The organism is Sporomusa sp. KB1, from assembly GCF_007830295.1.
In the GTDB taxonomy this organism is placed as follows: Bacteria; Bacillota; Negativicutes; order Sporomusales; family Sporomusaceae; genus Sporomusa.
Map to the genome: position 1 here is coordinate 4,896,675 of NZ_VLKC01000002.1, position 57,671 is coordinate 4,954,345.

The window sequence follows — 57,671 nt, forward strand, 5'->3', positions numbered from 1 at the left end:
GCCAACAAGACTTTGGCTATTCTCCTTCAGCTTTTCTGCCAGCCCTGCTGCCGCTTCTCCCGGTTCCACCTCAATCAACTGTCCCGTCAGTCTGGGATTTTCCAGCTGCGCTGTTTTCAACAGTCCGGAGAGTCCTGAGAAAAGCCGCTGCTCACCCTGGCTGAAAACGACTATCTGGAGCAACACTTTGTCCTTGGTTTTTTGTTTGAGGATGGTTTGGATTTCTTCAAAGGCTTTTGTGGTATAGGCTTGGAACCGCTTGGCTATGTCTTGCTCCTTTGCTTCTACGGTGAGAAAGCGTACCCCCGTTATTTGCGTTTGGATGCTTTCCCGGATAATATCGCCCGGTTCACAGAGCATAACCAAATGCTGATCATACTCAAGGCCTGCGGCTTGTCCGGCAAGACCTTGTTCTTGCCAGCATGGCCGGAGCATTAACGTCCCGGGAACTGACTGCGATCCTGCCGAACCTAATTCCCCTTCCAGAACCCTTGATGAAAACCCGGTCATTCGCACACAGATATTTCCTTGCCCGTCACACAGGTCAATATCGAATTTCGGCAGCTTAGCTGTGGCTTTACTAGATTCACTATAGCGAATCCAAGCCCACATTTTTGCTGTACAATTGCCCAGGATGGCAAGTTCCTGCAGGGCAAAGGGAAGCGGCAGCTTGAGGGAACTTGTATCCTGTATAGTACCAGCACCCAGCAGTAATCCCAGCGACGCCTGCAAGGCCGCATCCAGCAAACTGGGATGCAAAGTGAATTGCTGTTGTGTACCGGCGACTGAAGAAGGCAGGGACAGCTGCGCCAACACCTGATCTGCGCCCAAATATATTTTCTCAATCCCCTGGTGCCCCGGACCATAGGCGAACCCCATAGCCCGGAAAGTATCATAGCATTGCAGGGCTGAAAGGGTTGCCTGGCTGCACTGGGCTTGCAACTCTTCAAGGTTTAGGGCTGGAAGCGCTGCCGCCTTGCTCAGCACGGCGCTGCCTTGGCTGTGTACTACCGGCTCTGCCTGGTTCTCTTCGCTATATATTTCAAAAGATATCAGTCCGTTATCCTCAGGAAAGAGTCCGATATGCACCTGAACCGGCTGATCCTCCACAGCAATTGGTCGGGCCCAGACTACATTTTTGAGCCGGATTCCGGTCTGTTCCGCTTGCCAATCTCCTGTTGCCTGTTCTACTGCCGCCCGGGCCATTTCAAGATAGGTCACGGCAGGTAACATCTTCCGGCCCTTCACAATATGATCGGCCAGGAAAAACTCCTGCCCTGTAAAGGTCGAACTAAAGCGTTGTTCAGAAAAATCCGATGTGTTTTGCTGCAATAACGGATGGCCGGAAGCCAGTGTGCCAAAACCCGTTATTGTACTGGCGGACATTTCAGTGTCGGTGTCAGATATCCAAAAACGTTCTCTGGCAAACGGATAAGTCGGAAGATTGATTCGATATATTTTCTCATCAGGAAAAATCATCTTCCAATTGAGATTATGTCCCTTTACATACAATTCAGCCAAAACCCTGAGTTTATTGCCATATTCCTGCTGATCCTGCAAGTCATTTGCTTGCAATTCTTTGATAATCGTCTCACCTAACTCTGCAAAGAGAGGTTGTATTTGGTGTTCTTTTTCCATACTACTTTTTGTAAAATATTCTGCCGCTTTTCCTTTTTCCAGAACTTGCTTTAATTCTTCCTGGAGCTCTTGCACATCCTTTATCACAAAAGCGGACCTTTTCTCAAAATTCTCTCTGCCCAAAAGCAAGGTCGCACTAATATCGATGAGTTTATTTTCTTGTCTCTTGTCCTCCAGCCAATGCAGCAGGTCTTTTTCTTTCCGCCGCAATGCTGTCTCTGTTTTGGCGGATAAACAAATTAAATAATAAGGAAGTTCAGGATTGGGATGCCTGGCAGTAACAGGTGCCTCTTCCAGAACCACATGGGCATTCGTACCGCCAAATCCAAAAGAACTTACGCCTGCTCGCCGGGGAAAATATTCATTGTTTTTATCTGCTAAGAGAGGCCAATCCGTTAACTGATCTATAAAATAAAACGGGCTGTTTTCACTTACAATGCGGTGATTTAGCCGTTTGAAATTTTGGAGCCCGGGTAACTGTCGGTATTTCATGGACAATAACACTTTGATTACCCCGGCAATTCCGGCCGCAGCTTCCAAATGACCTATGTTGGTTTTTACAGACCCCAAACCGCAATAATTTTTCCTTACTGTTTGCCCCTGTTGCGAAGTAAGGCGGGAAAATGCTTGCTGCAATCCTTGAAACTCAATGGGATCTCCTTTGGGAGTACCAGTTCCGTGAGCCTCAATATAACTGATACTCTCAGGTGAAACCCTTGCTTGTTTATGTGCTGCTGCAATCACATCTGCCTGGGCGTCGGCACTAGGATAGGTTAAGGTATGGGTTTTTCCGTTATGATTAACAGCGCTTCCCTTCAAAATGCCATAAATAGAATCCCCATCCGCAATAGCTTGATCTAAAGGCTTGAGCAAAATCATGCCTGCACCTTCACCGCGTACATAGCCGTCAGCACTTTCATCAAAGGTTTTACACGACCCTGTAGGCGATAACATACCGGTTTTTGAAAATGAAATATAGCGGGTTGGCGTCAATAATATACTAACTCCCCCTGCCAAGGCCATACTGCACTCTCCTGAGTGCAAAGACTGAACAGCTGTATGAATGGCGCTAAGAGAACCGGAGCAAGCAGTATCCAGCGCAATACTTGGTCCTTTTAAATTCAAATAATAGGAAATACGATTAGCGATTACTGGCGAGGCAGTTCCTGTAGAATGATAAGTTTCTATTTTGCGAAATTTTCTTTCTTGCAATTCTTTATAGTCAAAATTAAAAACCCCGATGTAAACACCAACTTTTTCCCCTGATACCTGAGAAGAGCAAATCCCTGCATCCTCTAAACAATCCCAGGTAAGTTCCAGCATAATCCGTTGCTGGGGATCCATTACTTCGGCTTCCCGGGGAGAAAGGTTGAAAAATTCGGCGTCAAAAGCATCCACATCAGCAATAAATCCTCCCCATTTACTAATACTCTTATTTATTTCACTTTGAGGATCTCCCCAAAAAGCTTTATAATCCCAGCGTTCTTTAGGAATTTCCTGAATACTTGAGCGTCCCTGTTTAAGGTTTTCCCAGAATTGTTCATAATTGTAGGCTCCGGGAAACCGGCATGACATACCGATAATGGCTATATCAGTTACCTGTTGTTGATAATACTTGCATTCGTTCCCTTCTTGATACTTTTCATTCTCCGGTTGAAACTTTTTATCTGACATAACTTTGACTCCTCCCTTAATAAATTAGTAGTTTCTCGGAAACTTGAGATGTTATATGTATCAAGGAAATTAACGTAGGTCTTTTTTTATTTCCTGCTGCAAGTCATACGTTTTTTTATAAACCAGATTCCCTTTTTATTCGTTGGACTAAACCAGTTAAAACTCTGGCTGGTCCGATTTCCTCAAATTCCATTTCCCCAAGGATCAGTAGATTCTTAATGCTTTCATTCCATTTGACTGGACTTGTAAGCTGCTCAATTAAGGTCTGTTTAATAGCTGATTGTTTATATGGCCGGGCGTGAACATTCGAAATTACTGTAATCGCCAATTCGGAAAACTTAAAGTTATCCAGGAAAACGGCAAACTTATTTTTAGCTTCTGTCATATACCGGGAATGAAAAGCTCCGCTTGTTTTTAAAGGAATGAACATCTGGACTGCCTTGATTTTCTCAAAAACTACCCTCGCTTGATCGATATCAGTTTTTAAACCTGAAATTACGATTTGCGATGGTGAGTTATAATTGGCAATTTCGATATTTTGCAAGTGATTCTGTTGTAAAACAGCTGTTATTTGTTCTTCATCCAGCCCGATAACTGCGGCCATGCCTCCCCCTGTAGCCTGGCTCATGAGTTCCCCTCTTTTTTTTACCACTCTTAATCCAGTTTCAAAATCAAACGCTCCTGCCGCAAATAATGCATTGTATTCTCCCAAACTGTGACCTGCTACAAAATCAGGTTTCTTCCCTGTTTCTTTGATTTTTTGCAGATAACTTAGCGCATTGACTATGTATAAAGCTGGCTGCGTATATTGGGTCTGACTTAATTTTGCTTGTGGGTCTTCCAGACAAAGTTCTTTAATGGAATAGCCTAAAACTGCATCTGCCTGCATCGTTAATTGTTTAAACTCTTCAAAAAGTGTCCCACCCATTTCTTTTGTCTGTGAACCCTGACCGGGAAAAATATAGGTAATCATGTCTTCCTATCCCCCTTTTTATTAATAGTCAGTGTACTAACATACATCGTTATTAAGTTGTTAATTATTAGTTATTTATTTACATTTATATCAAATATTTGATTTTATTTCCATAAAGTTTGTCTTAAAAGGCACTATGCTTGTTTATAAAGTTGAGCAGACCGAATGAAACAGCAGCGCATTGAATAGCTTAAGCAGTATATTTTACAGACAAAAAAGGGGCAAGAATGCAAAACATGTCGCAACATGCTGCATTCCTGCCCAATTTATGGCCAAGCCTTCTAACTATACTTAAATGCAATATCGATTTTGAAACTCTTTCGCACATTCCAAGGTCATTAGTGCGGTTTCTTTCGTGTTGGCCAACTTAACAAGATAGGATTTATTACCCCAGGGAGAAAGTTCTCTCACCATCTTTGGATTAATGATAAAACTCTTGTGACAACGGAAAAAATGGTATCTTCCCAATTGTTCTGTCAGATCCTGTAAAGATTCATAGGTCTGCAAAACAATATCTCCTACTGCATAAATCATTGTTTTACGATTGCTGCGGGTAATTAACACGATATCGGAAATATTTATAAACGTGCTTTTGTCATTGGAGACTATCTTAAGTTTAATAGGCTCTCCTTTATCTAACGGACTTTCCAGTCTCAGCAAATCGTTTCCGTCTCTAACTGTCTTCAATTCTTTAATTCGTTGTATCGTGTGCTCAATGCGTTCCCTATTAAAAGGCTTAAGTAAGTAGTCAAAGGCATATACTTCAAAAGCCTCATGAGTATAGCAATTATATCCGGTAGCAAACACCAGAAAAACATTGACGTTAAGTTCAAAAATTTTCCTGGATGCTTCCAGCCCGCTCATTTCCGGCATATCAATGTCCAACAATACCACTTCCGGCTCTAGCTTTTCCACCATTTCTACCAGTTGCTGCCCATTCTCCGCTTCGCCGATAATACTGACCCCGGGAATCTCCATCAGGATATGTTTTAAAACCCGTCGCATTATGGAATCATCCTCAGCAATGATAACTTTTAACATGTAATATATTTACCTTTCCCATTAGTAATACTATAAGAACATCTCTTAACCCTGCCATTCATAACTCGCTTCCTTTAGGTATTAACCCTTGCAGCTGCTTTCTGCCCTCCGGTATTATCACCTTGAAGCAAACACCATTGCAATCACTGTTCACCCTAATATCACCATTATATTTATGTACTAACTTTTGCGTGCTGTATAGTCCCATACCCCTCCCCTCCCCTTTGGTAGAAAATCCTGGTGCAAAAATCTTGTCCACAACATTACTCGGAATATTCGGCCCAGGGTTTTTCACTTCCAAAATATAACCTGCCAACTCTTGCCTGATACTGACCGTTACCTTACGTTCTGGCACTGGCTGATCGTTTACTGCGTCTAGAGCATTGTCAATGAGATTTCCTAAAATAAAGTTAATATCCCGGGTTTGTTGGGAAAACTGCTGAAAACTGGTTTCCACTGTAATCTGCAGGTCAATTTTACGGGCTTCGGCCAGACCAGTCTTGGTATAGAGCAGGGCAGTAACCCCTAGATTGCCGGTTTTTATCAATTCGGCCGTAGCTGCCACTTCGCCTACACTTTTTTTTATGTATTCCCTGGCCTCTTGAAACTCCTGTATTTCTAATAAGCCGTAAATTACCTGCAGTTCGTGAGTAAAGTCATGGCGCTGTATGCGCATGGTATACAACAATTCTTCTACCTGGCGAAAGGTATCAAGCTGTGCCTTGAGTTCAATTTCCCGGCTCATGAATTCTGTCAGTTCTTTGACTATAATTATAGTGATAATGGGTAAAACTGCAGTACCTATATAAAATAACAGTTGAATATCTTCACGTAGATGTTCTTGCATTACCGAATGATATTGATAACCCATGTGTAAAATTATTACTGTTTGGGTGAATAATAATCCCGTTAATCGAAAAAAAATCATCCGGCTTTCCGGTGGACAGTGCTCTATTATCCATATATTATAGCGGTAAATCAAAAAAACGAGCAGTATATTAATCGCTAATTGCAAGGGAAATGCCAGCAACTGCACTGCTGTATGCACACCAAACGGCAGTGTAACCATTTTAGCCACTAGTAAGAAAAAAATGGCAAACAACGTCTGGATACAACCCATCTGCAGGATTTGGCGAAAACTGGGTCTACCTCCGACCATGGACAGACTCAACCAGGCTACGACCATGGCTTCTGGAAAAGAAAATAAGACAAGCGTTATCGCGTTAAGCTCTGGCATTTTATTCTGCCCCCCTCTATACTCTCTGTTCCTCTATCAAAAACATTATATATTACATTAATTCTTGTATAATATTACTATATTTACCATAAATTATTAAATTCCTGCCGCATTTACATAATTTAACAGGAATTTTAAACTGTTTTTACATTACTAGTGATATGGTTTTACACATCCACCTATAATAACGGCTTATTTATCTTAGTCCGCGAGTCAAGACTCCCGCCTCTACAGGCGGCGTTAATTCAGGTGGAGTAGACTCTCCACCTGAATCCCCAATGTTTCGCTATGCTGAAACGAGTTTACTTTTACTGTCTATATAACAGACAAATGCCTTACAGTTCGGAGCTTTGAACTGTAAGGCATTTATTTAGTCTAAGTGCTAAATTACAATTATTATTCATCATTGTTACCCTAAGATTTTCTTTGCCAATTTATTTCTGGCCGGATATTGCTGGTATAGCCTGCTGGATTTAGCAGTAAGCTCCCGTCTACATTCTACTGATTTGTTCAACTCTGCTAAAGCGATATCCAAGGCCTCACCTTTTTCATAAATCTCCTGTTCGCGCCACTGAGTCATTTGTTTTCGGTTTCTAGCCTCACGATATTCCTTGGCTAATCTAATAACACCCCATAGACGCTCAATTTCGTTTTGCATCTTTAATGGATCAGTCATATCCAATACTCCTTTTGCTCTTCCAGGTACCCACAACCTACACAAGCACCGATGATAAGATTATTTGGCAATTAGTCATTCCAGTCACATTAACTCAACTGGCGCCAGTTTAAGCCAATGACCATATAGTACGAGTGAAGGGGCCTACTCTTGCAGTAAGCCCGTCGCGCCCCTTCATCCTTGTCGATTTAGTACGGTCTTACTATAATCTTGATATTCTCTTCTTTCCGGTTTACCAGTTCCTCAAAACCTTTTTCAATAATATCGTCAATACTAATCTTACCGGTAATCATTGGTTCAACGTTTATCCTGCCATCCGACATAAGCTGGATAGCCGGTGCAAATTCGCCATAGTACGCCAAACAGCCTTTTACATCTCTTTCGGTGAAAGACAACGCATTAAAATTCAGAGAAGTTTCTTTTTCATAAATACCTACAATAACTACCTTACCTGCAGAGCGTGCGCATTCAATGGCTGTAGGGGTTGCTTTGTCACTACCCACACAGTCTAGCACAACATCGGCGCCGCCATGGGTAAGTTCCTTGATTCTAGCCACTACATCAATTTTCGAAGGATCCAAAACTTCATTGGCGCCCACCTGTAGAGCAAGCTCCTTCCGGGCTTTAGCCATTTCAATACAGTAAATTTGGCTGGCACCAGCGGCCTTTGCGGCCATAATAGCACCCATGCCGATAGTCCCTGCACCGACAACAACTACGGTGTCGCCAATAATCACTGGCGCCCGGCGCACAGCATGAATGGATACAGCCAGCGGTTCAACTACAGCGGCCGTTTCATAGGACATTTCATTCGGAATTTTATACATTGTATACGCAGGTACATTTACATACTCGGCAAAAGCACCATCAGTCATTAACCCGGTAAAAGCCAGTTTCTCGCATAGGCTATACCGATTCTCTTTGCAGCGCGGGCATTCCCAGCATACTTGACAGGCATCAGGAGCAACCCGGTCACCGACTTTAACATTCGTAACGCCAGGACCTACCTCTACTACTTGCCCGGAAAATTCATGACCAAGAATTATCGGTGCTGTATCTCCAGTCAGGGCATGCGGTTTATCTACAGGAATGAAAATTGGACCAGCCAAATATTCGTGTAGATCTGAGCCGCAAATCCCACACCACTCTACTTTAACCTTTACCCAACCTTCTTTAGGGCTTGGCGGCTCCGGAACATCCATAACCCGAACATCCTTTTTACCATACCATACTGCTGCTTTCATCGAAAAGATCCCCCTTTTATATGTTGGTTTTAAAAATATATCCTAAATGTAAAACACTTTCCTCCTTCCCCTTTTCTGCTTTGGCATCGCCTATATCTTATGAACAATACCCAAAGTCGCAATATTACAAATTTTATTTTCATGAATAAGCGCTAGCATCACACCCCTATTTATTGCAAAAAACATGCCAACATTTTGAATTATTGTACAATTTAAATAAGTCTGCGGAATGGAAGCATTTTGTTTATATTAGAAAGTAGCGCTACAACCCGGCTTGTAGCGAAGTGTTTCGATAATTTGCAAAGTGTATTCTTGCAACTACATAACCCATACTACACATTGCAACATTTCGTCCAAAAACCAACAACAATTGCGCATTAACAGCTTAGCCAGCACTTAAAGCGGAAACGAAAAAGGTCTACCGTCTTACTCACGGTAGACCTTTTTGTCCAGAGTTCTAGTTTTAGTAAATGAAATCCAGGGCACAGTAGAAGACGCTGTTAGTTTTAGCTGCCGCTGCATTAATCGGCTTAATTCGATCATAGCCGGCCATTACGATGACATTTTTCCAGGGAACCCACTGATAATCGAACCGAACTGCATTAACATTATCAATGGCATTCATCAAATTACCCTGCGTATCGGTGGCCCACGGCGACCAAGTTGCGTACGCGTTATAGTTATGTCTCCCGGCAACGCCTGCCGGCATATGACGATAGGATAATCCCCAAGCCTGCGCACCTGTCTTTGCAGGGTCAACCATGGTAACTAACGCAGGATTCCAATAGGTAAAGCCATAATCAGAATTAAGAGCTATCCAATAACCGGATTTGCCTTTAACAGCAGGATTATCGGCCTCATTTCTCGCCCATTCACCCGAAATTGCCAATTTGGAGTTAGGAATCTGGAAAGCAGCATTAATTGAATATACTTTAAGCTCCTCTGCTTTAGTATCGTTTACCGGAAAGTTCCAGCCATCCTGCTGGTAATAATACGCACCAATATCAGAAGTCTTGGATGGTTTAAAAATAAACTCACCATAGCTGTATGATGATGTGCGGTTTTTCGTTACATCAAATGGCGGGTTGGTGCTACGGCCTGTCCCGGCTCGAAACCATAAGCTCTTGTCGGCGTTGTAAACACTGTAGTTAATGCCATCAGCCTTAAAGTCGCGGTTTATAAAACCGCCTTTGCCAGGATAAAGAATATTTCTACCTAATTCTACTTTACCACCCAGCACATTGCCGGTCACATAAAACAAATCTATCTGGGCATTATCGTCGTAGTTTCCCTGATGGAAATTAAAATTGTCCTGATGAATGCGAGCATCCCATTGCCATATCTCATTAACTTGTTGATTAAAATTAATACGGACACGCTCAGAAAACTGGCTCTTTTGGTCAATGTCGGCATTGCCAACTAAGCCGCCCCCCTCATTATGACCAAGCGAGGTATGGGTAAATTGAAAGCGAGTGTTCATACTAAAGTTCAATTTTTGCTTGGCTTCCACTTTGTCTACGCGTGCATCCAGCCTGGCGATCTCGGAATTAAATTCACTTGCCAGTTTCTCAATGAGAGCTTTTTGCTGAGCATTGGCCTTATTCATTTTTGTCAGGGCATTACCGGCAATAACAGCCATTTCGTAGCGGGTTAGAGTGCGGTCACCACGGAAGTATCTGTCACCATAGCCATCTAAAATACCATCTTTTGCTAGTTGATTTATGGCATCATAAGCCCAGTGGTTTGGTGGAACATCTTCAAAGATGGTAGGTTGGGCGGCAATTACCGTGGAAGAAAAAATCATAACAAGTACTAAAACCAGGATGGATAGATACCGTTTTTTCATAAGCGCCTCCTAGAGTAATATTTTATTCCCGCATCAGCATTGCTTGGTTTGCTAATTCATTGCTAGGCCTCCTTCCGCTCCTATTTGGCATTGTCTTCCTAACAAACCATATTGCATCCTTTACTTATCGCAAAAAATATGCCACCATCTGGACAGACGGTGAATTAAGCCGCTATTTGATCGTTACCACAAAATCTAAAACCGAATCTAAAGCTGTAAATTGTAGCATATTGCCGCAAACATTCGCAAAGTGTAGCTCCCTTAACCATAAGAACACTACACACCGCTACATTTTCCGGCAAACCGGGACCACAACCTCCTGCCTGCGGTATAGGCCAGAGCATAACCAGCCTCCTACAGGAAAATTCAGCGGGTTTAGCGGTCTGGTAATTACTGGCATGGTACTTGCAATTAAAGTCATAGCAAGGGCTTTTGTCTAATAATTCAGACGGCAGGCTAGAGAGAGAAGGAGGGATATTGTTGATAGCTGCAATTATTATTTGTTAGGTAGAAACCCTGTTGCCGGTGCGAGTATAGTAAAATCCAAAAGGAGGTTAATCGGATGGAGAAAAAAAACAGTACGTTTGCACTAGGAACTTTTACTTATGGAATAAGCAATACTGTCATAATCCTGGTTTTGAGTTTAGCTGTATGGTTTTTGTGGGGACTTGATATCGAAACACTGTTCCCGGGAATGTTCGGCGCCTATTTGTTTTGGGCGGTACTTTGTATCGTATTTTTAGGTTTTTGCGGCGAATCATGGCCGTTCACCAAATTGCCGCAGCCACAGGCTGGAATTTTGGCCCTTCTTGTCACGCTGATCTTAGATGTTATTATTGTAAATGCCTTAAGTGCCTATGGCAGTGTAATTCCGACCTTTAGCACTGCACCAGGCGGTACCGGCTGGACCGCTATAGCGATGATTGTTCTATTTGGCTTTTACGGTTATGGCGTACAGTCTAATAATATGGATCACTGGCCGTGGAAGGATATCGGATTAAAGCAACCATATGTTGGCATAATTGAAATTTTTGCCGGTACTTTTATTACCGGAGTACTATATTTTCTGCTGATGTATCCAAACCTGGCGGCTTATGCAAACAAAATTCAGCCAATCCTCCCTTTACCTACTGTTGTCGGCTGGTTTTACTCGGTTGTAGTATTTTGGCTGTCTTCCGCTTTAATATGGGAAAACTGGCCATGGTCAATGTTTAGTTCACGGGCTACTAAAGCGATTGCCTCTTTGTTCGGTAACTTTTTGGGCGGTACTGTTATTTTTTACTTCTTTATGTACCTATTGCAAAATTTTTTAATTCCGGCAGATGCCCAAAAGGCTTTGGGCGATGGTATTACATTGTGGCCGGCACAATTAGGAGTATGCATAGCGGGAGTAGAGCTTACCATGCTCTTATGCTTCCAAAGCTGGCCGACCGCTGGCAGTTTGTCTGCCAGGCTAATTATCAGAACCATTATCGGCTTCGCCGCAGGTATACTGGTTTTTTATATCTACACAAGATGGTTTGGCTTTGTACTGCAAGAAGCACCAGTCACCAAGGACTTTGGCGGAAATCCGTTACTATTTATGGACTTATTTAACTGTGTTTTGTTAATATACACAGTGTATTTTGCCAGCTGGCCTTTGAAATTACAAAAATAACCTGTATTCCACTGAATAAGGGGCTGTGCTGAAATTATAACTTCAGCACAGCCCCTGCTTGTTATCCACACTGATATTGTACTTATACTTCATTGGCCAAATTGTAGAGCTGCTCGGTCAAACTGGTTATTTCCTCAATACTGGCAGTTACTTGCTCGATAGCTGCCGCCTGCTGCTCCACTGTTAACGCGGTAGTATTTCCCGTAGCTACTGTCTTGTTTACTGATTCTTTAATCATATTGGTAAATTCTTTGATTCTGCCAACCGTTTTCTTAGAATCACCGGAGAGATTACGAATTTCCTGAGCTACTACCCCAAAGCCCAGACCGGCTTCACCAGCTCTTGCCGCTTCTATGGCCGCATTAAGACCAAGCAATCTTGTCTCATCGGCAATTTCTTTAATAAAATCCATTACTTCATCAATTTGACCAGACACAATATTTACCTGGTTAATTTCTTCGTTTAAAGAATTTTGATTTTGGTTTATATCACTGGCAGAAGCAGCCAATTCCTGCATGGTAGCAGATACCTGGATGAGGTTTTCATTGATGATGTTAGCCATATTCTTGAGTTTATACTGATGATACCCAAGTTTTGACAAAGCATTTGCCACCAAATACAAAACAGTAGCAGCCGCTTCTACGCTTTTTAGTGGCAATTGTTGAATGTTACGCAGTTCTGCTACATAGTCATCAGGATTTACGCCAAGCTCCACCGCAATTTGCCGGTATTTTTCTTCAACAGGAGGTTCAATTAATACTTGTCCACCTAAGATGGCGCCTATCTGCCGCCCCTCCAGCATAATTGGTGCGGCAAAATCGACTAAACCGCCATGACATTGATAAATAGCCGGTTTACCTGTTCGCGCTGATTCTTCGCCACCTTTCCGGTCACACTCCATACAGCGCTTGCTGCCAATTTCCGTACCACGGGTATATTCCATGCAAAATTTCTTAAAATTACTTGGCTGCGTAATAGCATTCCCGTCAACATCTACCGTCAAACTAGCCACACCCAAACATTCAGAAAAATTATCCTGAAATTGTTGTAAAAAGTTCACATCAATAATGTCTTGTAATTTTACTTGTCTCTGGTTAGCTGCTTCTTTTGTCACTTTATCACTCATATAGCATCTTCTCCCTTTTAGATTATCGCTAATTTAAAAACCCCCTGGCATTACGCTAGGGGTAAAGAAGAGTTATTAATGCCATTTAATACTCGCCGCATAAGATCATTTTTTAGCCGGATCTGATTTTCAAAACTACCTTTGTAAGCTTTTTTCTCTGATCCAGCCTCATAGCATGTAGAATTATCCACATTAACAAGTATTCCTGGCAAGCCAATTCGTTCAAAATCCTGACAATGTTTGGTCCAAAAACGTTCACAACAGGTACCGAAAAAAACTTTGCAGCCGCTCTTTTTTAACATTTTCAACTTTTCTTCCAACATTTCATAGTTCTGGATCGTAATCGGCTCCATGCCATATTCATCTGCAAGTGTAAATGCCTCACCAATATCGCATTGTCCGCAGCGTCCACACCCATCTGTATAACGGTATTTGCAGACCACTTTTTTCGCACAGTAAGGCAGCAAAAGGGGAATGGCTGCTTGCTGAAAAAGATCTTGTAATGTTGCCCAAACTCCGTCGTTAAAGCAATTCCCTACGACAGTAATATCCTTCATCTCTTCCTGATGAATACCAAGATCCATCAGCTGCGTCCTAAGCCCATGATCCTGCATCACTAAAATCTCCTCCTGCTACAAGTTCATACCAGTATAGGGCTAAACTAATCCGCTACAATACCGCAGCACGTTTCCAAATAGTTGATATCATAGCCGAGTGACTGCACGTAATCGACAGTTTCCCGTGCGGGATAGGCAATTGCGTTAAGGCCGGCATCCACTGCCAATCGTTCTATTGTGCGGGAATACAGGCCTGGCGGGCGTGCACAGCCTAACGCTATTGGGGTGTTAGGTAACAGCCGCCTGGCAGTAGTAAATATCTCAGCTGCTGCCGCTGCCGGCGGCGGTGCAACCTCGCCCATGGGCGTACTCCGCAAGGGATTTAGGATTACTAGCACCAAACTTGCAGCCCCTTCAGACGCCACCATCTGTAAAGCTTGATATTCACCGCGAATTTGGCCAAAATGAAGTCCAATGACAATATGGGGCGAGACCTTCAGGCCTGCCTGCCGCGCTATCCGCAAGCTGTTATGATAGTCTTTTGGCGTACGCTGCAAATGATAAACATCGCGAATCGTATCACCATCCCCAATTAAATCAAGGGCTACCCGTGTTATGTTTGCTTGTGCTAACAATTCAGCTGTTTCCGCCGTCAATAAACCGGGGTGGACTACTACTGAAAGGCCCATACCAGCCATTTCTTTTAGCGCGCCGGCAAATGGCTGTAACGGCACACTGCCGTCACTGCCCGCACCACCGCTAACTAACACGCCACGGCAGCCGCGGCTGCGCAAATCCGCAGCCAGACGAACAAGTAATTCCGGCTCGGTCGCTGATAACATATTTTGTAGTAGTCGCCCCTGGCAATGTTCACAATTGCATTGACACTGGGTTCCGGTAATACTAATGTTAACAAATGAATGGGCGCTATTTTCGAAAAGACCATTATCATAGTGCCGTGAACCTGGGGCATAAAAAGCGATTTTAGTCATGCCATATCTGTCCTTTAACCGTATTCATATCCTGCTTTTCTGGCAGAAAAGGATAATTACGCAAATTAGGACCAGGACGCTCATTACCGTATGGACGGTTACAGGCTACACAACCGTCCCGGTTAGGACAACCTGATGTCATAAACGGTTTCCCCTGGGCCAGGTCATCCCCCAGTAACTCCTCCAGCGGCTGCCCAAAGCTCATAATTTTACCTTTGGAATCAAACTTGAATTCACCAAGCGTTATCTGTTTATTGTTAAATAGGTACGCGGCTAATTGGATACGCCGGTACTGACCATAAGACGGCGGCTCGTGGTTACTGAGCAAACTACCTGGTTCGGGACAAAAGGAAAATAGATGCACCTGAGCACCAGCAACACTAGCTTGACTGATGGTCTCGACCATAGCCTGCTCGGTTTCTCCCAAGCCGACAATCAAATGTACACTGACATGATCTCGCCCAAATACCCTGACAGCTTGCTTTGCTGCTGTCCAGTAGGTTTCCCAGCGATGCGGTCCGCCTACAGCCGGTCCGCGCACGGCTGCAAACAGTTCCGGAGTAGCAGCATCAATGGCTACACCAACACAATCTGCGCCTGCCGTCTTTAGCTCCTGAAAAAATGTCCCGGCATCAGGTACTACCGTCGGCGATACTAACACACTAATTGGTAAGTTTGTTGCGCTGCTAAGCCTCCTGACAATATTCACGCAGTCGCCCGGCGCTTGGGGATGAGTAATCATTGATATACAAATGCGGCCTAACCGTTGCACTTTAGCCGCTATCTCTTGCTGTGGTTTGACTAAAATATCAATAATAGCAGACAAGTTATAAACTGGCCATTTTACTCTAATAAAGGTATTTTCCTCTGGCTCTGTTTTGCGTTCCCTGGCTAACCCGCAGTAGCTGCAGTTTGCCCGGCACCCATTCTGATAAGTCATAAGCAAATTTAAACTTCCCGGATAGGCGTTACGATAAAAACTTCCCGGCTCCAATCCTAACGCCATAGCACCAGCCAAACTTGTCTGTACAAAATCCGGACTTTCCTGCTTTTCGATAGTATCCATGACCGGCCTCCTCTATAACTCTACGTAGACACTAGCAACCTATTGCATGTAATATTCGGGGAAAGTAATCCAACTGCGCCGGATTAGCGTCGCAAATTCTGCGTTATTGCCTGTCCACTCTTGATTACGGCTAGCAAGTCGCTCACCAGCAATGGCAAACTGTCGCCCATATTCAGCCTGTATTGCCGCTGTATAGCTTTTTGCCAACTGCTCATTACCCTGCGCAATAGCTTGCATAACTGCTGTTGCCGCAAGTTGTCCACTAACCACAGCATTCATAATCCCGCCGCCGGTAATCGGATGTGTGCAGCCAGCCGCATCACCAGCTACCAGCATGTGCCTGTTAGCTAAGCATTGCACTAAACCACCTGACGGTATTAGTCCTCCGGTTGTCGCTGCCCCAGTTATAGCCTGCACTATCTGTCTTGCGACAAGGGTACGGCAAAAATCTGTCAGCAGTTCTTTTAACCGTCCGGTATGTGATGTATGGACAGCCAAACCGACATTGGCGGTTGTTCCTTTAGAAAACACCCAGCCATAGCCGCCATACCAAGCCGGATCAAAGTAAATCTCAGCATAATTCAGCGGTTTAACCAAAGTCAGTTCCCGCTGCAGCGCTATGCAGGTTTCACCTTGTTTATTACCTAACTGCTTGCTAATCAGCGAACGGGGGCCATCACAGCCAAGGATAAACGTTCCTGTAACCTCCTGCTGTTCGCCGCCGCACAAGAGCGTTACTACTGAGCCGTTGACATGTACAGCACGTACTCCGGTCATAAGGTTGGCCCCGGCAGCTACCGCTGCATCAGCCAACTCCTTATCCCATCGGCAGCGGTGCAGTACATAGCCAGGAGCTCGCACCACACTGGCTGTTTCGCCATTAATAAAGGTTTTAATCCCGTTTACTTGCTGCGCCACATCTATGGACCGCAGGCCAGCGTACTTAGTAATCATCCGGGGAACAAATTCCGCACATTGCACATGATCACCAACACTTTGCCGCTGCTCTGCTATGAGCACCTGTAACCCAGTCTGGGCCAGCCGCCTGGCTGCTGTGCTACCGGCAGGACCAGCGCCAATAACTATAGCGTCATAGTGATCGCCTGTTTTTTTCATGATTAACCTCTGCTACTAGTTTTTTCCGTGGTCTTTTTCTGTTTTTGCCTGCTCTATCGCCAGCATAATAGCCTTGATAAAGTGTTCAGCAGCAATACCAGGAATTTCTACCTTATTGTTAACAAAGAAGTTATTAATTGTGGTAATAATATGCTGTTCATCAATTGGTGTATTTTTCAAAGTTGTTTCCAGGTCATTAATGGCTCTAGGCGGATAAGCAAAGAAATCACCACTAATAATTAGATATTTGATAACTCTGATGCCTGCATCCAGCCGCATTTGAATCCGTATGAGACCCCCTGGAGCTTTATAATTGGCAATGCAGTCAATCGTATTGATAAACGTACTATCTTTGCCGTAAATCCAGTCTTTGCTCTGGAAATACGGCAAGTACTTATTCAGCAGCTCGATCTCTTCGGTTATAAGTTCTCCGGGGCAAAAATCATACCCTAATGCTTCCCTGAGACCGGTCAAAATTGCTGACTTTATTTTACTATGCTCTGGAACATAGCCAATTTGTTCTGTAATGGAAGTCACCCGTTCCCGCATTGACTTAACGGCCTTATCACTTAGTTTTTCCAAGGGAAACTGCAAAACCCGCAGCATTTCATCAACATCAAAATCAACCAATATACTACACTGAAAGACGAAGGAATCTGCTAGTTCGGTACCGCCAGTACCGGCAATTTTACGTCCAGCTATTTCAATATCGTTTACTGGCCTATAGGCTGCAGGCAGACCGAGGTTCTTTAGCCCCAGAGTCATTGCCTCACATAACAACTTATACATACTTTCTATTTTCCGGGGAATCCCGGGAGTGTTTTTTGCGGCATAGATCTCCCAACCTAACTCCAGCGGCCCCCAATATAAACTGCCACCACCTGTAATGCGGCGGTTGATATCAATCCCTTGTTGCTGACAATAAGGGACATTTACTTCCAGGAACGTGTTTTGATGCAATCCAACCAGTACACAAGGCTTAAACTGCAAAAACCGCACTGTGTTGGGAATCAATCCCTGACTATGGGCGTTCATTATGACTTTATCCAAAGCCATATGCTCAGCAGCTGTACGGGGCGCAGAATCAAGCACCCTAAACACAGTGTTATTTTCTGTACTAGGCATTTTCTTTCATGTCCTCGGCTAGCCATGCCTGCACAGCTGCGGCTGACATCAAGCTGTCAAGTTCAGCGGGGCGGGAAAGCTCAATTTCTGCAAACCAGCAGTTATACGGCAACTGACTGATTAACGCCGGACTTGCGGTTACCATATCATTGACTTTGGTTACTAGACCACTTACTGGCGCGTAAACACGCCCGACCCATTTTCCTGCTTCCAGTGACCCGCAAGTTCCCCCCCCCTCAACAGCAGTTCCCACTGTTGGTAAAACCAAATATAAAACATCACCAGTAATATCCAGACCGTAGGGCGTTAATCCAAACAGCACTTTGTTGCCAACCCGTTTAATCCACTGGTAATGGGTATCATACAATAATTCTTCAGGAAAACTCCATTTGCTTACGCTCATTAGCTCCTGCTCCTTTCCCTGCTTGCCAACTTAGTTGTCTACAGCCATTAATAATAATTCAGCAACATCCATTACCTGCAAGGGCAGTTTTTCGGCCCTGGCTGCCTTTTCCAGCATTTGTTCACACTGCTGACAGGCAGATACGACGATGCCGGCTCCCGTCTCAGCCGCCTCTTTTATCCGTTTACCAGCAATGGCATCTGCCAAACCGGCATCTGCACCCTGGAGATTTCCGCCACCGCCACAGCAGGTTGATTCTTCTCCACTAGTGGCCATTTCTACAAATTTGATTCCTGGAATACTGGTAATGATTTGCCGCGGCGGATTGATAATGCCGCTGTTGCGCCCTAAATCACAGGGGTCATGGTAGGTCACTGTTTGGTTTAGTTCATTTGGCACTAACTTACCTGCAGCGATTAGCTCTGCCAGCATTTCCGTGGCATGGACCAGTCTAAATCCCAGACTCTCACCCAGCACCTCCGGATATACATGGCTCCAGACGTGATAGCAGGAAGCACAGCCAGTCACTAAGGTTTTGGCCCCCATCTGCCGTACCGTATCGACATTGTGCCGCGCAAATTCCGCTATCTCATCAGCATGCCCGGCTGCCAGCATGGGAAAACCACAGCACCACTCTTCAGAACCCATTGTGGTATAGTTTACTCCTGCTTTTTGCAATAACTGTACCATGGCGACTGGAACCTGGGCTGCGCGGGGAAAAAAGGAAGATACACAACCGACAAAATATACGACTTCCGCCTCTGGTTCCTGATCCAAATTCTCTGGTATTTCATCCAGCTCTTCCGCCCAGTCAAGTCTGGTTACATTGGCAAAGTTGGAAATATTCTTCTTGTCCTTCAGGTTATCTATCATTGCCGTATAAGCTGCAGGCGCCTGGCCGCCAGCTACCAGTTTAGCCCGTAAATCCTTCCATAATGACTGGAGATCAATCCTCGCAGCGCAAGCGCGCGTGCAAGCCCCGCACATTGTACACTGGGTAATTCTTTTAGCATATTCAGGACTAATAGTGGTCTCACTATTTCGGGCAAATAATTCCCGGGCTAGCGAAATCTTTCCGCGGGGAGCGGCTGACTCCCAGCCAATCTCCTTATATACCGGGCAGTCATTGCGGCAATTACCACATCTCCCGCAAATTAAGGATTCATCAATCAAATTTTTATAAAAGCTGCCCGTACTCATACCTGTTCCCCTCCTATTTTGCCCCTGTACACCAGTGTGGTAGCTGCCAAGAAGTCCATGCTCAAACTAAACAACGCTGGATTCAAGAGCAAGGGAGCTTGATACACTTTACCAGGATTCATAATATTGTTAGGATCAAGTAGTTTTTTCCGATGTTTAAGCTCAGCCATCTCTGCTGCCGTGTGGCACCTGCTTACATAAGGTGTATTCCACAAACCGACACCGTAGGGGCACCCACCATGTTTGGCCCCAATATCATGCAATTTTTTTACTAAGGCCAATCCCTGCAGATAGCCTATGGTATCACGCTCATCCGCATTAAACATTGTCATAACCATAGCATGCTGAGCTGTTACAACATGCCCGTAGCTTTTTAGGCCGAGATTTTTTTTGTTTTCAAATAGTTCTATATCATGAAGATAGGCAGCCAGGCTGCTAATCGGCAACCAAATCTCGGCTCCAAGCAAGGAGGGGCCTTCTCTTTTTAAGACTAGAGAAAAAAAGCGGTGCTGCCACTCATGCTCGCCTTCTTCGCCTAAATCACCGGCATTTGCCATTTGCAAACATTTGGTATAATTCTTTTTCGCGGCTGCTGTTTCTGCTTGTGAACCATCCGCATCAAAAGCTACCGTATAGGCTTTAGCAGTCCGCTTACTGGCCATCCCCAGCCTGTAACGTAACGCGTTACAGCCGGGATCGCTAAAGTGCAAATTAAAGGGGATTGCCGCAGATAGTACTGCACCTTCGATAAATCGCTGCATTTGCCTGGCATCTTGCAATTCGGCTAAGCCATGCCACTCGGTTTCTGGCTGTGGGCGAACCCTTAATTCTATTTCAGTCACTACTCCTAAGGTTCCCTCAGAACCAGCCAACCAGGAAACCGGCGGCTTACTCATGGCGTTTAATTCTTGCACACTGCCATCAGGCATAACGGTCTGAGCCGAAATTACCTGGTCCACTACCGGACCGTACTTTAAGCTGCCAAGCCCGTATCCCATCATGACTAACCAACCGCCAACCGTTGCCGCCTGCGCACTGCTCGGGTATGAACAGGTAGCTAAGCCAAGGCGGTTGAGGGCGCGTTCCAGCTGCCACCAGGTCATACCTGCCCCGACCCGTACAATGTTGTTCTCTTTCTCAACTGCCACTATCTGATCCAAACCGTTTAGATCAACCAGTATCCCTTTGCGCGTACATACCGTATTAAAGTAGACAGTAGAGCCCCCCGCCCGTGCGGTCAGGGGGATTCGCTTCTCAGCTGCCAGCTTGGCAATGCCAGCTACTTCTGCGGTATTTTGGGGCCTGATCACAATATCCGGCAGAGTATCGGCAATAGGGTTAACCAAAAAATCCGGCACAGGTGCCAAATCACGTTGATAAAAGCCGCGCTCGAACAGATCTGTAGTTGCACGGTCACCAAAGGCAGTCTTCAAATTTTCCAATATTTGAGCGTCCATATCTTACTCCTTCCCTAAGCGATATTGGGCATGCCTACCCAATAATTATTCAGGCTTAGAATATTTGGCATGTTCCTCAGTAAAAAATTTATCTGCATCGTCACCATGGATTAGGTTTTGCAGCCCGGCAGCTAAATCATCAGGCTCCATTACACAAATCCACCCCGCGTCATAGCTGTCACTATTGAGCAGTTTAGGATTTGTCGGCAATTCACCATTGGCCTCAAGTACTTTACCCGACATTGGCACTTGAATTTTGCCGGCCCACTTGCCTGACTGGATTGAAGAAAGCGTAGCCCCGGCTGCAAGTGCTTTCCCGACTCGCGGAATCCTGATAAAGGTAATCTCGCCAGCTAATTTTTGTAAAAAATCAGTAACCCCGATGCGAATTGTGTTGCCTTCAACTTTCACCCATGCATGATCATGAGTGTAATATAAACCTTGCGGAATATTATATTGCTCCATTGGTTAATCACTCCTATTTACTTATCTGGCTAATAGCCAACGCAGCAGCAGATCTTCACTACTAGTAGCCATATTGCTTGCCGAGCTCTGCTGCCATTTGATGATGGCTGATCTGATATCAGAATCACACCACTTGGTACCTAGCAAATAATCCTTCAGGGAATTAATATGGGAATTCGCCCAACAAAGAAATCCGTTACTTTCAAATTCTATTATTTTTCCGCCCTGAATAATAAGAATTGCATACCCTGGACAGACTTGCTGGTTAACGCATTCCCTGTTACCAGTGACATTAGGTGTAAAGCACTCCGGTAAACGGTGGAGACGGATATAGGTTCCTTCGTTAATTTTCACTTGTCGTACTTTGGTTTGCTTGCCTGGCAGGTTAAGAAAGTCAGAACTTGTTAGGTTATCGGCCATGGCCTTACTAGCTGCCTTTAGTTTTTCAGAATACGGAGCAGGCTGCAAACCATCTGTCCAGGCGGAAAAATTGGCAATTAACTGTTCTTCAATAGCAGTAAAGTCAGGTGTATAACCTAATTCCTCCTCCATGGTCGTTAAATACCGTTCCATGGATAACCTGGTCAGTTCGCGAAACCGCGGGCTGGGAAGGTTTAAGACATTGGCCATAGTAGTCCTGTCAAAGGCTACTAAGATATTACCTGTATACACGGCAAAACCATTAATGTCGCCTGCGCCATTTCCCGAAATCTTTTTGCCGTTGACAACAATGTCCGCCGGAGGTTTAAGGGCAGCGCTAATATTGAAACTCGCCAAAGTTCTTACAGCAGGTTCCAAAAACTTGGCAAAAAACTCCTCACGCCGGCCTGCTAACAAGGGATTGCCAGCACGCAAGACCAGTTGGAAAAAAATTTGTTCTTTAGCCAGTAAAACCATCCCACCGCCAATGTCGCGGCGGATAAGCGGGATATTATGGTCCTGACAGTATTTTACATTTACTTCTTGCTCTAGGTCATCATGTAAGCCGAGACAAACGCAGGGTGCAGAAGGGCGGCAGATGACTAGCCCTTCTTGCCTTGTTTGCGCCAATACATGATAGATTGCTTGGGTCTCAGCCCACGGCATGAGTCCTAGCCGGTATAAGTTCATCTATACAGTCCTCCTGCACCGGCAATAGCTGGACGTTAAACACAGCAGAAAATTGTTGCTCTAACTTACCCCTGACCTCATCAAGACTGGTATCGATACCGAAATCCCGCATAGTTGCCACTGGGCGGTTGGTGATGCCACAGGGGTTGATTAAACTGAAATACCACATATCAGGATTGACGTTTAAAGAGAATCCGTGTATGGATACCCAGTTGCGGACACCAATGCCAATCGCGGCGATCTTCCCCTTCTCGGTCCAAACGCCAGTCAAACCAGTTTCCCGGAAACTACTAATGCCATACTCAGCCAGTGTCCTGATAATTACTTCTTCCAGCATCCAGGAATAGCGGTGTAAATCCTGTCCATGCCCCTTTAGGTCAAGCACCGGATAGCCTACCAATTGACCGGGGCCATGGTAGGTTACATCACCGCCCCGATCTACTTCAATAACCTCAAGTCCGGCTGCTAACAAGGTTTCCGGTGATGCTTTAACATTATCCTGGCTGCCAGAACGTCCCATGGTATACACAGGATCATGCTCTAGTAATATCAGGGTATCGTCACCACGGCCGCTGCGGCGAACAGACGAAATTTCCTGCTGTAATTTCCACGCAGCCACATACGGAGTTCGTCCTAATAGTAACAGCTTACAGATCTTAGAACAGCTCGTCGCCACTTTTGCCTTCCAGCCCGGGGTGAATATCAAAGCGGACCACACCGACAACAGCTCTGTTGTTAACGGCTTTTTTCACCGCTGCGACCCCTTCATGCCCGAAACCAGCGCAGAGTTCAATTGCGCCAATTCCCTGTTCAACCAGTTCTTCAACTACTTTCACGGCTGACTTATAGTCGCCTACTCCCACGACTGTCAATTCCACAGCAGGCGTGGCGATGATTGACCTGTGCTGTTTACTATTGGCCTCTGGTGCAATAAAAACAAATGCTGCTTTAAGCATTTATACCCCTCCCCTAATTTTAGTATTTGATTACTAAATAGACAGGTGACCAAGTTTCTCAAAAGAAGATTCAGCATGATACGAACTGCGAACCATGGGTCCGGAACTTACTTGGGAGAAACCAATTTTAAAAGCTTCTTCCTGGAGCCATTGAAAAGTATCAGGGTGAATATATTCGACGACAGGTAAATGCTCTGCTGACGGGCTAAGATACTGACCCAAAGTGAGCATTTGGCAGCCAGCCGCAAATAAATCTTTCATTACGACAAGGACTTCCTCCGTTTTTTCACCTAAACCCAGCATTAAACCGGATTTTGCCAGTGCCCCCCCGCCGCTTTGGCGTACCCGCTTAATTAATTCTAAGGACCTGGCGTATATGGCCTGAGGTCTTACAGTAGAGTACAATCGTGGTACGGTTTCAATATTATGGTTAAGAATATCGGGCTTAGCATTCAATACTGTCTGTAACGCTTCCTTACTCCCCTTAAAGTCGGGAATAAGAACTTCGATTGCTGCCTGCGGCAATTGTTCTCTGATCGCCCGGATGGTGGAGGCAAAATGTCCTGCCCCCCCATCACTGAGATCATCCCGGGTAACAGATGTGACAACAACATGCTTTAAACCTAAATGCTTGGCCGTACTGGCTACCATCCCGGGTTCATTAGCATCAACAATATCAGGAATACCATGACTTACAGCACAAAACCGGCAGTTACGGGTGCAGCTATTTCCCAGAATCATAAACGTGCATGTTTGATTTTTAAAACACTCACCAATATTCGGACAGTCTGCGCTTTCGCATACAGTATGCAAATGTCCTTGTTCCAACAGTGTTTTCATCTGATCAAGCGCTGACCCCTCAGGCAAAGGTAAAGTCAACCAGGCTGGTCTATCTGTATTCATGTAATCCCACTATTCGAAAGCTTCGAGAGCTTTAAGCACAGTTGTGGCCACATAGGCCATAGCCGGTGATCCACCAAAAGCTACCGCGACTGCCGCTGCTTCCAATATTTCCTCTCTGGATGCACCCTCTGATAAAGCATTTTTTACATGGATATTGATGCAATACTCACAGCGCACGGCTACAGCAATACCGATGCCAATAAGTTCTTTATACTTGCGCTCTAACTCACCTTCCACATAGGCTGCCTGATCCATTTGTACAAAGGCAGCAACCAACTCAGGGCTCTCACTTTGCAGATTACCAATCCCCGCCTGCAGATCATTTACTAAATCAACACTATCTCCTGACATATATATATCCCTACCTTTTCTAAAAAATATATTTTTCATCGAATTAATGATTATTTCCTAATTTAAATGAAAATTTTGTGAGGCTGCTCTATCAACTTCATTACCAAAGCCAGGAATTCTGCTGCCGGAGCCCCGTCAATCACCCGGTGGTCAAAGGCCAATGACAGTCCCATAATTGGCCGGATTACGATCTGGTCGCCAACTACAACCGGAGTCTTCACTGTCCGGCCAACTCCTAATATCGCTGATTCCGGCTGATTGATAATGGGGGTAAAGTAATCAACAGAACCATAGCCGCCAAGATTAGTAACCGTAAAACTACCGCCAGTCATCTCTTCGGGATCCAGTTTATTTTTCCGGGCACGTTTCGCAAAGTCCTTAATTTCCTTACTGATGTCAGCTAAACTTTTTTTGTTGGCATTTCTCACTACCGGTACCACTAGACCATCAGGAATTGCGATAGCTACGCCAACATTGACATCTTGCAATACTTTTATTTCCTCACCACTTAGCGTACTGTTAATTCGCGGATAGAGTTCCAATGCTTTAGCGATAGCTTTGACCAGCATATCGGTTACTGAAATCTTATCGGCATCCTTAACGTCGCTATTGATAGTAGAACGTAAGGCTAGCAACGCTGACAAATCCACACCGACGTGCTGCGTAACTTTCGGGGCAATCGTCCAGCTATTGGCCATATTCTCGCCAATCGCCTGACGCATTCCTTCATAAGGAATAACTTCAAGAGTAGGCCGCTCATCAGCTCCCATACTCATTTCTTCTATGGCTTTTTCCACATCTTCTTTGACTATCCGGCCTTCAGGGCCTGTGCCAACTATCAGCGTGTAATCTACACCATTTTCTTGGGCCAAAGCACGGGCAGACGGAGAAATTTTTACCTTCGCGCCATTTGCGGCGTTAACTGTTTTTTGCACTCCTGGCTGACTAGCAGCAGCTTTTGCTGCCGGGGCTGCGCTGACACTACTAGCAGCTGTTGATAATACGGCGCTGATATCTTCGCCTGCATCCCCCATAACTCCCAGCAAACCGCCTACTGGCAGCTTAGCTTTCTTGTCAGCAACAATTTTGAGCAAAATCCCATCAGTCGGGGCATCAATTTTATTCGCGATTTTATCTGTCATAACTTCCAGGAGAGCTTCCCCTTTTTTGATGGTGTCTCCCTCTTTTTTTAACCACTTACCTACAGTACCTTCCTTCATGGACAATCCTAGTTTTGGCATATTAATTTGTGTTGCCATTGCTGCTCCTCCTTTGCCAACCTATCAATCATATATTTCGATAACTATACCCTTTAGCAACTGCGGCCCGTAGTACTTCCTCCGCCTTTATCACTTTGGGGCCTTCAAACGTAAGTTTTATCTGGACATCATCACCTGGCCGAACTTCCACTTCCCGTTCGCCATCTAGGGCGATTACACAAGGTGCCGCCACTTCAATTACTTCATCCACATTAATATAATGATAATTCCGGACTGGTACCTTCTCATTGAGGCCTGGTGCAATTGGTGCACGTACCTCGAGATTTCCCGGGCCAATCTCAATCACCAGGCCCAAATCATCATAAGGTGTTACTGGTGCCAGGTTACCGGCAATGGACGCTATGCCAATGTTATGCGGCTCACCTCTGGTAACGACAATCTTGCTTATGCGTTCGGCATTCCAAACTGCGCGTGAGCCAATAAAGCTGTCATTAAGTACTACAGCATCTACAAGGGCAATATCTACCGGCTCACCATTTTTATAAATAATCAGCTTTTTACTAGGGTTAATAGCTGGAGCCCCAGTTACTAATCCCTGCGCCACAACTCCGGCCGCCAGGCCGGCAATCGTGCTCTCAATCATGGTTGGAAAAACATTGTTAGTGCCAGTGGAAATGGGAAGAAGAGGAACATCCCGACATCCTTTTGCTACCATCCGGTTTGTTCCATCACCGCCCAAGGTAACTATACAGGCAACGCCGCTTCTAGCCATAACCTCTGCTGCATAAAAACTATCAATTTGCGTACCACTTAGGCATATATCTGCCTGGACAATTTCGATATCCGGACGATCACGGCTGCAAATACTATCAGCCGCACCGGGGACAATCCCGTAATATTCCGGCATATAGACAATCTTTTTAATACCGCTTGCAGCCAAGCTCAAAATCAGCCGGCGCACAATATTGACTTTCTCCTGATTATCAAAGATCGTGCCATACGCTACCAGACGGCGAATATCTTTACCTGATGCCGGATTAGCAATGATACCAACCTGCCTCATACTTCCCTTCACCACCTATGCCATTAGTTAAAACAAACTCTTAACTGCGGCAATAATCTTTTCTTCACTTGGGATTACGCAGCTTTCCAGCGCCGGACTAAACGGAATTGGAGTGAAAGGCATTGCAACCCGTTTAATCGGAGCATCCAGAAGATCAAGTCCTTCTTCTGCAACCATGGCCGCAATTTCTCCGCCATAGCCGCCAATTTTAACTGCTTCATGCGCGATAACGAGTTTACCGGTTTTGCCCACAGACTTCAGGATACTTTCCGTATCGAGCGGTACAAGTGTACGAGGGTCTAATACTTCAGCATTAATTCCTTCCTGAGCCAGAGCTTCAGCTGCAGCCAAGGCCTTATGAACCATCCAGGACCAGGCTACAATGGTAACATCAGAACCTTCTTTCTTTATGTCAGCCTTGCCCAACGGGATAACGAAATCCTCTTCAGGCACATCACCTTTAATACCTAACAATTGCTTGTGCTCAATGTACATTACCGGATTATTATCACGAACCGCTGCAGCCATTAACCCTTTGGCATCCGCAGGAGTCGAAGGCATTACCGTTTTTACGCCGGGGATATGGGTAAACCAGGCTTCCATGGATTGTGAATGTTGGGCTGCAGCACCCATGCCGCCGCCGCAGGGCGTCCTGAGAACCATCGGGATTTTGGCTTTGCCACCAAACATGTAGTGCATTTTTGCGGCCTGATTGAATAATTCATCCAAGCAAACGCCCATAAAATCAACAAACATAATTTCGGCAATCGGCCGCAAGCCGGCTGCTGCTGCACCTACCGCTGCACCAACAATTGCGGTCTCACTGATAGGGGTATCAATTACCTGTCCAGGGAATTCCTCAAATAGACCAGCTGTTACACCAAAACAACCACCAAACTTACCAACATCTTCACCCCAAATATATACGTTGGGGTCGCGCTTCATTTCCAGCCGCATTCCATCTCTAATGGCCTCAGCATATGTCATTTCTTTCATCATGGTTTCACCCTCCAAAATTAGATTATTCTGCGTAAACATCTGTTAACGCGTCTTCGGGGTTCGGATAAGGACTGTTTTGCGAGAAGAGGATTGCCGCGTCAATTTGTTTTTCGACTTTTGCCTTAATTTCCTCTAATTCTGATTTGGTGGCATATTTAAGTTCCACAAGTTTCTGCTCGAAGCGGGGTATCGGGTCTTTTTTCAGCCAGGCTGCTTGTTCTTCGGGATCTTTGTAGGCGCCAGGATCACCTTCAAAATGGCCGCGCCATCTCCAGGTTTTGCATTCCACTAAGCTGGGGCCGTCGCCTCTGCGGGCGCGTTCAATAGCCTCAGCGGCAGCTTCGTAAACAGCGATAACATCATTACCATCGACTACTACGCCTGGAATTCCATAGGCAGACGCGCGATCGGCAACATCAGTAACTTTCATATGGTCACGCTGGCAATTGGAGATACCGTACAGGTTATTTTCGCAGATAAATACTAAGGGAAGATTCCAGATAGTAGCCATATTTAAGGCTTCATGGAAGGTACCACGATTGGAGGCAGCATCCCCGAAAAAGCATACCGCTACCGAGTCGGTTTTCTTATATTTACAGGCAAACGCCGCGCCTGCGGAAATTGGCTGCCCAGCACCAACAATGCCGTTTGCTCCCAAAATGCCTAATTCAACATCGGCAATATGCATTGAACCGCCTTTACCTTTGCAATAGCCAGTCGCTTTGCCGAATAATTCTGCCATCATCAAATCAACCTTGCCGCCTTTGGCAATTAAGTGTCCGTGTCCACGATGCGTACTGGTGATATAATCATTGTTTGTTAAACTAGCACAAACACCGGTAGCAACCGCTTCCTCCCCTAGGTATAGATGCACAAAACCAGGTAGTTGATTATCGGCAAATAATTCTACAGCTTTACTTTCAAAGGCTCTTATGGTCATCATGGTTTCGTAAAAACCAAGCAGTTTCTCTTTCTTTAGTTCCATAATTCTCCCCCCACTTATTTTTTTACAGTAAATTCTGGCCAATCGATCATGGTATGTCAATATATACCGTTAGTGCGGCTACAGCTACAACTATGGTGTCACCTTCCCCCAGCGCAGACAGATGTAAGCCCTGTACATGTAATCCCCCTGCCACAATTTCGGTGGTAACAGTGCCAAAGGGAACTGTTGCTTGTACTTCGGCTATATTGACTTTATCTGGCTCTGAACACCCGACCCGAATTTCAACAACCATTTGATTGGGGTCACTAATCCCGACAATGTCAAACAAACCACACAAACAGCTTCGTGACATGGCATCTTTGACTGCTCTTTGGGCTGCTTTGGTAAAATTGCCGCCATGCAAATCAGTGCCAATGCCTATCTCGACAATATATCGCCCACGTTTCATCATTTCACCTCCGTCCTTATCTCAAGGTTTTTAGCTGTAGTCATTGGTAATGACCATACGCCTAATAATATTGCAAGATGTATGCCAAGAATAAAAGGAATCACATAACTCCTAATCAGAATTACGTGATTCCTCTTATTTTTCGCTTTACCAGAATATTTCGCACTATTGTTCAGACATTCTGCTATATAGTGCAGCAACTATTATTTATGTAGTCACTTGTAGTAGTGTGTAGCGCTGTACTTACTACACATCGCTACAGTACTTCAATATGGTTATTCAATAGCATATTTCTTGAGTTTCCGATACAACGTACTGCGGGCAATACCCAGCGTAGCAGCTACCTTACTGAGATTCCCCCGTTCCTTTGCCAATAACATCTTAATCTCTTCACACTCTTTATCTGATATCTCACTCTTTATTTCCTGATAATGACACACTCCGGCATTTTCATGTTGCCTTGCTTTCAGTGAAAATTCTCGCCCTGGTGCGCAACAAAGCTCAGGCGGTAAACATGCGATTGAGATACTATGATTTTCAGTGAGATTACAAGCTCGTTCAACAACATTATGAACTTGCCTGACATTGCCCGGCCAGTCATACGAATTAATACAGTCTAAGACATCAGCCGCTATAGTATACTCACAGCCCTGCTCACTACCAATCTGCTCGACAAAATAACGGAACAGCATTTCAATGTCATCGCGACGATCGCGCAAGGGTGGTATCTCAATCGTAAACACATTTAACCGGTAATATAAATCCTGACGGAAAGTCCCATTTGCCACCAACTGGTTTAAGTCTTTATTAGTAGCACAGATGATACGTACGTCAATCGGAATGACTTTGTTCCCACCAAGACGGGCCACTTTCTTTTCTTGAAGTACTCTGAGTAAAGCCACCTGTTGTTCTAAAGGCATATCCCCTATTTCATCAAGAAACAATGTTCCACCGGAAGCTAATTCAAAATTACCAGGTCTGCCACCTCGCTTAGCTCCGGTAAAGGCCCCCTCTTCATAGCCAAATAATTCGCTGCCGATAAGTTCACGTGGTATAGCCCCACAGTTCACGGCAATAAAGGGGCCATTGCGCCGTGAACTCCGGCAGTGAATTGCCTGGGCAAACATCTCTTTACCTGTACCACTTTCACCCCGCAGAATAACATTGGAGGAAGTCGCAGCTGCGAGCGAGGCCTGGCGTATTGCCTCTGAAATTTGCTCACTTTTGCCAATAATGTCACTAAATTTAAATGTTGTATAATTACCACTAAACCGGTTAACCAGATTGTGAACTTTTTCCATTGGCCGCAAAATAATAACGCCACCATTTATACAGCCCTGTTTATCGAATATCGTTTCACCAGATATAACACAACGACTTGGCCCCATTTCCGTGTCGGTAAAAAACTCGACATCAGCATAAGCTGCTTTACCGTTCAATAATGTCTGAATTAACTGATTTTTTCCCTTAAAAATAGTCTGCACCGAAGCTCCATTAAGAATATTACCACTTTTCCCCAGAATTTTTTGGGCTATCGGATTAAACTCCCTCACCTTACCCCAGCGATCAAAGAAAATTACGCCATCTGACATGGTGTTAAATATACTGGACAAGCGTTTATTCATCAGTGATAACTCATAATTTTTTTGCTGAATACCGATTTGCATAGTGATCGCATTAGCAGCAGCGGCTACCATTGCTAAGGTATGAGAGTAAGCGGACTGAGCTGGTCCAGATATATCAAGTAAGGCAACAATCCGGCCGTCATAACCATAAATAGGTGCAGCCGAACACGTCCACCAGTGATGTTTGCGGCAGTAATGCTCTGCTCCGGAAACCTGTACTGGCGCTCCGGTCTTTAGGCCAATGGCGATTGCGTTGGTCCCTACATGTTCCTCCCGCCAACTCGCGCCCTGAACAAAGTGAATATGCTTAGCACTTGTCAACACATCAGGATCCCCAAATCTTTCCATTATATATCCATTCTCGTCAGTCAACACAACAATAAAGCCAGAATTACGGAAGAACTCGTAAATATTGGCCATGAAGGGTTTAGCAATATCTACAATGTCCTGGTTCTTTTCCAGCATCATCTGAATGTCTTGTTTTTCCAGAATGTTCAGACATTTACCATCATTAGGATTTAGATCAATTTGCGAACATCTGACCCATGAGTCAGTAATTTGTGGTAAAATGATCCGGTTTTCCAGTTCACCTTTACTAATAAATTTTTTCCAAATCAAATCCTTACTGATTATACTTATAGGGTTGTCGCTTGCCATTTTCCACACCACCTACCGATAATCTAGGCATTCGCATTATACAATAATACTATTATCGTTAGTAACTTTCTAAAGTAATCAGCAATTACCCTTCTTTACATTTCATTTTATTGAACTTGTCTGCAGCAAAAACTCTTTGAAATAATTATAGCAAATAAATGAAGCATAAAATGTCACGAATGATAAATTATGCTTCAGGTTACCTAATTGTTGCCCATTACATTATTTAATGCAAATGTCTTCGCCATTAAGAATCTTTTTCATATTCTTCATCGCACACATTTTACCACACATCGTGCAGGTATCTTCACTTTCGGGTGCAGATTCTTCCCGATAGGCTCTGGCCTTATCCGGATCAATAGCTAGCTCAATCATTTTGGGGAAGTCAATCTCTGCTCTGGCGGCACTCATTTTATTATCCCACTCCCGGGCACCGGGCAAGCCTTTAGCGATATCCGCGGCATGAGCTGCTATTCTTGCCGCAATTATACCTTCTTTCATATCACACAAATCAGGTAGTTTTAGATGCTCAGCCGGAGTTACATAACAGAGGAAATTAGCACCATTAGCTGCTGCTATGGCCCCACCAATGGCACTGGTAATGTGATCATATCCAGGAGCGATGTCAGTAACCAGTGGCCCCAGCACATAAAAAGGCGCTCCGTGGCAGAGTCTTTTTTCCAGCATCATATTTCCGGCAATTTCATTAAGGGCCATATGTCCCGGGCCTTCAATCATTACCTGCACGTCTTTAGCCCAGGCGCGTTTGGTAAGCTCTCCCAGTACAATGAGCTCTTCAATTTGTGCAGCATCTGTTGAGTCATTAATCGAACCGGGACGGCAGGCATCGCCAAGACTTATGGTCACGTCGTATTTGGCGCAGATATCCAGTAGGCGGTCATAATGCTCGTAGAAAGGATTCTCTTGCCCGTTAAGTTCCATCCAGGCAAATAGCAGCGAGCCACCCCGGGATACCAGATTAGTGAGACGCTTATTGTGCTTAACTTTTTCGGCCGTGGCCCGGTTTAAGCCGCAGTGTATCGTCATAAAATCGACACCATCTGCCGCATGCGTTTCTATTACCTGGAAGAATTCATCGACAGTAATATCCTTTAATTCTTTATCCAATGCCCCTACCGCATCATACATGGGTACTGTCCCAATCATTACCGGACAAGTATCAATTAGCAGACGTCGAAACTCCTGGGTCTTGCCATAGCAGCTCAAATCCATAATTGCTTCTGCTTTTAATGCTACTGCGCTTTTGGCTTTTTCCAATTCCAGCGCTAAATCGCAGCAGTCTTTGGAAACACCCAGATTCACGTTTATTTTTGTCCTGAGGCCGTCTCCAACTCCCTCTGGACTAAGTGTCGTGTGATTTTTGTTAGCCGGAATGACAATCTTGCCTTCGGCCACAAGTTCACGGAGACGAGTAACCTCCATTTTTTCTTTGGCAGCAACAATTTGCATTTCTTTAGTAATCAGCCCTTGTTTCGCAGCATTCATTTGTGTAGTAAAGTTCATACTAATCCCCTCCTTTTACTATGTACGACAAAAATAACGAGACATGGCCTGGAAAAGCCTGTCTCATAACAATCGCAGATAGCTTCCCTTCTACTGGCACTGCCTGCAACATGTCCTAAGGGTCAGAAAAATTACTGTATTATATATTAAATATGTTTGCAAGATTTATGCCAACAAACAAAGGACCACATAACTCCTCCTCATGGGGGTTATGTGGTCCCTTTCCTCTCGACCTTTTCACAATATTATATTATTTCTAAGCATTGCGTTATCACCATCAAGTTACTGCTGTTTTTGTAGCACTGTGTAGCAAAGTGTAGCGCGTAATATACTACGCTTTGCTACACAGTTAACTAGTCTAACAGTCTGCGGATGAAAAGTCCGAAGAAATGGTACAGCCTTGACTATCTGGAGGCATGTGACTTACAGCTTGCGACTGCCGCGTTTGGTTATCGCAATGCCGTCTTTGCATAGCGGGCAATCCTGACTCTGGTAGGTAAGAACAGTTAAGTGTAATAGTGCCTGGGCCGGTATGCCAAAATCAGCCTTGCCGCCACTACGGTCAACCAGCATACCAACGGCTACCGGAACACCACCATGTTCGCGCACTACATCAACTACCTCTTTTACTGATCCGCCGGTTGTTACAATATCTTCAACAATTAGGACCCGCTGTCCTTTCTCAATAACAAAACCACGTCTGAGCGTCATCTTACCGTTTTCGCGCTCAGTGAAGATAGCGCGGGTACCGAGATGTTTTCCCACTTCATGGGCCAGAATAATACCGCCAGTTACCGGGCCAATGACAAGCTCAATATTGTCGTTGGCGAAGCGCTCCGCCATGGCTGCACAGAGCTTTTCGGTATGTTTAGGGTACTGTAGCACCTGAAATTTTTCAACATATAACGGACTATGCAAACCGGAGGTTAGTAAAAAATGACCTTCTAAGATAGCCCCTGTTTCCACAAAAATTTGTCGAACTTCTGCTTCGTTCATTATGCGTTCCTCATTTCTGCTAAAATTGAGAGCGCGGCCGCACGCGGATTTTCAGCTTTGGTAATCGGCCGGCCTACTACTAGATAATGAGCGCCTGCCTTCAGCGCATCAGCTGGGGTAGCTACCCGGCTTTGGTCATTTAAGGCTGCGCCTTGGGGACGAACACCAGGTGTAATAATGGCAAAATCTGTACCACAGGCCTCTCTGATCCGCTCGGCTTCCTGCGGTGATGCTACCACCCCGTCCAAGCCCGCTTCCTGGGCCAGCTTGGCCAGATGCACAACTTGTTCCGGAATACTGGTAGCCGAACGCAGGGCAGCCCATTCGGTGTCATTCATACTTGTCAGCACTGTGACGGCAATCAACTTAGGCCGAGGTATGTTGAGACTAGCCGCGGTTTCAGCTACCTGCCCGGCAGCCGCCCGCATCATGGCTGGCCCGCCTGATGCCTGAACATTAATCATAGCCACACCTAATCGAGTCAGCGAAGCCGCACCCTGGGCCACTGTATTCGGGATATCGTGCATTTTTAAATCCAGAAAAACATCTTTGCCTTGCTCGCGCAAATAAGTCAGACATTCCATGCCAACAGCATAGAAAAGCTGCATGCCTACTTTATAGTAGCTTACGGCATCGCCTAAGCTTTCGACAAGCTCCCTGACTTCGGCCATTGAGGCAAAATCAAGGGCTACAATTAATCGATTACGTACTTGTTCCACTCTGTATCCTCCATCTTAGGCGATTTAGCCGCAGTTCACCTTGCCGACAAGGTCACCAATCTGAGTTAAACCACGTTTAGTAAGATATTCTTTAATTCCTTCAGCCACTTCCACAGATACATAAGGATTAACAAAATTGGCTGTACCAACAGCCACAGCACTGGCCCCGGCCAAGATAAATTCAATGGCATCTTCGGCAGTCATAATGCCGCCCATACCAATAATCGGTACTTTGACGGCTTGTGCTACCTGCCATACCATCCTCACCGCAACCGGCTTTATTGCCGGACCGGATAAGCCGCCCACTGTGTTGCCCAGAATAGGCTGCCAGGTCTTGATATCAATCGCCATCCCCAGCAAGGTATTAATGAGTGAAATAGCATCTGCGCCGGCGTCTTCTACCGCTCTTGCCATGAGCACAACATCAGTGACATTAGGCGATAGCTTGACAATTACTGGCAAGCTTGTTTTTTTCTTTACTTCCCGTACTACTTCAGACGCACTTTCCGGGCAAGTTCCAAAGGCAATCCCGCCTTGTTTTACATTAGGGCAGGAAATATTAACTTCTAATCCGGCAATCCCTGACTGATCCAGCCTGGCTGCCAACTCGCCATAGTCTTCTACCGTATTACCGGAAATATTGACAATAACCGGTACTTGGTAGGCAGCTAATTGGGGCATGGTCTTCGTAATAAATTCGTCAACACCAGGGTTTTCCAGTCCAATACAGTTCATCATCCCAGCCGGTGTTTCCGCTATGCGCCGCCCGTTATTGCCCGCCTTAGGCGCCAGCGTTGTGCCCTTAACGACAATGGCGCCGACTTTGTTCAAATCAACAAAGTCGCTGTATTCCAGACCAAAGCCAAACGTGCCTGACGCGGTCATAACCGGCGTCTTCATTTTTATTCCGGCAATATTGACCGCCAGCATTGCTTCCGCTGTATTCACCATACCACCTCCTGAGCCCAGAACACCGGACCGTCAGTGCAAACCTTGTGCCGTTTACCGCTGGTATTCTCACAAGTGCAGGACAGACAGGCCCCCACGCCGCAAGCCATGTAATCTTCCAGGGATACCTGACAAGGAACATCATACTGGGCCGCAGCCGCAGCCACGCCCGCAAGCATAACATGCGGCCCACAGGCGTAGATAGTATCAAACTTGTCCTGTTTCAGTAGTTCAGGCAGTAGATCCACGGTAAAACCATGGTGACCAATACTGCCATCATCTGATGTAATATGGATATTTTGACATACACTGGCATATAGGTTTGGCCAAAATAACTCCTGTTCATTACGCCCCCCCATCAAGATGGTGGCTGGGCGAGAACAAAAAGCTCTGGCCAATAGCAGCAGCGGTGCCAGTCCCATACCGCCCCCCACAAGCAGGGGGCGCTTAGCAGTTACAGCAAAGCCATTGCCAAGCGGCCCCATGCAATTGATGGTGTCACCTGGCTGAAGCTTAGTCATGAGCGCCGTACCCCGACCAACAACACGATAAATAAAAGTCAATGTCCCTTTCACCGTGTCACAGTCTGCTATGCTGAACGGCCGCCGGAGCAGCGGGTCAATGGTGTCGTTCAGCCGAATATGGACAAACTGGCCTGGTTTGGTAATACTGGCAATCCCGGCAGCAGCTACTACCAATTCCCATACATCTCCGGCAAGGACAGTATGTTTCATCACCTGAGCAGTCACACAGGTTTTAGTCACAGTTTCTTTCGCCTCCACTTACATAATCCTGCAGTGCCAGTACATAGAGAAACTTTCTTTGGCGTATGATGCTAAGTACATCAAGAACAGCTTTGGCTGTATCCATCGAAGTCAGGCACAATAGGGAATGCTCGACAGCGGCTCTTCTGATTTTGAAGCCATCACTATCAAAATCCCGTCCTTTAGTCAGGGTATTAATAACCATATTAATTTTTCCCGCTTTAATCATCTCAATAATATGAGGCTGCTGTTCATGAAGTTTGGGTACCATACCAACAGTCAAGCCTAAGGAACTGAGGTAACTGGCCGTGCCGCTGGTGGCGATTAGTTCATAGCCCATTTTGGCAAATTCTTTGGCAATCTCGCCTGCTTCTGCTTTGTCTTTATCGGCGACTGTCACAAGAATAGTTCCGGTTTGCGGCACATTCATCCCGGCGCCGATAATTCCCTTATACAGTGCCCGGGAATAGTTGTAGTCAATACCTAATACTTCACCTGTGGACTTCATCTCCGGTCCAAGGGAAATATCTACCTGCTGCATTTTAGCAAAAGAGAATACCGGCACTTTTACGGCAACATATTCTTTCGCCGGCAGAAGTCCTGTTGTATATCCCATTTCCTGCAAGCTTTCACCAAGAGCTACGCGGGTAGCAACATCCACCATCGGCACATCGGTAATCTTGCTAAGGTAAGGGATGGTCCGACTGGAACGAGGGTTTACCTCGATTACATATACTTCTTCATCCATGACTACATATTGAATGTTGATAAGACCTTTTACCGTAAGTCCCCTTGCCAGCAGTCCCGTGTATTCAACAATGGTGTCAATAACCTTTTGGGAGAGTGTTTGCGGCGGATAGACGGCGATACTGTCGCCAGAATGTACACCGGCCCGTTCGATATGTTCCATAATGCCAGGGATGACAAAATCCTTACCATCTGATATGGCATCAACCTCAACCTCAGTACCTTGCATATAGCGGTCAACTAAAACCGGATGTTCTGGTGAGGCTTTAACGGCCCGCACCATATAATCCTTTAACTCGGTTTCGTTGTAAACAATCTCCATGGCCCGCCCGCCAAGTACATAGGAAGGCCGGACAACAACAGGGTAGCCAATACGGGCGGCAGCCTGCGGAGCCAAAGAAGCATCGGTGATGGTTTCGCCTTTAGGACGCGGGATTTTCAACTGACCGAGTAATTCATCAAATTTTTCCCGGTCTTCAGCCCGGTCAATATCTTCCACACTTGTGCCAAAAATCTTGACCCCCGCCCGCGACAACGGTCCAGCCAAATTGATGGCTGTCTGGCCACCGAACTGGACAATAACACCCTCAGGTTTTTCTTTATCAATAATATTAAGTACATCTTCCGGGGTAAGCGGTTCAAAGTACAGGCGATCAGATGTGTCAAAGTCGGTAGAAACAGTTTCCGGGTTGTTATTGACAATGACGGATTCAATTCCCAGCTCTCTGAGTGCCCAGACTGAATGCACTGAGCAATAATCGAACTCTATGCCCTGACCGATCCGAATAGGGCCTGATCCCAGTACCATGACTTTGCGTTTATCGCTTGTTACGACTTCATCTTCTTGCGCATAAGTGGAGTAGTAGTAAGGAGTAACAGCCTCAAACTCGGCGGCGCAAGTGTCAACCATTTTGTAACAAGGCACAATATTGGCCTGCTTGCGCAGTTCCCGGATTTCATATACTGTTTTACCTGCAAGTTCGCCGATACTCTTATCAGCAAAGCCCATTTTTTTGGCAGCCAAGAGTACGTCAGTGGTCAGGTCTTGGCTGATTTGCCGTTCCATCGCCACGATATTCTCAATCTTATCTAAGAAAAATGTATCAATTGCGGTTATGGCATGAATTTCGTTTACTGCAACCCCACGCCGTAGGGCTTCGGCAATCATAAACGACCGTTCATCATTGGCAAGTTTAAGTTTTTCGATTACTTCCTTATCACTCAACGCGGCGAACTCTGGGATATACAGACGATTTAAGCTAATCTCCAACGACCGCACAGCTTTGAGGAGCGCGCCCTCAAAGTTGCGATCAATGGACATAACCTCGCCGGTAGCCTTCATCTGGGTACCAAGAATCCGATCAGCAAAACTGAACTTGTCAAACGGCCAACGCGGGAATTTAACGACTACATAGTCAAGCGCCGGTTCAAAGCAAGCCTTGGTCTTACCTGTTACAGCATTCGTAATCTCGTCTAAGTTATAGCCGATAGCAATCTTAGTAGCTACTTTGGCAATCGGGTAGCCAGTAGCTTTTGAGGCCAGAGCACTGGAACGGCTGACCCGGGGATTTACTTCAATAACAATGTAGTTACTGCTTTTCGGGTCAAGCGCGTACTGGACGTTACAGCCGCCTTCAATCCCCAGAGCGCGAATGATTTTTAGCGATGCACTTCTCAGCATCTGGTATTCGTAGTCTGTCAACGTCTGCGACGGAGCTACAACAATACTGTCACCGGTATGAATGCCTACAGGGTCAAAGTTTTCCATATTACACACTGTAATGCAATTGTCAGCGGCGTCACGAATGACCTCATACTCGATTTCTTTCCAGCCGGCGACACTGCGTTCAATCAGTGCCTGACCAATAAAACTGTATTTTAGGCCTCTGTTAACTGTGTCAATAAGTTCCTCATCATTGTGGGCAATGCCACCGCCAGTTCCGCCCATCGTATATGCTGGACGCACAATGAGCGGATAACCGATTTCCTCAGCAAATTTGAGTGCACTGTCAATATCTTCGACAATGGTACTGGCCGGAATAGGCTGACCAAGTTCTTCCATAGTGGCCTTAAACAGTTCTCTGTCTTCCGCCTTTTTGATGGCTTCCAGCGGTGTACCCAAGAGTTCTACCTGATACTTTTCCAGTACGCCTTTATCAGCAAGTTTAACGGCTAAATTGAGGCCTGCCTGACCGCCTAACGTGGCTAACAGGCCGTCAGGACGTTCTTTGGCAATAATTTCTTCCAAATATTCCGGAGTCAGCGGTTCGATATATACCCAGTCGGCAACATGGGTATCAGTCATAATGGTAGCCGGATTACTATTAACCAGCACAACCTCAAAGCCTTCTTCTTTAAGCGCCCGGCACGCCTGCGTGCCGGCATAATCGAATTCAGCGGCTTGGCCGATGACTATCGGGCCTGAACCAATGACCATAATCTTTTTTAAATGTTCTTTTTTGGGCACCGTTAGTTCCCCCTCGCCTTACTCTGCGTTTTGTCGAGTAAATTCATAAATTCTTCGAACATATAGGTACTGTCATCTGGACCGGGGGCTGCTTCCGGGTGATATTGGACCGAAAATACCGGCAGGCCGTTATGTCGCAAACCTTCGATTGTATTATCATTGACTGCGCGGTGAGTTATTGTCACATCAAGTCCGGCCAATGATTGTTCTTCGATCGCATATCCATGATTTTGCGAAGTAATATATACACGGCCGGTAGTCAAATCCTTAACCGGGTGATTCGATCCGCGATGACCAAACTTCATTTTATACGTATCGCCGCCTAATGCCAGCGCTAAGAGCTGATGGCCCAGGCAGATACCAAATATCGGCTTTTTACCGATCAGTTGGCGCACCGTCTCCACCGGCGCATCTTTCGGATCGCCAGGTCCATTGGACAGGAAGATACCGTCGGGATTGAGGGCTAGTACTTCCTCTGCCGGTGTATTGGCAGGTAATACGGTTATATTGCAGCCAGCTTTGGCCATAGAGTTTAAAATGTTGCGTTTAATTCCAAAATCCATAACTGCAACATGCGCTCCCTGGCCTGGTATTCTATATGCTTTAGGAGTTGTAACCTCTTCCACTACCTCAATAAATGGTGGCGTGGCAAACAATTCGGCAATCTCGATCTCTTTGGCACTTGCTGGTACGATAACGCCTTTCATTGTGCCATGCGCGCGTATCCGTCTGGTAATTGCCCTGGTATCAACACCATATATACAGGGAATATTCCTTGCCTTAAGATAGGAAACCAAGGAGTCTTCCGCTTGCCAGCTGCTGGGTCGGCCACATAATTCACTGATTACAAAGCCGCGCACGAAGGATTGCCGGCCTTGTTCAAAAAGTTCAGCTACACCGTAATTCCCGATGAGCGGATAAGTCATTGTTACAATTTGTCCACAGTAGGACGGATCTGTTAATACTTCCTGGTAACCGGTCATACCGGTGTTGAATACTACTTCCCCGACTGTGTTAGTACCGGAAGCAAGCATCCCTTGGAAAACGCTGCCGTCTTCCAATATCAGTTTGCCATTCATTTAAGCACCTCGCCATTTTGCATAATTATACTGCCGTTCACTATAGTAATTAGCGACTTACCCTTTAAATTCCTGCCTTCAAATGGAGAATGTTTACCACGAGTATAAAATTTTATGCAGTCTACACTCCATTTATATTCAGTGTCAATAATCGCAATATCGGCTGGAGCGCCTACTTTTAGGGCCCCGCTTGCTACTCCAAGAATTTTGGCTGGTGCAAATGACATCTTTTCAATTACTTCCATTAGTGAAAGTTTGCCTGTATGATAAAGTCCTGTAAGGATAACACCAAGTGCTGTTTCCAGACCGGCAAAACCACTGGGAGCATAACGAAATTCCACATCTTTTTCTTCAAAGGCATGAGGAGCATGGTCGGTAGCGATGGCATCAATTGTCCCATCTTTCAGGCCGGCAATCAGCGCCTCAACATGATCAGCCGAGCGGAGCGGCGGATTTACCTTAAAGGCAGTGTTAAAGCTTCTTAGTTCTTCATCTGTCAGTGTCAGGTGATGAGGCGTGGCTTCTGCTGTTACTTTTACGCCACGCTCTTTAGCCTTGCGGATAAGCTCAACCGCTCCCTTACTGCTGACATGGGCGATGTGGAGCGGAGCGCCCGTATATTCGGCCAGCATAATATCTCTGGCTACCGCAATATCTTCGGCAACCGACGGGCGGCCTTTGATTCCCAATATGGCCGATACCGCACCTTCATGCATAAAACCTTCACCGGCAAGCTCCTCATCTTCAGAGTGGGTGATGACCGGGCGTTCAAACATCCCTGTATATTCAAGCCCGGTTTTCAGTAAGCGGGTGCTGTCCAGATGCCCGCCGTCGTCTGAAATCGCTACTGCTCCCGCCTGGATCATATCACCGATTTCAGCCAGTTCCTTGCCTTCTAACCCTTTACTGAGAGCACCGATCACCTTGACATTGACAACACCTTCGGTTTGTCCGCGGTGCATGATCCCTGATACGATAATCGAACTATCCACAACAGGCTTGGTGTTTGGCATACAGGCAATGGTAGTAAACCCGCCTGCCGCTGCAGCCCGTGTACCTGAAGCAATATCTTCTTTAGCCTCAAGCCCCGGTTCCCGCAAGTGGACATGCATATCAACAAGACCTGGCGCGACAACTAACCCCGCCGCATCAATTACCTGGGCTTCGCCTGCATCCAGGTTCTGACCGATGGCGGCAATTTTGCCAGCTTCTATTAAGATATCACCGATAGTGTCCATGTTTTCAGCCGGATTTATGATTCGTCCACCTTTAATTAGCAGTTTCAATGCGAGTCCCTCCCATCAGAACTAAAAATAACAGCGCCATTCTGACTGCCAGGCCATTTTTTACCTGTTCCTGTATTGCCGATTGTTCGCCATAGGCAATGTCTGGTGCAATTTCCAAACCGCGGTTCATCGGGCCGGGATGCATCAGGAGCGCATCAGGTTTAGCTAAGGCTAACCGGTCGGCATTAACACCAAACAGGCGAGCATACTCCCGGGCCGAAGGAAACAACCCTTTTTTCTGCCGTTCGCGCTGAATACGCAGTACATTAACGACATCCGCCTGATCAAGAGCATCTTCGACTCGGTTGTGTACCTTGACACCAACTTTTTCTATATCACGTGGCAGTAGTGTCTGCGGCCCGGCAAGATGAACCTCGGCTCCCATTTTCTGCAGACCCCAGATATTGGAGCGCGCCACCCGGCTATGCAAGATATCGCCGACAATCGCCACTTTAAGTCCAGCAATTTTTCCTTTGTATTGTTTAATCGAAAACATATCCAGCAACCCCTGTGTCGGGTGTTCATGCGCCCCGTCACCGGCATTGATGATAACTGGTTTTACAGCATTGGCAGCATATTGCGATGAGCCTTCCGCCTCATGGCGCATAACGATAATGTCTACGCCCATAGCTTCCACGGTAAGAAGAGTGTCGCGCAAGCTCTCACCTTTAGTTACACTGCTTGAGCTTGTCGAAATGTTAATTACATCAGCTCCAAGATATTTACCGGCCAATTCAAACGAGGTACGTGTCCGGGTGCTATTCTCAAAGAATAGATTCACAATCGCTTTACCGCGTAAGGTTGGTGCTTTCTTAATATCCCTGTCAATAATATTCTTCATTTCTTTCGCCGTATCCAAAATCAAATCCATTTCATCGGCGGACATCGTTTCAAGACCCAGGATATCTTTGTTTCTGAGCGATACTTGAGCTTTACTCATTACACACTCCCCCTTCGTATTATAAAAAACAAACTCCTTGCCAGAATAGCGCAAGGAGTTATTTTATAGCCATGCCAATAAGCACAAACAGCTACCAACATCCTTGCCGACCTCTCAGGATCATTTTAAAGGATAGTATTTGCTTTTGTTAGATATAATAAAAGCCTTCTTGCCGTGAAAAGCGCACAAGAAGGCGTAAATAATCCTTACCGTCCCCTTGCCAGCCTCACAGGACCAGCTTAAAGGCCATATTCTTATTAGCAATAATAATAACAGATTTCGCCAAGGCTTGTCAAGAGGGTATCATCCACTTCGTTTATCCTTCATTCACAACCTCCAGCATACCACTAACATGAATAAATGAATGTAAATTTTCAACAGTCGCTCCTTCATCCGAAAAAGGCCCGTTATTTACTGCATTATTCTCTTGGCTTTCCAGCCTACAAAAGGTTTATGCTTTTTGCTATAAATTCTACTGAATAAGAAACAGCACGCTTGGTTATATCTTCGCAAAGATGCGGGGGATTGCTTGAACTAAATCCTTGTGGTCTTAATTCTCTACATAATAAACTGCCAAAGTTTTGCTGAAAGCCTTTAGAAAAATTATTACATAAATCTATTATTTTTTCTTTTTGAATACCCTTATGAATACCGTAGATACCAATAAACATTAACACCCCTTCAACCAAGCCACATTGAGAACCAAATCTCCCCGCACCATTCATTCCGGTAGAAGCGTCCATGACTTGGGCGTTAATCTCAATAGGATACAATTCTGATAGAATTTTTATAGTCGTTACCGCACAATTAAGGTTCTGGTTCCAGTAATATTCATGTACTCTATTATTTATTAAGTTTTTCATTCTAAGCACGCTCTCCAAATTATTTCCTAATAGTAATAAGCTACTATATTTGTTATAAAGCTACTATTTGAACTCAATGTTTAATGGGTTTGTTAAACCACAAAAGACACAAAGAGCGCAAAGGGTACGAAGTGTAGATTGTTACAGATTAGGGGAACATATGGATAAAGTTGCAATTATAGTATTAAATTACCTAAACTATCAAGATACCATTGAGTGCATCAAGAGTATCGCTATCGATCAGTACCCGCTAAAAGAAATAATTATTGTGGATAATGGGTCGACCAATGATTCTAAAGCAAAGCTGGAAGAAAAGTTCAGGAATAATGCTGGAATCCATTTATTAGTGAATAATAAAAACGCAGGTTTTGCCAGAGGCAATAATTTAGGCATCCGCTATGCCAGAGATATTCTGGGGTGTAGCTTCGTATTGCTTGTGAATAATGACACCATCTTCAATGATCCCAACATGATAACTACTCTAATGGGAGCCTATGAGCCGGGAGTAGGTGTATTGGGTCCACGGATCTTAGCCGCTGACGGACATGAACAAAACCCGGCAAGGGTAATGGTCAGAGGTAACCTACAACAGCATTTGTATTATTGGCGTATAAGGCTTAAGCAAAGTAGTTTGTATCAAAGCCTAAAAAGACTACGGCTAAAGATCTTTAGGGAAAAAAAGAAAAAAAACGGTAAAATTGCGCGCAATAATTTGGCCTTTAAAAGTATCACCTCGGCAAATTTAGTATTACATGGATCCTGTTTTCTCCTTACCACAGATTACTTTAAGTATTACCCTTGGCTTTTTCCGGGTACCTTTCTCTTCTATGAAGAGGCTATTCTTACCATACTGACTGGTAAAGTGAGTCTAGTAAAAAAATTTGTTCATACCACCTACATCTTTCACAAAGAACATCAGGCTACTGAAATGAGTTTTGAGCACAAGAGCAAAAAAACCGAATACTTTCTTGATAGCCTTAACATGGCTAATGAAATCTATTCATTAAACTATAAAACCTTGATAGATATGTATTTTAAACCATAGCAACACTAGTCTTCCATTACATTTGGCATAAAAAAATCCAGAAAATCAACATTAAACAATCGTAATGATCATGTCTTAGCCGTGTTATCCGGCTTCTCTCCGAACACAACTTCCTTCGTAGGCACTTTTTAGTCACTTACTTTACTATTTATTTCTTCTTGTTGAGACTTTATAAGTGGCGTACAAGTTTAAAGCATTATCTCCTTTATATATTTAAAGAGTCTTTTAATGCGGTAAGTGGCGCGCTATATTTTAAATATCGTGGCATTTCCTTATAGATTGCTATCCATCTGTCTAATTTATTTGACGGAAGGTTAGAACGGGTTTCTATGTGTTGAATATAATCATTCAATAATAAATAGGGAGTTTGGTCCGGCAGCATTTTCAAACGTTTCTGAGATTCATAAAATAGTTTTAACTGCCAAGAAAAGTACCGAATATGTTCTCCAAAAATTTTATTTCTTAAATGAACAAAACTTCTTTTCTTTTTATAACGAAATGACTGCTGATTTTCATGAGCACGATAATAATTTAATTTTTTATTGAGAGGTTTAGCGCGCCCCATTAAGGATAAAACCGTTGCTAGCCATGTATCGTGACCAATAAACGAAGGAAATGAACCCGTATATTCTAAAGCACTTTTTCTAATTGCCATTGCACAGCCATGTACCGCCAAAATGGAAGTTAAATAAGTATTTGCATTAAATTTTTTATAATCAAAATGTTTATAATTCCACAGCGAATCCCATAAAATATTTAGGTTTTTATCAGTAATATATGAATCTGAAAATATCATATAAGCATTAGGGTCGGCATTAAATGCTGCAACCATTTCCTCAATTTTATTAGGTAGCCAAACATCATCTTGATCAGAAAAAAAGATGATGTCGCCGTTACACATATTGACGGCCTGTGTGAAATTTTGTATATAACCGAGGTTAACCGGATTTTGATGCAGTTTTATTATCGAACTGTTACTATTCTTAATAATATTTAGTGTATTATCGGTTGATTTATCATCACAAATGATTATTTCATCTGCTGGAACGGTTTGAGATAAAATACTGTTAATTTGTTCGCTTACATATTTTTCTCCATTATAAGTACACATCGCTACAGAGATTCTCACATTATCACCTCAATATTATCGATAGAACGGGACAAGGGGACAGGTTCGCTGTCCCCTATATATTATTAATCTACTTTTCGATACTACATTCTTACTAATTGCCGTATTGCAATGCCTTTGTATAGACTGTATCTTTATTCGGGACAGATAACCTGTCCCTTCACCGAATCCCAGTTCCGATACATCCTTTTAAACCTTGAAACTCGACCATCCACTGCCTTCATCTTCGATTAGCGGACGTACCGAGTATGGGTATTCAGTTTTAAATACTCTTCTAATGTTTATGCAAGGTGAATTCACCTTCCTATTATATATTATATATTATATATGTGTTTTTAAATTATATAATATATGTGTTTATTAAATGTTTTTTAGTGTGTGTTTAGTGGGCAGAAGGGATGACTCGCCTTCTACTAATCGATTGCCTGCTTAACGTAAGTACCTTTTAATGGCTTCTGCCTTGGAACTGTTAAGCGGCGTGGATCGGCTACAATTAACTAGACAGAAAAACGGCCTAAAAGAAATAAGTAAACCACGTTGCCGCCCAGTTTTTGACGTGTAGCGTGGTTTACTTATTTGAATTGACAGAGTAGCCTATTTTCGTATACGCTGAGTAATATAAATCAGGTAGGGAGCGCACAAATGATGGTATTAAAAAAGCTACTCAAGATGAGCGGACAAGTTTTGCTTCTATGGATTATCTACTGGCTGGGCAACCAAATTACTGCCGTAATCGGTTTGCCTGTCCCAGGTACGGTATTTGGCATGATCCTGCTGTTTGGGCTTTTGTTGTGTGGCATTCTTAAACTTAGCTATATTCAGGAGGCTGCCGATTTTTTACTTAAGCATATGTTGTTTTTCTTTATCCCGGTTGCTGTCGGTCTAATGGATTGGGGCGCCGTGTTTTATGAACATGGTGTGGTATTGGCGGCTGCTTTGCTAGCCGGAGCTGTTTTACCGTTCTTTACGGTAGGTATAATTACACGGGTGCTACACAAGGAGGGGCAATGATGGACACGGCTCTAACGCTTGCTTTTGTGATCATGACGGTTGCCGTTTATCTGTTGAGCCGGTACCTGTATTTTAGATACAATAATCCGCTCATTAATATCGTCCTGCTGAGTGCAGCGGTTATTATCGCTGTTTTGGTTATCTGCAAAATGCCTTATCAAGCCTACGTTCCGGCAAAAGACGTGATGACGTTTTTACTTGGACCGGCTACGGTTGCTCTTGCCGTGCCGCTGTACCGGAACCGGCATTTATTGAAACAATACGGTTCGGCAATTTTTATGGGGGTTGGTATCGGCACGCTGGTATCCATGGCAACTGTACTGTTTATTACCAGGGCCGGTGGCTTATCAAGAGAAATCATTGTATCAATTATCCCGAAATCTTCAACCATTCCGTTTGCCGTCGAAGTGGCGCAACTGGCAGGCGGCAATTCTGCGTTGGCGGTAGCTTTCGTTGTGGCTACCGGAACGTTTGGCTCGGTAATCGGGTTAACCCTGCTTTCCTGGTTTAAGATCTATGATCCTGTAGCCCGCGGGCTGGCCATGGGGACAGTATCGCACGGCCAAGGGACCGCAATGGCTCTCCTAGAAGGCGAGCAGCAGGGGTCTATGGCCGGAGTGGCCATGGCGCTGGCTGGGGTGTTTACTTCGATGCTGGCGCCTGTACTTATTGCCTGGCTTGTACAGTGATCAGACTATGGATAAGACCAATTCGACGCGCCCGCAGGAAAGGTCAAGAGAATCAGATGGACGTTCTTGTGCGCCAAGAAGCGCACAGAAACGTCCCTTATTGCGTAAGCAGAATACCACATGCTATGCATGTGGTATTCTGCTTACGCAATAAAAGCGACAGGAATGCTCTGTCGCCTAGTATCTCTTTAATGTCATGCTCTCCGATGTTTCTCAGGTAAATTATATCCGATTTGACGTATCGGAACGCATTTGTATTCATTTCCTTTACTGTCGCTAATCGTTCGAATATTTGCAAGGGAAAATAGGTTCTCCGACCACACGCTGTATATAATATCTAAACTTTCGATATTGCCTGTTCAGCCATACCTATTTTAAAGCAATTTCAAACTCTTCATTTTTTTATTTGCAAGCAACCTATTGCGGTTGTGAATACAGATATTGCCTACTAGTTTGATCTTTCCTCGTAACTCCAAACATACTTTTGCGTACGTCATCTCCTCTGGAAGATCAAACTCATCCCATTGTGCAAAACCAAGTGATACAAGCTGTGATGTTGTCTTTGGACATAGATGCATCACACATCTTCCGTCAATGAGCTTCAATGCAGCCTGAACAAACGGATAAGAAAAGTTCCTCCCCTGTTGCTCAAAATATTTTGGTCCAAGGATATTGAACCCGCCGACAGGATCTTCAAATGCTATAAAATCCACACCAGCATCAAGTGCTTTTTCTATATACTTCAATAGTTCTAATCTCATCTTTTCCATGGTTACAGTGATTATTTCCGGTTCTTTTCTCCAAATTTTAAACAGCTTAGCTATATCAATCAAGTTATTAAGTGTTGTGATAGGGCCGCAAATTTCAACACCCACTGACTCACCTTTGGCTTTCAAAATAGAAATGGACTTAATGACCTCCCCTAGCCTTCCCTTCCCAAAATCCAACTCAGGTAATCTAAGGAGATCTTCTGCCGAGGAATAGATAGGCATATTACATCTAGGTCCAATCCTTGCATTTCCAAGCTCAATATCTCCACCATAATTTTCTGCCTCCACAGTATGGCAGAATGGAATCATACAAACTGCACCATGCTCCTGTTCGCGAACAACCGCTGCAATTTTAGCAATCCCTTCTGCATAGGTATAAGCTTGGGGAAATTCCAACCCCACTTGTTCAACAACCTTTTCGTCAAATCCACAAATATCAGATCCCAACGGACATTTTACATCAACAAACTCCATCCATCTAACCCCCCTTCAGATTGAAATGGCAAACTTCATCACACTGCCCAGAAAGAACAGAGTCAAGAAATGATATATGGTAAGAAATAGGCAGCTTATAACGACTATACGCCAATTAAACGATTAACCAATTTAACAGCTTCCACTGCACTTGCCGCATATCCATCAGCACCTATCTTCTTGGCAAAAGCAGCTGAAATAGGTCCTCCGCCTACAACAACCTTTACATTTTCACGCAGACCTTCTCTATTCAGTAAATCAATAACCTCTTTCATATTTTCGGTACTAGTGGACATTAAAGTTGCAAGCGCAACTACACCTGCTCCAGTGTTTTTGACAGAATCAATAAAAGCTACAGCAGGAACATTGCGTCCCAAGTCGATAAGTTCATATCCCGCTGTTTCCAGCATGATTTTCACCAGATTCTTCCCAATATCATGGGTATCACCTTCTACAACGCCGATGACCACCTTAGTCTTTTGCTTATAATCAGATTTTCCCAAATGTGGGCGTAACACATCCAGGCCATTATACATGGCATCAGAACAAATCAAGAGTTCAGGTATAAAATATTCTTCATTTTCATACAAGTCGGCAGCCTTATTCATTCCGTCTACCAATCCATACAGAAGACCCTCAATAGCGGGATATCCGGATTGTATATATTCTTCTGCTGTGGAAATGATTTTGTCATCTTCCATTTCCACAACGCACTCTGATAATGATTTTAGTAATTCTTCCTTGTTCTCCATCTCAATCTATTCCCTTCTTAATTTGATCTGCACAACAGCTTACTTACCACTTTGAATCATTTCTCTAACACGTTCAGGACAAACAGGATAACCAACCTCACGTACAGTATCCATCATCGTTTGAATATTTTCAAAAGGCGTTTCTACAGGTAAGCTGCACCCAGACATAATCACATAGCCTTTAGGAGAATCATAAGCATCCAAAATTCCCTCCAAGGTTTTAGTACGAACATCTTGTGGAGTTCCTGAATACATGATTCCACCGGGATCTACGTTACCCATAATTTTGGTTTGCGAACCAACAGCCAGCTTACATTCCTTTAAGCTGGCTACATTATCAATGCTGATACCGCCAATCCCCAGCTCAACAACGTCCCTCCATATTTTGTCAGTTTGGCCGCAAATATGCACAACTGGGTTAGACCCATAGCTTTTTATAAAGTCTACAAGCTCTTTAAGATAAGGTAAAGAAAATTCACGAAAAACCTTGGGGCTGACTACAGTACAGGATGACATTGGTTCTGATATAGTGGGATTTAAGCCAATATCCAGTGCCGCTTTAGCATAAGCTTTACAGGTTTCGAGGGAAACCCGACAAAGCTTATGTACTGCTTCAGGGTTTTTGTGAATAAGCTTTAGCGTTTTGCTTGTATTGAATAAAAAAAATGCATTAGTAAATGCTCCTACAATACCTGCAGAACATGTTATTTCATCCTTTGCAAGATCCTTTAGATATTTCATTGCTTCCAGTTGCACCGGCAGCCGTCCATCCTTATAGGGATTAGCTGGGTGAAGTTTATCAATGTCCTCCACACTGGAAATTGCAGGTTTTAGCAAATCAGCCGTATCATCATCTGGATAAGCAACTGTGGCACCCATTGCTTCTGCCCATGGGAATAAATCAGTAAAAATGCGCAAACCATCGCAGCCAAACTTACGATACGCAGCCATTTGTGCCTCGGCAATAGCTTTAGGATTGTGATTAAACTCGGAAATTTTGCAGCCATAGACTCTGGCAACTCCATTTGCGATATTGGGGTTACATGGCAATCTATCTACCTCTGAGCCATTAGCAATAGCAGCAGCTCTTTGAGCTGGCGTCATTTGATCTTGCATATCAATTCAGTCCCCTCTTTAGTATTGAATTCAGGTAAAGGACGGTGTATTGTCATCACTAACACCGTCCCATTTTCTGTAACATTATGAAATTCAATAATTAGTTATTTATTGTCCAATGCAAAATCCGGTGTTTGATTGTATCAAAGATATACATAATCAAGACTAAAACCGCAGCTGTAAATAAGAAGCCCAGCATTACCACATCAAACTTTGCAAAGTCAGAATAGTATTGAACAAAATAGGCCATACCAGAGCTTGCGCCGAACATTTCAGCAACAGCCAACATCATAAATGATAAGGTTAAGGCTATGGAACAACCAACCAAAATGCTAGGAGATGCCGCCGGCAAAATAATATGGAAAAGCATTTCTATTTTCGGCATTTCCAAGGTTGACGCAGTTTCCAAATAACGTTTGTCAATACTCATAACGGCACCGATGGTTGTCCCCAAAATCACCCAGAATGCAGCCAGCCAAATCAAAAAGATAGAAGCTGTCTGGAAAGTTGGAAACAAGTTGATCGCATAGGGTGTAAGAAGTGGCACCGGAATAGCACTGAAAGCATAGATATAAGGTGTCACGTTTCTGCGCAAACCGCTTTTTAAACCAATCAGAGTGCCAAGTGTAATTGCACTGATAACAGCCAAAACATAAGCAGTACCCAACAAATACAACGAACTTTTTAAACCGTTCAACAGCTGGCCAATATATTGAGGAAACAGTTTGATAACTTTAAAGATGCTTGGAAAAAGAAAGGTGGATAAAACTCCAAACACATCAGTCAGCAAGATATAGCCAAGCAAAATGCAAATACCTATAGTGATAATGCCACTATAATTTTTGGCAATTTTCCCCATCAACAAATACCTCTTTTCAAACTTGACAGAAAATTGTCAAATTAAATTTTCCCTTAACAACAAAACAATTTCACTCTGCGTTGTTTTTGTTGAATTGAACAAGTTTATCTTTAAAGAATTGGCTATCAGGATAATCGCTAATCAAAGAATCCAAAGCCTTTTTATAAATTTTAGTATTGATATGATCTTCGATTTTGATTTTGTTATCTTTTATATAACCGAATTTACCCATTTTGTTCCACATCTTGACTACACTGTCTTTGTATGGGTCAGAATCGTATTTCATATGCTCGCTCTTAACAAAGCTTGCTACAGTAGCTTTGTCAAGGTCAAGTTTTTTTACAACCAAATCAACAACTTCGTCCTTGTTGCCCTGCATTGCTTCTTCAGCTCTCAAATATGCACGGAGCAACCGATACAGCGCTTCTTGATTTTTTTCGTCTTTCATCCATGTGCCTGTAGCAAGCATACGACAGCAGGAATGGTTTGGCCAGTACTCATCAGGCCACATTTTGACTTTCAAGCCTAGATCGGCTGCTTGCAATTCATAACCGGTTGCGGTTGCCCCAAAGTCAACTTCGCCGCTGGCTATAGCTTGTAAAACCTCTTGGTTTTTCTTATATTCAACAAAGGTTACATCATTAAGTAGACCTGCATCATATAATATACCTTTCAAGACGATATCAGGTGTGCCACCACGAGTAATACCAATTTTTTTGCCACGAAAGCTTTCCAGGCCTGTCCATTCGGTTTCAGGTTTAGCAAAGCAAGGTGTTTCACCAATAATCATATAGCCGCCGAAAACGGTAAAATCTTGGCCATTAGCAATTTGAATGAGTGGACCACCAGTACCGTAGGTAGAGATTACATCAACCTTGCCACCGGCAAGAGCTGTGAAAGCATCTGTACCATTGTTGATATATACCATATTGACATCAACGCCTTCTTCTTTTAAGAACCCGCGAGCTTCAGCTATATATTGGAAAACTTGTCCGGAGTTGTTTTGAGCAGCAACGGAAATTTTCAAAACATCGGTTTTGGTATTGGCGGTACCTTTAGTATTTGTACTAGTACTAGAAGCACAGCCTACAAGTGCAAGCGACGCAACTAAACAAAAAATAATTACGAATAATAGTTTTTTCATTAATTAGTTAGCCTTCTTTCTTTTGAAAAATGATACTTTTTCCGGATGGTTGCCAACAACGGCCTTCGCTTTTTCTTGCTTCAGGCGATGTGCTTTTTCGTGAACTTCATCATTGATGATTTTCATCAAGAGGTTGCGTAAATCCAACACCGCTGGATCCGTAAACAAGGTTTCCCGTCTTGGCTTTGTTTCTTCGGTAAATGAATGAGTATAAATGATTTTGCTTGGAGCTTGTCCCAAAACCAAAATATCTGTTGCCAGCAGCAATGCCTCGTCAACACTGTGGGTTACAAAAAAGATAGTCTTGCGGTTTTCCTTTCCATTTTGCCACAACTCCAAAACGGTATCTTGCAACAATGCTTTGGTAACAGCATCCAAAGCCCCAAAAGGCTCATCCATCAAGAGCAATGGAGCATCCATTGCAAAAGCACGAGCGGTTGCAAAACGTTGCTTTTGCCCCCCAGAAAGGTTCATTGGGAATTTGTCAAAAAGGTCTTCGTCCAAGCCCAAATTGCGCACCCATTCCAAAGCTACCTCTTTTCTTTTGTGTTTATCCCACTCCTTATACCTTTGCTTTAATGCAATGCAGATGTTATCACCAGCTGTCATCCATGGGAATAAGCCATAATCCTGAAATACCATAGCTCTATCTAGGCTTGGCCCGGTAACAGGCTTACCAGCAACTCGCAGCTGCTCAGAATTTGACTTTTCTAAACCAGCAAGCAATCGTAAAAGCGTACTTTTTCCACAACCAGATTGTCCCAAAAGACAAACAAAATCACCGGCTTTGGCTTTATAATCTACGCCACTTAAAACCAACTCCCCGTCATAACCAAATTGCAAATTATTCATTGATACATCTAGCATATAAACCTCCATAATTCCTGCGATTTTATTCGTTGTAGGTCATTAGGGCTTCCATTCCTCATCTAAATAATAATCATGATTACTTCTAATATGGTCATCCCCTTTTATTAAACACTTTCTCCTGCTAAAACAGCAACAATATAAACATTTTGTTAAAAATACATCTTTATGCTTCAAAAGTTGAATAACCACAGTAATATATAGTAAATGTATAATAGATATACAGTAAATATACAATATTAACCCATATTCCGCAAGTCGTCATATAAATGGAAAGCGAAAATAATTCAAAAAACAGCTTTACAGAAAGCCGTTTAGCAAAAATTCAAGAGACTATTAATCATATGGTACATTGGCGAGAAGCTAATTCTAAAATTTTACCAGGATTGTTGATTGAAACATTGATTATGAGGTGTATTATAGGTTTATCCGTAGGATATCAAAATAGCTTAACTGGTACCCAACATAAAATGGTCACCAGTTAAGCTATTTTGATTTACACTGAATTACTGCGAAGCTATACTCCAAGAGACTATGGGAACCGCTAAATGCATAGTTGTCGGTAACCCGGTCTCCGGTAAAGTTCTATTTATCACAGCCAATATTAGCTTCTAGATTTTTCATGGTTTCACGTAATTTTTTTTGATAAGCTGCCGTTAGGGCAAGCATTCGGTAGTCAGTGAGAAAACTAATTTTCTCATCCTTTATTTTGCTGCTATCATTTTGACAACTTGTGTTTACTGATCATTCTCAAGTAAGGCACCTTGTAGTAAACGGTAAAATTAAAGTGTTGTCAGTTGCGACAGAGCAACATCTGGCTGATCCTCTATTCAAGGCTGTGCCGACTTTTAAGGAACAAGGTCTAGCTGTAGTATTTAGTCTTTGGCTTGGAGTTGGAGCTCCGAAAGGACTATCGAGAGATGTGAAAGAAAAACTAGTCAAAGGGATTAAGCTAATTATTCATGATGAGGCTATAAAAAAAGATTTGGAGAACTTTGGGATAACCATTGAATACCTCGGACCACAAGAGTTTAGCGAAAAGTGGAATAGTGAAACTGAACACCTTACAAAAGTGGTAAAAGAAACTGGAATCGCCGAGCTTATAGCGGCGAAAAAACTAACTGATAACTTCTAATTCAGAGCATCAGGAAAGCGGTTTCTGTTCCTTGGGTTTATTTATTTCCGATTGAATAATATTATTTTTGTAGAAAACTAATATATCAGCCAAGAAAAAATGCATCTTCAATGTTTTGAGGATGCATTTTTTTGATAAAACAAAAAACTTTTGAGAAATCATCTCAAAAGCTTCATTTTGGTGCGGTAGAATGGATTTGAACCATCACGAGGTTGCCCCCGCCAGCCCCTCAAGCTGGTGCGTCTGCCGTTCCGCCACTACCGCATATTTGATTTTCAATCTTCGACTTACGATTTTCGTAAGAATATTGAATGTCGTATATCGAACGTCTAGTTGGTGCGGCCGAGTGGATTTGAACCACCACGAGGTTGCCCCCACTAGCTCCTGAGGCTAGCGCGTCTGCCGTTCCGCCACGGCCGCATGATCAATTATCAACAATCGATATTATATGACAAAATAGCTGTTTCGTCAAGCACAAATATTATGGAGTCTTACTTTGAAACTATTCTAAGCTTTTATCACCCTTTGCACAACCTGCTATATCTTATCATACCGTAAATTACCGTCAATAACTAAACATCAGATGAGGTTACCCCCATCTGATGTTTAGTCTCACTTTATCTTTTGCGGCGAGTTAAGACTCCCGCCTCTGCAGGCGGCGTTTGTTCAGGTGGGGTAGACTCCCCACCTGAACCCGCCGATGTTTCAGCTATGCTGAAACAAGTTCACTCATTTGGCAGCACTAAACCCCCACTGCCAGGCATTCCATAGATTACCAGCCGGATTTGGATTGGTCTGGTAGTTAGCCACTGTTTCTTTTACAGCAGCAATATTCCCTCTAAAGTACAGCGGCACAACAGGACAATCTTCTCTGATTATATCCTGAATGCGAAAATAAATATCTTTTCTGGCAGTAACATCTACTGTTTTCGTCCCCAGTTCAGTCAATTTATCGATCTCCGGATTACGCCAACCAGAATAATTCTGGCCGTCATTGCCACGACCTGGGATTTTTCGCGAATGCCAAAGATTGAGATTATCTGGATCAACGCCGGCAACCCAGGCATAAATAGCCGCCTCAAATCGACGGTTCTTTAAAATATCACTAAAAAACAGCTGTGTATCAACAGGCCGTACTTCAACAGTAATACCAACTTCTTTAAGCTGTTCAACAATCTTTTGCGCCGTTTGTTCCCGTTGTCTATTACCGTTGGGGATAGCCAGCGCAAATGCCAGTTTCTTGTTTTCCTTGGTCATTATCCCGTCCGGTCCGGGAGTCCAGCCAGCTTGCGTCAATAATTCACGGGCAATGTTAACATCTCTGGTGGGCGGCTGCTGCATTGGATTGTAGGCCCAGGATAAAGGCGACTGATCACCATAAGCTGGAACAGCAACCCCTTTAAGTACATTCGCAACAATGGCTTGACGGTCAATAGCAGCGGCAATGGCTTGACGCACCCGCAGGTCTTGAAACAATACATTATCAAGGTTAAAATCCATATGCTCCCAAACCATAGTTGGTTCAATAACTGTTCGTATCCCGTCTATGGTCTTGACCTGTTCAAAATTAGAAAAGGCAATATTACCGACAACATCCAATTCTCCTGTTTTTAGCTGCGTGAGCAAAAGGTTTTGTTCAGGAACAATTTTATAAACAATACTGTCTAAAACTGGTTTACCACGATAATAGCCGGGGTTGGCATCAAAAATAAGAGCCTCCGCCACCTGCCATTCCCTAAATTTAAATGGACCAGTACCGATTGGCGCTCGGTTAAAAGGATCTTTATTGAGATCGCCGACATTTTCCAACTTATGTTTTGGCAATATTGTGCCAAACAACGTTAAATATGGCGCATAGTATTCGCGAAACTTGACAACAACAGTATATTTATCCGGGGTCTCAATAGAACTAATCTGATCATAGCCAGTTCTTGACACAACATTTACTTTCGGATTCATAATATACTGCCAGGTAAACTTAACATCTGCGGCAGTAAAAGGTGTGCCGTCATGCCATGTTACTCCCTGACGCAAACGGTATGTTACTGTACGCCCGTCGGCAGCAACACCTCCATTAGCAGTTGTTGGCACACCAACTGCTAAATCTGGAACCCATTCCCCTTTATCCCCGGTAACTACCAAGCCGCTAAACACTAGTTTACCTACTTCAGCGGTCGCCAATAGATTAGAAATCAGTGGATTGAGCGTGTTAGGCTCATTCAAACTGCCATACTTAAGTTGACCACCCTGCTGAACATTCACTTTTTTCTCTTCTGGAGTCAAAGTATCTGCCTTATGACTACAACCGGTAATGACAACAATGAATAGTACCAATAATAGAATCATTAGCTTACGCATTTATGATGCATTCTCCTCATTTCCCTTGTTCTAAAACTTATCTACCATATAATTCTATATACCGTTTCTTACTGAACATTACTTTTTCTACATACTCTCTGGTCTCTTTAAAAGGGATTTGCTGAATATCGTCAAAATCTTTGGACCAACCATACCGTTCAATCCATTGCTTCACATTGCCGCGACCGCCATTATAAGCGGCAAGAATTAATACCTCA

54 protein-coding genes and 2 tRNA genes (1 of these 56 only partly in view) are annotated in these 57,671 nt (G+C 44.1%); 6 read left to right on the forward strand and 50 right to left on the reverse strand.

Features of this window, described 5'->3' with window-relative positions; all coding sequences use genetic code 11:
* The 8 genes from SALPA_RS29335 to SALPA_RS26550 all read right to left on the reverse strand — a co-directional run.
* The coding region (locus tag SALPA_RS29335) for a type I polyketide synthase (RefSeq protein WP_186451241.1) at window positions 1–3,312 on the reverse strand (3,312 nt) is incomplete at its 3' end.
* 115 nt (window positions 3,313–3,427) lie between these two features.
* Window positions 3,428–4,285 carry an ACP S-malonyltransferase gene (gene fabD / locus SALPA_RS26520; RefSeq protein WP_145101187.1) on the reverse strand — a complete coding sequence of 286 codons (858 nt, stop codon included), beginning with the start codon at window positions 4,283–4,285 and terminating at the stop codon, window positions 3,428–3,430.
* 291 nt (window positions 4,286–4,576) lie between these two features.
* Window positions 4,577–5,326, reverse strand: coding sequence for a LytTR family DNA-binding domain-containing protein (locus tag SALPA_RS26525; RefSeq protein WP_145101189.1), 750 nt, complete (start codon window positions 5,324–5,326; stop codon window positions 4,577–4,579).
* 58 nt (window positions 5,327–5,384) lie between these two features.
* Window positions 5,385–6,563: a sensor histidine kinase gene (locus SALPA_RS26530; RefSeq protein WP_145101192.1), complete on the reverse strand. Its 1,179-nt coding sequence runs from the start codon at window positions 6,561–6,563 to the stop codon at window positions 5,385–5,387.
* 409 nt (window positions 6,564–6,972) lie between these two features.
* Window positions 6,973–7,239 carry a hypothetical protein gene (locus tag SALPA_RS26535; RefSeq protein WP_145101195.1) on the reverse strand — a complete coding sequence of 89 codons (267 nt, stop codon included), beginning with the start codon at window positions 7,237–7,239 and terminating at the stop codon, window positions 6,973–6,975.
* A gap of 188 nt (window positions 7,240–7,427) precedes the next feature.
* The gene (locus tag SALPA_RS26540; RefSeq protein ID WP_145101198.1) at window positions 7,428–8,483 is read right to left on the reverse strand and encodes a 2,3-butanediol dehydrogenase; all 1,056 of its coding nucleotides are present in this window, start codon (window positions 8,481–8,483) and stop codon (window positions 7,428–7,430) included.
* Between the two features lie 463 nt (window positions 8,484–8,946).
* Window positions 8,947–10,329 (reverse strand): S-layer homology domain-containing protein, encoded by a 1,383-nt coding sequence (locus SALPA_RS26545; protein ID WP_145101201.1) that lies wholly within the window; start codon window positions 10,327–10,329, stop codon window positions 8,947–8,949.
* A gap of 164 nt (window positions 10,330–10,493) precedes the next feature.
* Window positions 10,494–10,673 (reverse strand): hypothetical protein, encoded by a 180-nt coding sequence (locus SALPA_RS26550; protein ID WP_145101204.1) that lies wholly within the window; start codon window positions 10,671–10,673, stop codon window positions 10,494–10,496.
* A 218-nt stretch (window positions 10,674–10,891) separates the two neighbouring features.
* Here SALPA_RS26550 and SALPA_RS26555 point away from each other — a divergent pair, with 218 nt between their 5' ends.
* Window positions 10,892–11,986 carry a hypothetical protein gene (locus SALPA_RS26555; protein WP_145101207.1) on the forward strand — a complete coding sequence of 365 codons (1,095 nt, stop codon included), beginning with the start codon at window positions 10,892–10,894 and terminating at the stop codon, window positions 11,984–11,986.
* An 82-nt stretch (window positions 11,987–12,068) separates the two neighbouring features.
* Here SALPA_RS26555 and SALPA_RS26560 read toward each other — a convergent pair whose 3' ends face one another.
* The 31 genes from SALPA_RS26560 to SALPA_RS26710 form a co-directional block, all read right to left on the reverse strand.
* Window positions 12,069–13,100, reverse strand: a complete 1,032-nt coding sequence (locus SALPA_RS26560; RefSeq protein WP_370516745.1) for a PocR ligand-binding domain-containing protein — start codon at window positions 13,098–13,100, stop codon at window positions 12,069–12,071.
* Between the two features lie 62 nt (window positions 13,101–13,162).
* Entirely contained in the window at window positions 13,163–13,726 is a 564-nt protein-coding gene (locus tag SALPA_RS26565; RefSeq protein ID WP_255451459.1) for a DUF116 domain-containing protein, read from the reverse strand.
* Between the two features lie 47 nt (window positions 13,727–13,773).
* Window positions 13,774–14,661: a radical SAM protein gene (locus tag SALPA_RS26570; protein ID WP_145101213.1), complete on the reverse strand. Its 888-nt coding sequence runs from the start codon at window positions 14,659–14,661 to the stop codon at window positions 13,774–13,776.
* Entirely contained in the window at window positions 14,654–15,727 is a 1,074-nt protein-coding gene (locus tag SALPA_RS26575) for a radical SAM protein (RefSeq protein WP_145101215.1), read from the reverse strand. Before SALPA_RS26575 ends, SALPA_RS26570 begins: the two co-directional genes overlap by 8 nt.
* A gap of 39 nt (window positions 15,728–15,766) precedes the next feature.
* Window positions 15,767–16,843 (reverse strand): NAD(P)/FAD-dependent oxidoreductase, encoded by a 1,077-nt coding sequence (locus SALPA_RS26580; protein WP_145101217.1) that lies wholly within the window; start codon window positions 16,841–16,843, stop codon window positions 15,767–15,769.
* Window positions 16,844–16,858: 15 nt separating this feature from the next.
* The gene (locus tag SALPA_RS26585; RefSeq protein WP_145101219.1) at window positions 16,859–17,968 is read right to left on the reverse strand and encodes a lipoate protein ligase C-terminal domain-containing protein; all 1,110 of its coding nucleotides are present in this window, start codon (window positions 17,966–17,968) and stop codon (window positions 16,859–16,861) included.
* Window positions 17,961–18,371, reverse strand: a complete 411-nt coding sequence (locus SALPA_RS26590) for a glycine cleavage system protein H (protein WP_145101220.1) — start codon at window positions 18,369–18,371, stop codon at window positions 17,961–17,963. Before SALPA_RS26590 ends, SALPA_RS26585 begins: the two co-directional genes overlap by 8 nt.
* Window positions 18,372–18,401: 30 nt before the next feature.
* Complete coding sequence (locus SALPA_RS26595; protein WP_145101222.1) at window positions 18,402–19,571, reverse strand: (Fe-S)-binding protein; 1,170 nt, start codon at window positions 19,569–19,571, stop codon at window positions 18,402–18,404.
* Window positions 19,568–21,028 (reverse strand): FAD-binding oxidoreductase, encoded by a 1,461-nt coding sequence (locus SALPA_RS26600; protein ID WP_145101224.1) that lies wholly within the window; start codon window positions 21,026–21,028, stop codon window positions 19,568–19,570. The genes SALPA_RS26595 and SALPA_RS26600 overlap by 4 nt, the downstream gene beginning before the upstream one ends.
* A 45-nt stretch (window positions 21,029–21,073) precedes the next feature.
* Entirely contained in the window at window positions 21,074–21,493 is a 420-nt protein-coding gene (locus SALPA_RS26605; RefSeq protein ID WP_145101226.1) for a glycine cleavage system protein H, read from the reverse strand.
* A 21-nt stretch (window positions 21,494–21,514) separates the two neighbouring features.
* Window positions 21,515–22,603, reverse strand: coding sequence for a biotin/lipoate A/B protein ligase family protein (locus SALPA_RS26610; protein WP_145101228.1), 1,089 nt, complete (start codon window positions 22,601–22,603; stop codon window positions 21,515–21,517).
* Window positions 22,566–23,279 carry a lipoyl(octanoyl) transferase LipB gene (gene lipB, locus SALPA_RS26615; RefSeq protein WP_186451242.1) on the reverse strand — a complete coding sequence of 238 codons (714 nt, stop codon included), beginning with the start codon at window positions 23,277–23,279 and terminating at the stop codon, window positions 22,566–22,568. Before lipB ends, SALPA_RS26610 begins: the two co-directional genes overlap by 38 nt.
* Window positions 23,260–23,559 (reverse strand): DUF6506 family protein, encoded by a 300-nt coding sequence (locus tag SALPA_RS26620; protein WP_145101232.1) that lies wholly within the window; start codon window positions 23,557–23,559, stop codon window positions 23,260–23,262. Before SALPA_RS26620 ends, lipB begins: the two co-directional genes overlap by 20 nt.
* A 33-nt stretch (window positions 23,560–23,592) precedes the next feature.
* The gene (lipA, locus tag SALPA_RS26625) at window positions 23,593–24,462 is read right to left on the reverse strand and encodes a lipoyl synthase (RefSeq protein ID WP_145101234.1); all 870 of its coding nucleotides are present in this window, start codon (window positions 24,460–24,462) and stop codon (window positions 23,593–23,595) included.
* Between the two features lie 9 nt (window positions 24,463–24,471).
* Window positions 24,472–24,813 carry a carboxymuconolactone decarboxylase family protein gene (locus tag SALPA_RS26630; protein WP_145101236.1) on the reverse strand — a complete coding sequence of 114 codons (342 nt, stop codon included), beginning with the start codon at window positions 24,811–24,813 and terminating at the stop codon, window positions 24,472–24,474.
* 62 nt (window positions 24,814–24,875) lie between these two features.
* Complete coding sequence (locus tag SALPA_RS26635) at window positions 24,876–26,072, reverse strand: dihydrolipoamide acetyltransferase family protein (RefSeq protein ID WP_145101238.1); 1,197 nt, start codon at window positions 26,070–26,072, stop codon at window positions 24,876–24,878.
* Between the two features lie 28 nt (window positions 26,073–26,100).
* Complete coding sequence (locus tag SALPA_RS26640; RefSeq protein WP_145101240.1) at window positions 26,101–27,096, reverse strand: ATP-NAD kinase family protein; 996 nt, start codon at window positions 27,094–27,096, stop codon at window positions 26,101–26,103.
* A 27-nt stretch (window positions 27,097–27,123) separates the two neighbouring features.
* A complete protein-coding gene (locus tag SALPA_RS26645) occupies window positions 27,124–28,092 on the reverse strand; it encodes an alpha-ketoacid dehydrogenase subunit beta (RefSeq protein ID WP_145102309.1) in 969 nt (322 codons plus the stop codon).
* Window positions 28,093–28,117: 25 nt separating this feature from the next.
* The gene (locus SALPA_RS26650; RefSeq protein ID WP_145101242.1) at window positions 28,118–29,080 is read right to left on the reverse strand and encodes a thiamine pyrophosphate-dependent dehydrogenase E1 component subunit alpha; all 963 of its coding nucleotides are present in this window, start codon (window positions 29,078–29,080) and stop codon (window positions 28,118–28,120) included.
* A 46-nt stretch (window positions 29,081–29,126) separates the two neighbouring features.
* Complete coding sequence (locus tag SALPA_RS26655; RefSeq protein WP_222428133.1) at window positions 29,127–29,492, reverse strand: Lin0512 family protein; 366 nt, start codon at window positions 29,490–29,492, stop codon at window positions 29,127–29,129.
* Between the two features lie 272 nt (window positions 29,493–29,764).
* Window positions 29,765–31,771: a sigma-54-dependent Fis family transcriptional regulator gene (locus SALPA_RS26660; RefSeq protein ID WP_145101244.1), complete on the reverse strand. Its 2,007-nt coding sequence runs from the start codon at window positions 31,769–31,771 to the stop codon at window positions 29,765–29,767.
* A gap of 222 nt (window positions 31,772–31,993) precedes the next feature.
* On the reverse strand, window positions 31,994–33,295 hold the full coding sequence (gene thiC / locus SALPA_RS26665) for a phosphomethylpyrimidine synthase ThiC (RefSeq protein WP_145101246.1): 1,302 nt from the start codon (window positions 33,293–33,295) through the stop codon (window positions 31,994–31,996).
* 423 nt (window positions 33,296–33,718) lie between these two features.
* Entirely contained in the window at window positions 33,719–34,291 is a 573-nt protein-coding gene (gene pyrE, locus SALPA_RS26670; protein ID WP_145101248.1) for an orotate phosphoribosyltransferase, read from the reverse strand.
* Entirely contained in the window at window positions 34,291–35,010 is a 720-nt protein-coding gene (gene pyrF, locus SALPA_RS26675) for an orotidine-5'-phosphate decarboxylase (protein ID WP_255451375.1), read from the reverse strand. The genes pyrE and pyrF overlap by 1 nt, the downstream gene beginning before the upstream one ends.
* 24 nt (window positions 35,011–35,034) lie before the next feature.
* The gene (locus tag SALPA_RS26680; RefSeq protein ID WP_145101250.1) at window positions 35,035–35,961 is read right to left on the reverse strand and encodes a dihydroorotate dehydrogenase; all 927 of its coding nucleotides are present in this window, start codon (window positions 35,959–35,961) and stop codon (window positions 35,035–35,037) included.
* Complete coding sequence (locus SALPA_RS26685; RefSeq protein WP_145101252.1) at window positions 35,955–36,722, reverse strand: dihydroorotate dehydrogenase electron transfer subunit; 768 nt, start codon at window positions 36,720–36,722, stop codon at window positions 35,955–35,957. The genes SALPA_RS26680 and SALPA_RS26685 overlap by 7 nt, the downstream gene beginning before the upstream one ends.
* On the reverse strand, window positions 36,715–39,936 hold the full coding sequence (gene carB / locus SALPA_RS26690; protein ID WP_145101254.1) for a carbamoyl-phosphate synthase large subunit: 3,222 nt from the start codon (window positions 39,934–39,936) through the stop codon (window positions 36,715–36,717). Before carB ends, SALPA_RS26685 begins: the two co-directional genes overlap by 8 nt.
* Before the next feature lie 2 nt (window positions 39,937–39,938).
* Window positions 39,939–41,015 (reverse strand): glutamine-hydrolyzing carbamoyl-phosphate synthase small subunit, encoded by a 1,077-nt coding sequence (gene carA, locus SALPA_RS26695; RefSeq protein ID WP_145101256.1) that lies wholly within the window; start codon window positions 41,013–41,015, stop codon window positions 39,939–39,941.
* Entirely contained in the window at window positions 41,012–42,301 is a 1,290-nt protein-coding gene (locus SALPA_RS26700) for a dihydroorotase (RefSeq protein WP_145101258.1), read from the reverse strand. The genes carA and SALPA_RS26700 overlap by 4 nt, the downstream gene beginning before the upstream one ends.
* On the reverse strand, window positions 42,285–43,241 hold the full coding sequence (locus tag SALPA_RS26705) for an aspartate carbamoyltransferase catalytic subunit (RefSeq protein ID WP_145101261.1): 957 nt from the start codon (window positions 43,239–43,241) through the stop codon (window positions 42,285–42,287). The genes SALPA_RS26700 and SALPA_RS26705 overlap by 17 nt, the downstream gene beginning before the upstream one ends.
* 440 nt (window positions 43,242–43,681) lie before the next feature.
* Window positions 43,682–44,104 (reverse strand): C-GCAxxG-C-C family protein, encoded by a 423-nt coding sequence (locus SALPA_RS26710; RefSeq protein WP_145101263.1) that lies wholly within the window; start codon window positions 44,102–44,104, stop codon window positions 43,682–43,684.
* Window positions 44,105–44,264: 160 nt separating this feature from the next.
* On the opposite strand from SALPA_RS26710, the gene SALPA_RS26715 reads away from it, so the two are divergent.
* Window positions 44,265–45,149, forward strand: coding sequence for a glycosyltransferase (locus SALPA_RS26715; RefSeq protein WP_186451244.1), 885 nt, complete (start codon window positions 44,265–44,267; stop codon window positions 45,147–45,149).
* Window positions 45,150–45,354: 205 nt separating this feature from the next.
* On the opposite strand, the gene SALPA_RS26720 is transcribed toward SALPA_RS26715, so the two are convergent.
* A complete protein-coding gene (locus tag SALPA_RS26720) occupies window positions 45,355–46,278 on the reverse strand; it encodes a glycosyltransferase family 2 protein (RefSeq protein ID WP_145101267.1) in 924 nt (307 codons plus the stop codon).
* Between the two features lie 642 nt (window positions 46,279–46,920).
* Here SALPA_RS26720 and SALPA_RS26725 point away from each other — a divergent pair.
* Both SALPA_RS26725 and SALPA_RS26730 read left to right on the forward strand, forming a co-directional pair.
* Window positions 46,921–47,289, forward strand: a complete 369-nt coding sequence (locus SALPA_RS26725; RefSeq protein ID WP_222428134.1) for a CidA/LrgA family protein — start codon at window positions 46,921–46,923, stop codon at window positions 47,287–47,289.
* On the forward strand, window positions 47,286–47,978 hold the full coding sequence (locus SALPA_RS26730) for an LrgB family protein (protein WP_255451377.1): 693 nt from the start codon (window positions 47,286–47,288) through the stop codon (window positions 47,976–47,978). The genes SALPA_RS26725 and SALPA_RS26730 overlap by 4 nt, the downstream gene beginning before the upstream one ends.
* A gap of 374 nt (window positions 47,979–48,352) precedes the next feature.
* Here SALPA_RS26730 and SALPA_RS26735 read toward each other — a convergent pair whose 3' ends face one another.
* From SALPA_RS26735 to SALPA_RS26760, 6 genes are all read right to left on the reverse strand, one after another.
* A complete protein-coding gene (locus SALPA_RS26735) occupies window positions 48,353–49,222 on the reverse strand; it encodes a uroporphyrinogen decarboxylase family protein (RefSeq protein ID WP_145101269.1) in 870 nt (289 codons plus the stop codon).
* 104 nt (window positions 49,223–49,326) lie between these two features.
* On the reverse strand, window positions 49,327–49,974 hold the full coding sequence (locus SALPA_RS26740; protein WP_145101271.1) for a corrinoid protein: 648 nt from the start codon (window positions 49,972–49,974) through the stop codon (window positions 49,327–49,329).
* A 39-nt stretch (window positions 49,975–50,013) separates the two neighbouring features.
* Window positions 50,014–51,090, reverse strand: a complete 1,077-nt coding sequence (locus tag SALPA_RS26745) for a uroporphyrinogen decarboxylase family protein (protein WP_145101273.1) — start codon at window positions 51,088–51,090, stop codon at window positions 50,014–50,016.
* A 100-nt stretch (window positions 51,091–51,190) separates the two neighbouring features.
* Window positions 51,191–51,949: an ABC transporter permease gene (locus SALPA_RS26750; protein ID WP_145101275.1), complete on the reverse strand. Its 759-nt coding sequence runs from the start codon at window positions 51,947–51,949 to the stop codon at window positions 51,191–51,193.
* A gap of 70 nt (window positions 51,950–52,019) precedes the next feature.
* Window positions 52,020–53,093, reverse strand: a complete 1,074-nt coding sequence (locus SALPA_RS26755; RefSeq protein WP_145101277.1) for an ABC transporter substrate-binding protein — start codon at window positions 53,091–53,093, stop codon at window positions 52,020–52,022.
* A 3-nt stretch (window positions 53,094–53,096) separates the two neighbouring features.
* A complete protein-coding gene (locus tag SALPA_RS26760) occupies window positions 53,097–53,960 on the reverse strand; it encodes an ABC transporter ATP-binding protein (RefSeq protein ID WP_145101278.1) in 864 nt (287 codons plus the stop codon).
* 269 nt (window positions 53,961–54,229) lie between these two features.
* Between SALPA_RS26760 and SALPA_RS26765 the strand changes: the two genes are divergently transcribed.
* Together SALPA_RS26765 and SALPA_RS26770 are read left to right on the forward strand one after the other, a co-directional pair.
* Window positions 54,230–54,445, forward strand: coding sequence for a hypothetical protein (locus SALPA_RS26765; protein WP_145101280.1), 216 nt, complete (start codon window positions 54,230–54,232; stop codon window positions 54,443–54,445).
* Window positions 54,446–54,693: 248 nt separating this feature from the next.
* Window positions 54,694–55,095, forward strand: coding sequence for a tripartite tricarboxylate transporter substrate-binding protein (locus SALPA_RS26770; protein ID WP_145101281.1), 402 nt, complete (start codon window positions 54,694–54,696; stop codon window positions 55,093–55,095).
* A 178-nt stretch (window positions 55,096–55,273) separates the two neighbouring features.
* Here SALPA_RS26770 and SALPA_RS26775 read toward each other — a convergent pair.
* The 4 genes from SALPA_RS26775 to SALPA_RS26790 all read right to left on the reverse strand — a co-directional run.
* Window positions 55,274–55,359 (reverse strand) — tRNA-Leu (locus SALPA_RS26775).
* Between the two features lie 70 nt (window positions 55,360–55,429).
* Window positions 55,430–55,515, reverse strand: a tRNA-Leu gene (locus SALPA_RS26780).
* 309 nt (window positions 55,516–55,824) lie between these two features.
* Complete coding sequence (locus tag SALPA_RS26785) at window positions 55,825–57,453, reverse strand: peptide ABC transporter substrate-binding protein (RefSeq protein WP_145101283.1); 1,629 nt, start codon at window positions 57,451–57,453, stop codon at window positions 55,825–55,827.
* Between the two features lie 37 nt (window positions 57,454–57,490).
* Window positions 57,491–57,671: the end of a lytic transglycosylase domain-containing protein gene (locus SALPA_RS26790; protein ID WP_145101285.1), read on the reverse strand. Its footprint extends 389 nt past the window's final position; only the last 181 of its 570 coding nucleotides appear in the window; the start codon falls outside the window, past its right edge — the gene reads right to left on this strand; its stop codon occupies window positions 57,491–57,493.

What these genes read in the sequence shown, in the direction of transcription:
- SALPA_RS26600 (WP_145101224.1), bottom strand. Translation starts at nt 21,028, where the DNA reads ATGGACGCTCAAATATTGGAAAATTTGAAGACTGCCTTTGGTGACCGT.
- SALPA_RS26555 (WP_145101207.1), top strand. Translation starts at nt 10,892, where the DNA reads ATGGAGAAAAAAAACAGTACGTTTGCACTAGGAACTTTTACTTATGGA.
- SALPA_RS26540 (WP_145101198.1), bottom strand. Translation starts at nt 8,483, where the DNA reads ATGAAAGCAGCAGTATGGTATGGTAAAAAGGATGTTCGGGTTATGGAT.
- SALPA_RS26630 (WP_145101236.1), bottom strand. Translation starts at nt 24,813, where the DNA reads ATGTCAGGAGATAGTGTTGATTTAGTAAATGATCTGCAGGCGGGGATT.
- SALPA_RS26565 (WP_255451459.1), bottom strand. Translation starts at nt 13,726, where the DNA reads ATGCAGGATCATGGGCTTAGGACGCAGCTGATGGATCTTGGTATTCAT.
- fabD (WP_145101187.1), bottom strand. Translation starts at nt 4,285, where the DNA reads ATGATTACCTATATTTTTCCCGGTCAGGGTTCACAGACAAAAGAAATG.
- SALPA_RS26680 (WP_145101250.1), bottom strand. Translation starts at nt 35,961, where the DNA reads ATGGTGAATACAGCGGAAGCAATGCTGGCGGTCAATATTGCCGGAATA.
- SALPA_RS26640 (WP_145101240.1), bottom strand. Translation starts at nt 27,096, where the DNA reads ATGAGGCAGGTTGGTATCATTGCTAATCCGGCATCAGGTAAAGATATT.
- SALPA_RS26745 (WP_145101273.1), bottom strand. Translation starts at nt 51,090, where the DNA reads ATGCAAGATCAAATGACGCCAGCTCAAAGAGCTGCTGCTATTGCTAAT.
- lipA (WP_145101234.1), bottom strand. Translation starts at nt 24,462, where the DNA reads ATGAATACAGATAGACCAGCCTGGTTGACTTTACCTTTGCCTGAGGGG.
- SALPA_RS26655 (WP_222428133.1), bottom strand. Translation starts at nt 29,492, where the DNA reads ATGATGAAACGTGGGCGATATATTGTCGAGATAGGCATTGGCACTGAT.
- SALPA_RS26755 (WP_145101277.1), bottom strand. Translation starts at nt 53,093, where the DNA reads ATGAAAAAACTATTATTCGTAATTATTTTTTGTTTAGTTGCGTCGCTT.
- SALPA_RS26570 (WP_145101213.1), bottom strand. Translation starts at nt 14,661, where the DNA reads ATGACTAAAATCGCTTTTTATGCCCCAGGTTCACGGCACTATGATAAT.
- SALPA_RS26765 (WP_145101280.1), top strand. Translation starts at nt 54,230, where the DNA reads ATGGAAAGCGAAAATAATTCAAAAAACAGCTTTACAGAAAGCCGTTTA.
- carA (WP_145101256.1), bottom strand. Translation starts at nt 41,015, where the DNA reads ATGAATGGCAAACTGATATTGGAAGACGGCAGCGTTTTCCAAGGGATG.
- SALPA_RS26760 (WP_145101278.1), bottom strand. Translation starts at nt 53,960, where the DNA reads ATGCTAGATGTATCAATGAATAATTTGCAATTTGGTTATGACGGGGAG.
- SALPA_RS26550 (WP_145101204.1), bottom strand. Translation starts at nt 10,673, where the DNA reads ATGCTCTGGCCTATACCGCAGGCAGGAGGTTGTGGTCCCGGTTTGCCG.
- SALPA_RS26610 (WP_145101228.1), bottom strand. Translation starts at nt 22,603, where the DNA reads ATGAACTTATACCGGCTAGGACTCATGCCGTGGGCTGAGACCCAAGCA.
- SALPA_RS26715 (WP_186451244.1), top strand. Translation starts at nt 44,265, where the DNA reads ATGGATAAAGTTGCAATTATAGTATTAAATTACCTAAACTATCAAGAT.
- SALPA_RS26750 (WP_145101275.1), bottom strand. Translation starts at nt 51,949, where the DNA reads ATGGGGAAAATTGCCAAAAATTATAGTGGCATTATCACTATAGGTATT.
- SALPA_RS26525 (WP_145101189.1), bottom strand. Translation starts at nt 5,326, where the DNA reads ATGTTAAAAGTTATCATTGCTGAGGATGATTCCATAATGCGACGGGTT.
- SALPA_RS26535 (WP_145101195.1), bottom strand. Translation starts at nt 7,239, where the DNA reads ATGACTGATCCATTAAAGATGCAAAACGAAATTGAGCGTCTATGGGGT.
- SALPA_RS26590 (WP_145101220.1), bottom strand. Translation starts at nt 18,371, where the DNA reads ATGAGCGTAAGCAAATGGAGTTTTCCTGAAGAATTATTGTATGATACC.
- SALPA_RS26575 (WP_145101215.1), bottom strand. Translation starts at nt 15,727, where the DNA reads ATGGATACTATCGAAAAGCAGGAAAGTCCGGATTTTGTACAGACAAGT.
- SALPA_RS26730 (WP_255451377.1), top strand. Translation starts at nt 47,286, where the DNA reads ATGATGGACACGGCTCTAACGCTTGCTTTTGTGATCATGACGGTTGCC.
- thiC (WP_145101246.1), bottom strand. Translation starts at nt 33,295, where the DNA reads ATGAACTTTACTACACAAATGAATGCTGCGAAACAAGGGCTGATTACT.
- SALPA_RS26725 (WP_222428134.1), top strand. Translation starts at nt 46,921, where the DNA reads ATGATGGTATTAAAAAAGCTACTCAAGATGAGCGGACAAGTTTTGCTT.
- SALPA_RS26740 (WP_145101271.1), bottom strand. Translation starts at nt 49,974, where the DNA reads ATGGAGAACAAGGAAGAATTACTAAAATCATTATCAGAGTGCGTTGTG.
- pyrE (WP_145101248.1), bottom strand. Translation starts at nt 34,291, where the DNA reads ATGAACGAAGCAGAAGTTCGACAAATTTTTGTGGAAACAGGGGCTATC.
- SALPA_RS26735 (WP_145101269.1), bottom strand. Translation starts at nt 49,222, where the DNA reads ATGGAGTTTGTTGATGTAAAATGTCCGTTGGGATCTGATATTTGTGGA.
- SALPA_RS26785 (WP_145101283.1), bottom strand. Translation starts at nt 57,453, where the DNA reads ATGCGTAAGCTAATGATTCTATTATTGGTACTATTCATTGTTGTCATT.
- SALPA_RS26605 (WP_145101226.1), bottom strand. Translation starts at nt 21,493, where the DNA reads ATGGAGCAATATAATATTCCGCAAGGTTTATATTACACTCATGATCAT.
- SALPA_RS26620 (WP_145101232.1), bottom strand. Translation starts at nt 23,559, where the DNA reads ATGCTTAAAGCAGCATTTGTTTTTATTGCACCAGAGGCCAATAGTAAA.
- SALPA_RS26585 (WP_145101219.1), bottom strand. Translation starts at nt 17,968, where the DNA reads ATGCCTAGTACAGAAAATAACACTGTGTTTAGGGTGCTTGATTCTGCG.
- SALPA_RS26645 (WP_145102309.1), bottom strand. Translation starts at nt 28,092, where the DNA reads ATGAAAGAAATGACATATGCTGAGGCCATTAGAGATGGAATGCGGCTG.
- SALPA_RS26705 (WP_145101261.1), bottom strand. Translation starts at nt 43,241, where the DNA reads ATGAGTAAAGCTCAAGTATCGCTCAGAAACAAAGATATCCTGGGTCTT.
- SALPA_RS26530 (WP_145101192.1), bottom strand. Translation starts at nt 6,563, where the DNA reads ATGCCAGAGCTTAACGCGATAACGCTTGTCTTATTTTCTTTTCCAGAA.
- SALPA_RS26660 (WP_145101244.1), bottom strand. Translation starts at nt 31,771, where the DNA reads ATGGCAAGCGACAACCCTATAAGTATAATCAGTAAGGATTTGATTTGG.
- SALPA_RS26545 (WP_145101201.1), bottom strand. Translation starts at nt 10,329, where the DNA reads ATGAAAAAACGGTATCTATCCATCCTGGTTTTAGTACTTGTTATGATT.
- SALPA_RS26595 (WP_145101222.1), bottom strand. Translation starts at nt 19,571, where the DNA reads ATGAGTACGGGCAGCTTTTATAAAAATTTGATTGATGAATCCTTAATT.
- SALPA_RS26710 (WP_145101263.1), bottom strand. Translation starts at nt 44,104, where the DNA reads ATGAAAAACTTAATAAATAATAGAGTACATGAATATTACTGGAACCAG.
- SALPA_RS26580 (WP_145101217.1), bottom strand. Translation starts at nt 16,843, where the DNA reads ATGAAAAAAACAGGCGATCACTATGACGCTATAGTTATTGGCGCTGGT.
- SALPA_RS26635 (WP_145101238.1), bottom strand. Translation starts at nt 26,072, where the DNA reads ATGGCAACACAAATTAATATGCCAAAACTAGGATTGTCCATGAAGGAA.
- SALPA_RS26650 (WP_145101242.1), bottom strand. Translation starts at nt 29,080, where the DNA reads ATGGAACTAAAGAAAGAGAAACTGCTTGGTTTTTACGAAACCATGATG.